The sequence below is a fragment of the Streptomyces sp. NPDC058470 genome, from assembly GCF_042721055.1.
GTDB lineage: Bacteria > Actinomycetota > Actinomycetes > Streptomycetales > Streptomycetaceae > Streptomyces.
The window spans coordinates 1-56,814 of sequence record NZ_JBHXMF010000045.1; the positions used below are offsets into that span (position 1 = coordinate 1).

Here is a 56,814-nt window from a genome sequence, read left to right on the forward strand (position 1 = left end):
TCTGGGGCGGAGCCCCAGGAACAAGGGACGGGTAGGGGCGGAGGGGGCGAAAAACACCGCATCCAACCCCAACGTCACCCAAGCCGAAGTGCCCCGAACCATATGGTTCGGGGCACTTCGGTCACGTACAAGCGCGAACTACGGCAGCTGGGCCGCGCGTGCCTCACGCCGGTTGTCCCGGAAGTTGTTCACCCGGCGGGCCGTGGCGAAGAGCGGGATCACCGCGCCGGTCACCAGCTGCAGCGCACAGCCGGTCTGGAGCAGCAGCTGACCTCCGGGGGCGTCGAAGGCCCAGGCGGCGAGCAGGCCCATGGAGACCACGATCCAGGAGAGCATCGCCACCGCGAGGGGCCCCCGCGGCTTCGGGTACTCGACCCGGCTCACCATCAGCCAGGCGATGCCGAGGATCGCCATGAGCGTGGCGACGAACGGCAGCTCCAACAGGACGATGGAGACCACGGTGAGCGCCCCGAAGGGCGACGGCATGCCCTGGAACGTGCCGTCCTTGACCGTGACGCAGGAGAAGCGCGCGAGTCTCAGTACGACCGCGAGGAGGACCACGATGGCCCCCACCGCCGCCACCCGCTGGTGCGCGTCGTCCGCGACCATGCCGTAGACCAGCACGAAGTACGCCGGAGCGAGTCCGAAGCTGATCAGGTCGGACAGGTTGTCCAGCTCCGCGCCCATGGGGGAGGAGCGCAGCTTGCGGGCCACCAGGCCGTCGAAGAGGTCGAAGACCGCCGCGCACAGCATGAGGATGACGGCAGTGGCGGCACTGTGCCGCGCCATGCCGGTCTCCTGGCTGCCCGTGAGGTGCGGGATCAGGATGCCGGTGGTGGTGAAGTACACCGCCATGAAGCCGCAGGTCGCGTTGCCCAGGGTGAGGGTGTCCGCTATTGAGAGGCGGAGGGAGAGGGGCATCTCCTCCTCGTCGTCCGCCTCGTCGGCCTCCGGCACCCAGCCGCTGCGGGCCTGCGTCTCGGGATCAATCACGGTCAATTCGAGTCACCCCAGCCACGGTCTTCTGACCGACCTCCACGTCCACCTCGACACCCTCGGGGAGGTAGATGTCGACGCGCGAGCCGAACCGGATCAGACCGATCCGCTCGCCCTGCTCGACCTTCGTACCCTGAGGGATGTAGGGAACGATACGGCGGGCGACCGCGCCGGCGATCTGGATCATCTCGATGTCACCGAGCTCGGTGTCGAAGTGCCAGACGACGCGCTCGTTGTTCTCGCTCTCCTTGTTGAACGCCGGAACGAACCCACCGGGGATGTGCTCGACCGACGTCACCGTGCCGGAGAGGGGCGCGCGGTTGACGTGGACGTTCAGCGGGCTCATGAAGATCGCGACGCGGGTGCGTCCGTCCTTCCAGGGCATGATGCTCTGCACCACACCGTCGGCGGGCGAGATGACCCGGCCCTGGGTGATCTCGCGCTCGGGGTCCCGGAAGAACCACAGCATGCCCGCCGCGAGCGCGGTGGCGGGCACGGCCACGGCCTTGGCGGCGCCGGAGCGGCGCGCGCGTACCAGGCTGAGTGCTGCGGTGGCGACGGTCGGGAGAAGCCACGGCGATGCTCCGCGCGCGAGGCGTACGCCTGCCAGGCTGTCGCGAGGTGCAGAGGTTTGGCTGTGGGGCATGGATGACCTTCGTAGCGGATGATGCCGCGCTCTGAAAACGGGGGACGGCGGCTTTCCCGGGATCGTACCGGTCGCGGGCCACAACTGAGCAAGCCAGGAAGCCGAGTCGGCGGCTGAAGAGTGCTGACGGGGTGTGATGTTCTTCTCGAAGGAAACACCCCTAACCGGGACATCTATCCCTGCAGTCGGTACTCTTCGAGCAGCCTGCGCCCGATGATCATTTTCTGGATCTCGGCGGTACCTTCACCGATCAGCAGCATCGGTGCCTCGCGGTAGAGGCGCTCGATCTCGTACTCCTTGGAGAAGCCGTAACCGCCGTGGATCCGGAAGGCGTCCTCTACTACTTCCTTGCAGTACTCGGAGGCGAGGTACTTCGCCATCCCTGCTTCGAGGTCGTTTCGTTCGCCCGAGTCCTTTTTGCGTGCTGCGTTCACCATCATCGCATGGGCGGCCTCGACCTTGGTAGCCATCTCGGCCAGCTTGAACTGGATCGCCTGGTGCTGGGCGATCGGCTTGCCGAAAGTGTGACGCTGCTGTGCATAGGAGACACCCAGCTCGAACGCACGTTGTGCGACGCCACAGCCACGCGCTGCCACGTTGACGCGCCCCACCTCGACGCCGTCCATCATTTGGTAAAACCCTCGGCCGGTGGTCCCCCCGAGCACGCGATTGGCCGGAATGCGCAGTCCGTCCATGATGAGCTCAGTGGTGTCGACACCCTTGTAACCCATCTTGTCGATCTTCCCGGGGATGGTGAGGCCGGGGCGGACCTCTCCGAAGCCGGGCTCCTTCTCCACCAGGAAGGTCGTCATCGACTTGTGGGCCGGAGTGCCCTCAGGGTGTCCTTCGTCACTCTTCACGAGGACGGCCACCAGGTTCGAGGTGCCGCCGTTCGTCAGCCACATCTTCTGACCGTTCAGGACGTACTCGTCGCCGTCCTTGACCGCTTTCGACGTGATCGCCGACACGTCCGAGCCAAGCGCCGGCTCGGACATGGAGAACGCGCCGCGCACCTCGCCGAGCGCCATGCGCGGCAGGAAGTGGTCCTTCTGCTCCTGCGTGCCGTGCTGCTTGAGCATGTAGGCCACGATGAAGTGGGTGTTGATGATGCCGGAGACCGACATCCAGCCGCGGGCGATCTCCTCGACGCACAGTGCGTACGTCAGGAGGGACTCGCCCAGACCTCCGTACTCCTCGGGGATCATCAGCCCGAAGAGGCCCAACTCCTTGAGGCCGTCGACGATCTGCTGCGGGTACTCGTCGCGGTGCTCCAGCTCGGTCGCGACCGGGATGATCTCCTTGTCCACGAAGTCCCGGACGGTGGAGAGGATTTCCTGCTGGATGTCGGTGAGACCGGCGGTCTGGGCGAGTCGCGCCATGGCTACTTCTCCTGCTCCTTGAGCTGGGGGCGGCCGGGCTGCTCGCCGCCGCGCTCCTTGATGTACGTCTCGGTGGGGACCATCACCTTGCGGCGGAACACACAGACCAGCGTGCCGTCCTGCTTGTAGCCCTTGGTCTCGACGTGGACGATTCCGCGGTCGTTCTTCGACTTCGAGGGCGTCTTGTCCAGGACCGTCGTCTCGCCGTAGATCGTGTCGCCGTGGAAGGTCGGCGCCACGTGCTTCAGCGACTCGACCTCCAGGTTGGCGATCGCCTTGCCGGACACGTCCGGCACCGACATGCCGAGCAGGAGCGAGTAGACGTAGTTCCCGACGACGACGTTCTTCCCGAAGTCGGTCGTGTTCTCCGCGTAGTTGCTGTCCATGTGGAGCGGGTGGTGGTTCATGGTCAGCAGACAGAAGAGGTGGTCGTCGTACTCCGTGACCGTCTTTCCGGGCCAGTGCTTGTAGACCGCGCCGACCTCGAACTCCTCGTAGGTGCGTCCGAACTGCATGGCGCTCAGGCCTCCGGGGCTTCGAACTTGGACGTGCGCTGCATACCGGCTGCCCGGCCCTTGCCCGAGATGACGAGCGCCATCTTGCGGCTGGCCTCGTCGATCATCTCGTCGCCGAGCATCGCGGAGCCCTTCTTGCCGCCCGCCTCGGACGTGCAGTACTCGTAGGCGTCCAGGATCAGTTCGGCGTGGTCGAAGTCCTCCTGGGAGGGCGAGAAGATCTCGTTCGACGCCTCGACCTGGCCCGGGTGCAGCACCCACTTGCCGTCGAAGCCGAGGGCGGCGGCGCGCTGCGCGACCTCGCGGTAGCCGTCCACGTTGCGGATCTGCAGGTACGGGCCGTCGATCGCCTGGAGGTCGTACGTGCGGGCCGCCATCAGGATCTTCATCAGGATGTAGTGGTAGGCGTCCGCGCCGTAGCCTGGCGGCTGTTCGCCCACGACCAGGGTTTTCATGTTGATCGACGCCATGAAGTCGGCCGGGCCGAAGATGATGGTCTCGGTGCGCGGCGAGGCAGCCGCGATCTCGTTGACGTTGACCAGGCCCTTGGCGTTCTCGATCTGCGCCTCGATGCCGATCCTGCCGACCTCGAAGCCCATCGTCTTCTCGATCTGCGTCAGCAGGAGATCGAGCGCGACGACCTGCTGGGCGTCCTGGACCTTCGGCAGCATGATGCAGTCGAGGTTCGGCCCCGCACCCTCGACGACCGTGACGACATCGCGGTACGTCCACTCGGTCGTCCAGTCGTTGACGCGCACGACCCTCGTCTTGCCGGTCCAGTCGCCCTCGTTGAGGAACTTGACGATGGTGTGCCGCGCCTCGGGCTTGGCGAGCGGCGCGCACGCGTCCTCCAGGTCCAGGAAGACCTGGTCCGCGGGGAGGCCCTGGGCCTTCTCCAGGAAGCGGGGGTTGCTTCCCGGCACCGCGAGGCAGGAGCGTCGCGGGCGGAGCCGGTTCACGGGGGCGGGGCTGGTCATGCGGGGACCTCCAAGGGGTCGAGCTTGTTCGCTTTGCGGATCTCGTCGACGATACGGCCGATGATTCCGGTGATGTCGAAGTCCTTCGGGGTGAAGACCGCGGCCACTCCCGCGGCCCGCAGCAGTTGGGCGTCGGCGTTCGGGATGATCCCGCCGGCGATCACCGGGATGTCGCCCGCACCGGCCTCACGCAGCCGCTCCAGTACGTCGGGCACCAGCTGGGCGTGCGAGCCGGACAGGATCGACAGGCCGACGCCGTGCACGTCCTCGGCGACGGCCGCGGCCACGATCTCCTCGGGGGTGAGCCGGATGCCCTGGTAGACCACCTCGAACCCGGCGTCGCGGGCCCGTACGGCGATCTGCTCGGCGCCGTTGGAGTGCCCGTCGAGGCCCGGCTTGCCCACCAGGAAGCGGAGCTTGCCGACCCCGAGGTCGCGGGCGGTCGTCTCGACCTTGCGGCGCACCAGCGCCATCGCGGTGCCCTCCTCGGCGGTGACCGCGACGGGCGCGGACGAGACCCCGGTGGGGGCGCGGAACTCGCCGAACACCTCGCGCAGGGCCCCGGACCACTCGCCGGTCGTGACGCCGGCGCGGGCGCACTCCAGGGTGGCCTCCATGAGGTTGTCGGTGCCCTTCGCGGCAGCCTTCAGCCGCTCCAGCGCCTTGCACGGGCGCGGGTGGTTGAACGGCGGCTGATAGCGGGTGTCACGCCAGTTCTGGAGCGCGCCGACCACCCGTGCCTCGACCGCCGGGTCGACCGTATGGATCGCCCCGTCCAGATCGGCCGTGAGCGGGTTCGGCTCGGTCGTCTCGAAGATGTTGACGCCGACGATCTTGTCGGTGCCGCCCTCGATACGGGCCCGGCGCTCGGCGTGCGAGGAGACGAGCTGCGACTTCAGATAGCCCGACTCGACGGCGGCCATCGCGCCGCCCATCTCCTCGATGCGGTCCATCTCGGCGAGCGAATCCTCCACCAGGGAGGCCACCTTGGCCTCGATGACGTGCGAGCCCTCGAAGATGTCCGCGTACTCCAGCAGGTCGCTCTCGTAGGCCAGCACCTGCTGCATGCGCAGCGACCACTGCTGGTCCCAGGGCCGGGGCAGGCCCAAGGCCTCGTTCCAGGCGGGCAGTTGCACGGCACGCGCGCGTGCGTCCTTCGAGAGCGTCACGGCCAGCATCTCCAGCACGATCCGCTGGATGTTGTTCTCCGGCTGGGCCTCGGTCAGGCCGAGGGAGTTGACCTGGACGCCGTACCGGAAGCGCCGCTGCTTGGCGTCCTCGATGCCGTACCGCTCGCGGGTGATCTTGTCCCAGATCCGTCCGAACGCCCGCATCTTGCACATCTCCTCGATGAAGCGGACGCCCGCGTTCACGAAGAAGGAGATACGCGCGACGACATCGCCCTTGCGCTCCTCGGCGATCTGCCCGGACGCGAACACCGCGTCCAGTACGGCGATCGCGGTGGACATCGCGTACGCGATCTCCTGGACCGGGGTGGCACCCGCCTCCTGGAGGTGGTAGCTGCAGATGTTGATCGGGTTCCACTTGGGGATGTGGTTCACCGTGTAGGTGATCATGTCCGTCGTCAGCCGCAGCGAGGGCACCGGCGGGAAGACGTGCGTCCCCCGCGACAGGTACTCCTTCACGATGTCGTTCTGCGTCGTCCCCTGGAGCTGGGTGATGTCCGCGCCCTGCTCCTCGGCGACGACCTGGTAGAGCGCCAGCAGCCACATGGCGGTGGCGTTGATGGTCATCGAGGTGTTCATCTGCTCCAGCGGGATGTCCTGGAACAGCCGGCGCATGTCACCGAGGTGCGAGACCGGCACGCCGACCCGGCCGACCTCGCCGCGGGCGAGGATGTGGTCGGGGTCGTACCCGGTCTGCGTCGGCAGATCGAAGGCCACCGAGAGACCCGTCTGCCCCTTGGCGAGGTTGCGCCGGTACAGCTCGTTGGACGCCTCGGCGGTGGAGTGACCGGCGTACGTCCGCATGAGCCACGGCCGGTCCTTCTGGCGCTCAGTCATCTACGTGACCTCAGACGTTCCGGAAGCGGTTGATGGCGTCGATGTGCTGGGCGCGCTTGTCCTCGTCGCGGACGCCCAGGCCCTCGCGGGGTGCGAGTGCCAGGACTCCGACCTTGCCCTGATGGAGGTTGCGGTGCACGTCGTAGGCGGCCTGGCCGGTCTCCTCCAGGGAGTACACCCGGGAGAGCGTCGGGTGGATCTTGCCCTTGGCGACGAGCCGGTTGGCCTCCCAGGCCTCGCGGTAGTTGGCGAAGTGCGAGCCGACGATCTTCTTCAGGGACATCCACAGGTAGCGGTTGTCGTACTCGTGGTTGTACCCGGAGGTCGAGGCGCAGGTGACGATGGTGCCGCCCTTGCGGGTGACGTAGACGCTCGCGCCGAAGGTCTCGCGGCCGGGGTGTTCGAAGACGATGTCCACGTCCTCGCCGCCGGTCAGCTCGCGGATCCGCTTGCCGAAGCGCTTCCACTCCTTGGGGTCCTGGTGGTGCTCGTCCTTCCAGAAGCGGTAGTCCTCGGCGTTGCGGTCGATGATCGCCTCGGCGCCCATCGCCCGGCAGATGTCCGCCTTCTGGGGGCTGCTCACGACGCAGATGGGGTTGGCGCCGCCGGCGAGCGCGAACTGCGTGGCGTACGAGCCGAGTCCGCCGCTCGCGCCCCAGATCAGGACGTTGTCGCCCTGCTTCATGCCGGCGCCGTTGCGGGAGACCAGCTGGCGGTACGCGGTGGAGTTCACCAGGCCCGGGGCGGCGGCCTCCTCCCAGCTCAGGTGGTCCGGCTTCGGCATCAGCTGGTTGGACTTGACGAGCGCGATCTCGGCGAGACCGCCGAAGTTGGTCTCGAAGCCCCAGATGCGCTGCTCGGGGTCGAGCATCGTGTCGTTGTGGCCATCCGACGATTCCAGCTCGACGGACAGACAGTGTGCGACGACCTCGTCGCCGGGCCGCCAGGCGTTCACGCCGGGGCCGGTGCGCAGCACGACGCCCGCGAGGTCGGAGCCGATGATGTGGTACGGCAGGTCGTGCCGCTTGGTGAGCTCGCTGAGCCTGCCGTAGCGCTCCAGGAACCCGAAGGTCGCCATCGGTTCGAAGATCGAGGTCCACACCGAGTTGTAGTTGACGGAGGAGGCCATCACGGCCACCAGGGCCTCGCCCGGGCCGAGTTCGGGCACCGGCACATCGTCCAGGTGGATCGACTTGCGGGGATCCTTGTCGCGGGTCTCGAGACCGGCGAACATCTCCGTCTCGTCCTTGTGCACGGTGATCGCGCGGTACGAGTCAGGGAGCGGCAGAGCGGCGAAGTCGGCGGACGTGGCCGTCTGCGACTGAATCGCGTCCAGGATTTCCTTCACGGTGTTGCCTCCGGCGACTGGCGTCTCGAGGGAAGACGCTGAGGGTTACGTCGGTGCTGCTGCTGGGTGCGAGGGGTGTGCCGTCGGTTCGGCGGAGGTGGTGCGGTGGCAGCGCCGGGTGGGCGCAGGAAGTTGCCTGTGACGCAGGCGTCCGGGCGCGCTCGCCAGTGGCTTGCGGGGACAGCCGACGTACGAAAGGTCTCTGCACGCCGGCCGCCCGGACTCCTTCAACGTATGGCACGCCGTGTCACCTGACAAGGCACGGAGTGCCATAAGTTGCGCTCAGGTGAAATCTTTACGTAACACGTGAGCGATGATCGATCAGGTGAGGGTCTGGAGAGGGTACAAAAACGCCGGACGCGTCCAAATCGGACGCGTCCGGCGAATCGGTGGGTGCCTTACCTTGACCGCTCCCTGAGAGCCTGCTCGATGGTCCGCATGACCTGGTCCAGCGGGGCATCGACCCGGGCGACGGTCACCAGGACGTCCCCCTCCGTGAAGGCGGACGCCGTGGCCACCTGGGGCGCGAGGTCGCGCCCCGCGCCGATCCCGGTCCCGAAGGTCTTCCGCACGATCGAGAAGGCGTGGTCGAGCTGGGACTCGACATCGCCCTGCGCCCCCGCCCGGAGCCAGCGCCGCAGCACATGGTTGTGTGCGGTGACGACCGCGGACGCGGCGACCTCCGCGAGCAGTGGGTCGTCGTTGGCGTCGTCGTCGTGCGCGTGCTCGTCGAAGTGGCCCAGCAGATAGCGGGTGAACAGTCGCTCGTAGCGGGCCACGGACGCGATCTCGGCCTCGCGCAGCGTCGGCACCTCGCGGGTGAGCTTGTAGCGCGAGACGGAGATCTCGGGCTGGGCCGCGTACATCTTCATGACTTCCTTGATGCCGCGGCACACCGTGTCGAGTGGGTGCTCGTGCGCGGGAGCCGCGTTCAGCACGGCCTCGGCCCGGATCAGGGTGTCGTCGTGGTCGGGAAAGATCGCCTCTTCCTTGGAACGGAAGTGGCGGAAGAACGTGCGACGCGCGACCCCGGCCTGAGCCGCGATCTCGTCGACAGTGGTCGCCTCGTATCCCTTGGTCGCGAACAGCTCCATGGCCGCGGCCGCCAGCTCGCGACGCATCTTGAGCCGCTGGGCCGCCGCGCGACTGCCCGCGGCACTCTCCGGCGCGTCGGACGTGGCAGGTGTACGTGAGGACTTGGCGGGCTGGGACATGCCCCGAACGTACTGCATCGGTGCAGGAGAGTGCGCATGTCCGGGTCTCCCCCCGCCCTCCGTGGGCGGGGGGTTTCCGGTCGGGCCGAACAGGCCGCCCCAGCGGGCGCCGCCTTCGAACCGGTCGCCCGCTCGCTCAGCGCCGGGCGGCATACTCGCGGAAGCCGCGGCCCGTCTTGCGGCCGAGGCAGCCCGCGGCCACCAGATGCTCCAGGAGCGGCGCCGGGGCGAGCCCCGGGTCGCGGAACTCGAGGTGCAGGACCTTCTCGATGGCCAGCGAGACATCGAGCCCGACCACGTCCAGGAGCTCGAAGGGGCCCATGGGGTATCCCCCGCCGAGCTTCATCGCGGCGTCGATGTCGTCGAGCGTCGCGTAGTGCTCCTGGACCATCTTGATCGCGTTGTTCAGGTACGGGAACAGCAGCGCGTTCACGATGAATCCGGCCCGGTCCCCGCAGTCCACCGGATGCTTGCGGATCTTCGCGCAGACCTCGCGCACGGTGGCGTGCACGTCGTCCGCGGTCAGGACGGTGCGCACGACCTCGACGAGCTTCATCGCCGGGGCCGGGTTGAAGAAGTGCATGCCGATGACGTCCGCCGGGCGCGAGGTGGCGCGGGCGCAGGCGACGACGGGCAGCGAGGACGTGGTGGTGGCGAGGATCGCGCCGGGCTTGCAGACCTTGTCGAACGTCGCGAACAGCTGTTGCTTGATCTCCAGGTCCTCGGCGACCGCCTCCAGCGCGAGATCGACGTCCTCGAAGGCGTCGTACGAGCCCGCCGGGGTGATCCGGTCCAGCGTCTGAACCGCCGCCTCGGCCGTCAGCCGCCCCTTGTCGACGGAGCGCGAAAGCGACTTGCCGATACGGGCCTTGGCGGCCTGTGCCTTCTCCTCGCTGCGGGCAGCGAGGACGACCTCGTACCCGGCCTTCGCGAAGACCTCGGCGATGCCGGACGCCATGGTGCCGGAGCCTGCGACACCGACCGAGTGGACGGTGCGGCCGGGGGCCAGGGCGACGCCTTCGAGGGGAGTCAGGGCGTCCCGCACGACGGCCGCGCTGCCGGGAGCCTCGTACGAGTAGAAGCCGCGCCCCGACTTCCGGCCGGTCAGGCCCGCCTCGCTGAGCTGCTTGAGGAGGGGCGCGGGCGCGTGCAGCCGGTCGTGCGACTCGGCGTACATGGCCTCAAGGACCGTCCGAGCGGTGTCGACGCCGATCAGGTCGAGCAGTGCCAGTGGGCCCATCGGCAGCCCGCAGCCGAGCTTCATCGCGGCGTCGATGTCCTCGCGGGAGGCGTACTTGGCCTCGTACATCGCGGCGGCCTGGTTGAGATAGCCGAACAGCAGTCCGTCCGCGACGAACCCGGGGCGGTCGCCGACCGCGACGGGCTCCTTGCCGAGCTCGATGGCCAGGTCGGTGACCGCGGCGACGGCCGCCGGCGCGGTCAGCACCGAGGAGACGACCTCGACGAGCTTCATCGCGGGCGCCGGGTTGAAGAAGTGCAGGCCAAGGACGCGCTCTGGGTGGGCCGAGTCGGCGGCGAGGCGGGTCACGGACAGCGCGTTCGTGCCGGTGGCCAGGATCGTTCCCGGACGCACGATGCCGTCCAGCGCGCGGAACACCTGCTGCTTGATGTCGTACGACTCCGGAGTCACCTCGATGACCAGGTCGGCGTCGGCCGCGGCGGCCAGGTCGCTGGACGTGCGGAAGTGCGACAGGACGTCGTCGCGCTCCTGCTCGGTGAGCCGCTCGCGGCGCACGGCGCGTGCGGTGGAGGCTTCGAGCGCCGTGACCGCCTGGGCGGCGGCGGCCTCGCTGATGTCGATGCCGATGACGTCGCGGCCGGCGCGGGCCAGGACTTCGGCGATGCCGGTGCCCATCGTGCCGAGGCCGATGACGGCGACGGTGTTCAGCGGGGACGGAGAGGTGTCGGAAAGGGGAGTGGCCATCGCGGGACTCCAGGGAGAGGGTGACGACTGAGGACCGCACGCGGGGACGCCGACAGGCGCACACGGTGCGGGAGTTGGTGCGGGTGATGCCGGGCTGACGAGCGCACACGCCCGGTGCCGTCCCTGGGCGAAGCACATGAGCCCAGCGAGCGGTGAAGCCGACCGGCTCTGTCCCGGAGCCATGTCGCACTGAAGTACCGAACCGACTGCTTTCACGGCGGCTGCGTCACCAGGCCACCGTGAACAGAACGCGAGTGGGTAACTCGCTCGTCTGAGCTTAACCCGCCAGTAACGAGCGCGCCAGCCCCGAGTTTGTGATGTACGTCCCCGCACCTCAAGGGTTTGCCTAGGCTCGGCGTCATGGACGAAGAGTTGCGATCACTCACGGAGCGTTTACGGAGCGAGGCCGGGGCTTCGGCGACGTACGACCGCCTCGTGGCGACCGAGGACCTGGACGAGCTGGCCGCCGCGCTCACCGAGCCCGGGCAGCCGCTGTGGGCACGGGAGTTGGTCGCCTTCCGGCTCGGGGTCGCCGGGGACCGGCGGGCCTTCGAGGCGCTCGTCCTGCTGCTCAACCACCGCGAGCCGGAGCGCTGCGTCTCCGCCGCGTACGCCCTGGCCCGGCTCGGCGACCCACGCACCGCACGAGCGGCGGCCGCGCTCGCCACCAATGAGATGCGCGTCGCCTACGCCCTGCACCCCGTACGCCTGCTGGCCGAGCTCCGCGCCCCCGAGGCCGCGCCCGCGCTGATCGCCACGCTGGAACGCAGACTGCACCCGCACGACCCCTACCGCAGGGTCGCCCTCGCCTGCGTGGAGGGGCTGGGCGCACTCGGCGACATACGCGCGAGGCCGGTCCTCAACGAGGCGCTGGCGCATCCGGCGCTCGCGGAGGCGGCGGTGCGGGCGCTGGCGCGGTTGCCGAAGGCGTAGGTCAACGGCTCTCGGCATCGGTGAGTGCGCGTAGGTAGCGAACCTCGGGCACCGCGACACCATCGGCGTCGAAGGGTTCCTCGGCCCCGTCGGGGATGAACCCGGCCCGCTCGTAGAAGCGGCGGGCCGGGGTGTTCTCCTTGAGCACCCACAGCAGCATCCGCTCGTACCCGGCGGCAGCACACCGCATGGTCGACTCCCTCAGCAGCGCGCCCCCCACCCCGCCGCCGACCCGGTCGGGATGGACGTAGATCGCGTACAACTCGGCGTCCTCTGTGCGGACTTCGCCGTCCCGGTACGGCCCGTGGCAGACCCAGCCGACCACCTCGGCGTCCTGCTCCGCGACCAGGTTCACGACCTCGGTGCCGGGCCGCCCGAAGCGCTCGCGCCGCCGCGCCGCGTCATCGGCCACGCTGAGGGCGTCGAGGTAGGGCTGCGGTATCAGCCCCTTGTACGCGGTCTCCCAGCCACGGATGCGGATCTCGGAGACGCGGGGGCAGTCGGCGAGGGTCATCTCGCGGATGGTGGTGGGGTCGCTCATGGCGGGACCCTAGGCGTCGGGTGGTCGCGCGGTCTCCTCGATTACTCGGGGAGGACCGCGTACGCCTCGATCTCCATCAGGAACTCCGGGCGGACCAGCGCGGCGACCTGGACCGCCGACGCGGCCGGGAGGCGGTCCGCGGGTATGTGCGCGTCGCGGGCGGCGCGGATCGCGGACATGTGGGCCATGTCCGTGACGAAGAAGGTGAGTTTGACGACGTCGTCGAAGCCGGCACCGGCGGCGGCCAGGCAGCGGCGCAGGTTCTCGAAGACCTGGCGGGCCTGCGCATCCGGGTCGCCCTCGCCGACGAGTTTGCCGTCCTCGTCCAGGGCGAGCTGGCCCGAGACCGCCACGAAGCGGCCGGTGCCCATCACGACGTGGGTGTACGCGGCGGCGGGAGCGACCCCGTCGGGGGCGGGAATTCGTGTCAGCTCGCTCATGCGTCCATGGTGGACCATGGGTGTGACAACGCCCCCGACGGGCCGCCGCTCAGCCTCGGAAGCCGAGGAGGCCGTGCAGTGTCGAGCCGCGTGAAGTGGTGGATGCCGCCTTGGTGCCCAGCGGCTCCGGGTCGGGCAGCGTCTCACACACCGCGTCGACCTCACCGCCGCTGCGCGGCACCTTGCCGTCCGTCAGATACGCCGCCAGGTACTTGTCCAGGCAGGCGTTGCCGCTCAGCGAGATGCCGTGGTTCCCGCCGCCCTGCTCGACCACCAGGCTGGAGCCGCCCAGCAGGTTGTGGACGGTGACGCCGCCCTCGTACGGGGTGGCCGCGTCGTTCGTGGCCTGGAAGAGCAGCGCCGGCGGGATGGCGTCGTTGGCGACGTCGACCGGATAGAGCGAGTGCGTCGGCCAGAACGCGCACGGCGCGTTGTACCAGGCGTTGCTCCAGGCCATGAACGGCGCCTTCTCGTACACCGCCCAGTTGTCCTTGCGCCACTGGTTCCAGTCGCGCGGCCAGGCCGCGTCACGGCACTGCACCGAGGCGTAGACGCTGTAGCCGTTGTCACCGGCGGCGTCGATGGCGGCGAAGTCGTCGTAGGCCTCGACCAGCGGGTCCGCGTTCTTGTCGTTCACGTAGGCGGCGAACGCCTCGGCCAGGTAGGGCCAGTAGCCGTTGTAATAGCCGCCGGGGATGAAGGTGTCCTCCAGTTCGGAGGCGCCCACCTTCTTGTCCGCGGGCTTCTTGGCGAGCGCCGCGCGCATCGCGTACCACTTGGCCTCGATCTTGGCGGGGTCGGTGCCGAGCTTGTACGTGCTGTTGTACTTGGCGACCCAGGACATGAAGGCCAGATGGCGGTCGTTGAAGGCGTAGTCCTGGGTCAGGTTGTCGGCGTACCAGACACCGGTCGGGTCGACGATGGAGTCGAGGACCAGGCGTCGTACGCGGTCCGGGTAGAGCTTGGCGTAGACGGCGCCCAGGTAGGTGCCGTACGAGTACCCGAAGTAGTTGATCTGCCTGGCGCCGAGCGCGTGCCGGATCGCGTCCATGTCCTGGACCGCGCTCACCGTGTCGATGTAGGGCAGCAGCTTCGCGTACTTGGTGGCGCACGCCTTCGCGAAGGACTCGGCACGCGCGAGGTTGGCCTTTTCGAGCGCCGGGGTGCTGGGCACGGTGTCGGGGCGCACCGGGTCGAAGTACCCCGGCTTGCAGTCCAGGGCGGGCTTGCTGGCGCCGACGCCGCGCGGGTCGAAGCCGATGACGTCGTACTGCGCCGCCACCGCCTTGGGCAGCGCGGACGCGACGTACCCGGCGAGGGTGAGCCCGCTGCCGCCGGGGCCGCCGGGGTTCACCAGCAGTGGTCCCTGGTACGTCTTCGCGGTGTGCGGGACGCGCGAGAGCGCCAGGGTGATCCGCTCGCTGTACGGGTTGGAGTGGTCCAGCGGCACCTTCAAGGACGCGCATTGGAGGGTCGGATAGGCGGTCGTGCCGCACTTCTTCCAGCTGAGCTTCGCGGTCGGGGCGGTGCGCGGTGCGGTCGCGGAGCCGGAGCTCGCGTCGGCGGGGATCGACGTGATCATCCCTGCCACGACAGCGGCAGCACCGCACAGAGCGGCTGCGCGTTTGTTCATGGGGGGCCTCCCAGGACGGAGGATTCTGAGCCGTGCACGCCACGGCCTTCGCCGCATCGTCCCGGAAAGGGCGTCCGGAAGAACCCGTTCTGGCGAGACTTGACCCGATCGGGCCGCCGGATGCGCTCGGATGCGTCAGGGTCGCCCTCACAGGAGGGTGAGCTGAGTCGGCTCCGGCGTGGCCGGCTCGGGTGCGGCCGTGATCCTGCGCGGCATCCCCGCGCGCGAGGGACCGATGCCGTACTCCTGGGCCAGCTCGTGGACCTGACGGGTGATCCGCCGCTGGTACCACTTCGGAGCGTAGGAGCCCTCCGCGTACAGCCGCTCGTAACGGCGTACGAGATGCGGGTGATGCTGCTCCAGCCAGGCCATGAACCACTCGCGTGCGCCGGGCCGCAGATGCAGCACGAGCGGGGTCACGGACGTGGCGCCGGACGCGGCGATCGCCCGTACGGTGGCGCGCAGCTGCGCCGGGTCGTCGCCCAGGAAGGGGATTACCGGGGCCATCAGGACCCCGCAGCCGATGCCGTGGTCCGTCAGGGTGCGTACGACGTCCAGGCGACGCTCCGGCGCGGGCGTGCCCGGCTCGACGGTGCGCCACAGCTCGGGGTCGGTGAAGCCCACGGAGACGGAGATCCCGACGTCGGAGACTTCGGAGGCCTGCTTGAGAAGGTCGAGGTCGCGCAGGATCAGCGTGCCCTTGGTGAGGATCGAGAAGGGGTTCGCGTGGTCGCGCAGGGCGCCGATGATGCCGGGCATCAGCCGGTAGCGGCCCTCCGCCCGCTGGTAGCAGTCGACGTTGGTGCCCATCGCGATGTGCTCGCCTTGCCAGCGGCGTGAGCCGAGCTGGCGGCGCAGCAGGTCCGGCGCGTTGACCTTCACCACGATCTGGGAGTCGAAGTCGAGCCCTGAGTCGAGGTCAATATAGCTGTGGGTCTTGCGGGCGAAGCAGTACACACACGCGTGCGTGCAGCCCCGATAGGGGTTCACCGTCCATTCGAAGGGCATGCGGGAGGCCCCCGGCACCCGGTTCACGATCGACTTGGCCCGGATCTCGTGGAAGGTGATGCCCCGGAACTCCGGGGTGTCGAACGTACGGGTGGTCACCGCGTCCGCGCCGAACAGCGCGGCTTCCCTGGCGGGATTCCCTGTGGGGTCCGCTGTGAGGTTCTCCCAGCGCATGAGGCCTCCTCGGTAGCACTGACCACAGAATAGAACACATGTTCCCTTGATCGTGCGACCTGGTATGCGGCGATCCGTGCGGCGCCCTAGGGGCACCCCGATTTGGGCGGCCCGGCCGGGGGGTGGTTGGCTGGCCGCACATCCCGAGGAACCAAGTGCTGGAGGAAGTGCAATGGCGCAGGTCGAGGCGACGACGGAACGGGTCATCGCGGCGGACGCGGAGGCGGTGTTCGACGCTCTGGCCGACTACACCGGCACACGCGCGAAGCTGCTGCCCGAACACTTCAGCGAGTACGAGGTGCGCGAGGGCGGCGACGGCGAGGGCACCCTCGTCCACTGGAAGCTCCAGGCCACCAGCAAGCGCGTCCGCGACTGCCTGCTGGAGGTGAGCGAGCCCACCGACGGCGAGCTCGTCGAGAAGGACCGAAACTCCTCGATGGTCACCACCTGGCGTGTCACCCCCGCGGGCGAGGGCAAGTCGCGCGCCGTCGTCACCACCGTCTGGAACGGCGCGGGCGGCATCGGCGGCTTCTTCGAGAAGACCTTCGCGCCCAAGGGCCTCGGCCGGATCTACGAACTGGTGCTCACCAAGCTCGCCGCCGAGGTGGAGAAGTAGCCCGCAAAGGCGACTTCACGGGGTGCGCGGCCCAAGAGGCAGTTCTCCAGGGCGCGTTGTAGTCCTCACCAGTTCGAGTGGATCTCTGCGTCGCGGGGTGTTACGCCGTAACTCGTCGTGCTTGCCAGCAGTTGTCGCGTAAGCGGGAATTGTGCAGGTAGGTGCGACGAGGGGAGCGGTACGTGGGCGGGATCACTCTGGTGAAGGACGAACCGGCTGCCGCACCCCCGCAGGACCGCACGCCACCGGCCGTCGAGACCGGCCAACTGGGTCCACGCCAGATCCGGTTGGTCTTCCTCGGGCTCATGCTCGCGCTGCTGCTCGCGGCGCTGGAGCAGATGATCGTGGCCACCGCGCTCCCGAAGATCGTCGGTGAGCTGCACGGCCTGGACAAGATGTCCTGGGCGATCACCGCCTATCTGCTCACCTCCACCGTGGGACTCCCGATCTACGGCAAGCTCGGCGACCTCTTCGGCCGCAAGGGCGTCTTCCAGTTCGCGATCGTCATCTTCGTGATCGGCTCCGCGCTCGCCGGCTGGTCGCGCACCATGGACCAGCTGATCGCCTTCCGTGCACTCCAGGGCGTCGGAGCGGGCGGCCTCATGATCGGCGTGCAGGCGATCATCGCGGACATCGTGCCGCCGCGTGAACGAGGCCGCTTCATGGGCCTGATCGGCGCCGCTTTCGGCCTCGCCTCCGTGGCGGGCCCGCTCCTCGGCGGCTATTTCACCGACCACCTCTCCTGGCGGTGGTGCTTCTACATCAACGTGCCCTTCGGCCTGCTCACCCTGGCCGTCGTCACCGTCGTACTGAAACTGCCCAAACCCCGCACCAGAGCGCGCCTCGACGTGCCGGGCGCGCTGCTGCTCGCCGCCGCGTCGACCTGCCTCGTCCTGCTGACCAGCTGGGGCGGCACCGAGTACGCGTGGGACTCGCGGGTCATCCTGGGGCTCGGCGCGGGTGCGCTCGCCACGACGGTCCTCTTCCTCGTCGCCGAGCACTTCGCGGCCGAACCCCTCATCCCCCTGCGGCTGTTCAGGGACGGCGTCTTCAACATCACCGCCCTGGTGGGTCTGGTGGTCGGCGTCGCCCTGTTCGGCGCGGCGAGCTATCTGCCGACGTTCCTGCAGATGGTGGACGGGGCCTCGGCCACCGAGTCGGGGCTATTGATGCTTCCCATGATGGGCGGCATCGTCGGTGCGTCGGTCATCTCCGGGCAGCTCATCAGCAAGACCGGGCGCTACAAGGTCTATCCGATCCTCGGCGGCGCCCTCTCGGTCCTCGGCATGTGGCTGCTGTCCCGGCTCGAAGTCGACACACCCCGGCTGCACTACAGCATCTGGATGGCGGTGCTGGGCGCAGGAATCGGCATGGTGATGCCGGTGCTCGTCCTCGCCGTGCAGAACTCCGCGCGCCCGGCCGACCTCGGCACCGCGACCAGCGCCAACAACTACTTCCGGCAGATCGGCGGCAGCGTCGGCGCGGCCGTCTTCGGCACACTCTTCGCCAACCGGCTCGCCGACGAACTCGCCGACCGCCTCCCCGCGAGCGGCGGGACCGGTGTTCCGGACGCGGAGTCCCTCACCCCGCAGCTCGTCCACGCGATGCCGGCCGCCCTGCGCGACACCTACATCGGGGCGTACGCGGAAGCCATGCCGCGGATCTTCCTCTACCTGGTGCCGGTGCTCGTCCTCGGCCTGCTGATCGCCTTCTTCCTCAAGGAGAAACCGCTGGTGTCCCACAACGCCCCCGCCACCGACGCCGAGTCCGCACCGCTCACCCAGATCCCGCACGCCCGCGCCTCCTACGCCGCCGGGATCCCCGTCTGCGGCACGGTCCAGCACCCCGACGGCACCGTCGTGCCGCGCGCCGCGCTCACCCTCATCGACATCGCCGGGCAGCAGATCGGACGGGGCGCCAGCGGCGCGGACGGACGGTACGCGCTGTCCACGCCCGGATCGGGGTCGTACGTCCTGATCGCCGCGGCGGGAGGCCACCAGCCGCAGGCCGTCTCGGTGACCGTCGGCGAACGCCCCGTGGAGCTGGACGTCGTGCTCGGCGGGGCCGGACGGCTCGCCGGAAGCGTGCTGACCGCCGACGGCACCCCGGTGCGCGAGGCCATCGTCACCCTCACCAACGTCCACGGGGAGGTGGTCGCCACCACCCGCAGCGGGCGCGAAGGGGGCTATGTCATCACGGAGTTGGTGGCGGGCGAGTACACCCTCGCCGCCAGCGCGCCCGCCTTCCGCCCGGCCGCGCTCCCCGTCAGCGTGCAGGCCGCCCGCGAGACCCGCCAGGACGTCGAACTCGCGGGCGGCGCCGTGCTGCGCGGCACCGTGCGGGCCGGTGGCGGGCGCCCCGTCGAGGACGCGCGCGTGACACTCCTGGACGCCGCGGGCAACGTGGTGGACACGCTCACCACCGGCGCCGACGGAACGTTCCGGTTCGTCGATCTGTCCTCCGGCGAGTACACAGTCATCGCGGCGGGCTATCCGCCGGTGGCCACCGTGCTCCAGGTCGCCGGGGGTGGCAGGACGGAACGCGACCTGCAACTGGGGCACGAGGACTGACACATGGCGAAGCCCCCGGGGCGCCGGACCCTACTCGCGGGTTCAATTCGCGTATTGCCACACATCGCGACGGGCCATCGCCGTACGGTAGTGGGGGCGGCACAGATCTTCCGGAGCCGTGGGGAGAGAGGGCCTGGGCCATGGACCGTGGCACCGAAACGGGCGCAGCTCCCAGCCGCGGAGCTGGGGACGGCGCGGTGGAGCACGCTGCCGTCGGCCGGATCCCGCTGGCCGTGGTGGCCGTGGACCGTGACGGCCTGGTCTCGCACTGGAGCACCGGCGCCAGGCGCCTGTTCGGCGCTTCCAAGGAGGACGCGGTGGGTCGCCCCGCCGTCGATCTGCTCCCGGTCTCCGGCGCACTCCCCGAGGACGAGGAAACGGCGCCCTACGGGGCGTACGCGGCGTACGACGGACTCGGTCCCGACCTGGAGTCCTCCCTCGACGGGCGGCTCTCCTACCCGGCCGCCGGGCGCGCCCGGCTCACGGTGAGCGGCCGCGACCGGGTCGACGTGCTGTGGTGGGCGTACCCGCTGGTGGGGCCCGGACCGGAGCGACTGCTGGTGCTGGCGGCCGACGCGGGCGCGATGCGCCAAGAGGGCCACGACGACGACGGGGCGGCCGTCGAAAGCATTGCGCCCGGCTTCGCCCTGCACACCGACTTCCCCGGCGCCGAGGAGCTGGCCCGTGGGCTTCCCGAGATCCTGCCCAGCATGAGCGTAGGCGAGGGCGCCCGGATCGTCGCGCAGGTCCTCGAACTGGGCTATCCCGTCCTGGAGTTCAGCCAGAACGACCGGGTGCCCGTCACTCCGGACTGGGGCGTGCCCCGGCGTGCCGAGCGCAGGGCGCGCCGCGAGCGGGCCGCCCGGGCGGCGGCCACCGGCGAACCGCTGCCAACAGACGCCCGGGACGAGGGCGAGGACCTCGAATACGTCGCCGTACGCGAGCGCCTGGAGTTCCTCAACGAGGTCAGCGGGCGCATCGGCACCTCGCTCGACCTGGCGCGGACCATCCTCGAGGTCAGCCGTGCCGTGGTGCCGCGCTTCACCGATGTCGCGGGCACCTATCTGCGCGAACAGGTCGTCGCCGGTGAGGGCTTCCACGAAGGTGTGCCCGACACGACCACCATGTGGCACCGCGTCGCGCTGGAACACACGGACGAGCCGGGCCGCTGGGACGACGTCGTGCCGGTCGGTGAGGCCATGCCCTTCCCCGCGCACACGCCGTTCTTCCAGTGCATGACCACCGGTGAGCCCGTCCTCGTGCCGCGCATCAGCGAGCAGATGGGGCACATGATCGCCGCGCAGTTCGAGAAGCGCGACATCAGGCCGCTGATCACCCACCGCTCCATGCTGGTCGTCCCCCTGAAGGCCCGCAATGTGGTGCTCGGCTTCATGATCCTGCTGCGCCACCCGGAGCGGGTCGAGTTCAACGACATGGACCGCGTGACCGGCGCCGAACTGGCCGCCCGCGCGGGGCTCGTACTCGACAACGCGCGCATGTACACGTACCAGGAGAGCGTCGCCGACACCCTCCAGGACAGCATGCTGCCGCACATCGCGCCCCGGATGGCCGGCTGCGACATCGCCACCCGCTATCTGCCCGGCACACTCCTCGGCCGGGTCGGCGGCGACTGGTTCGACTCCGTGAAGCTGCCCGGGTCGCGGACCGCCCTGGTCGTCGGTGACGTGATGGGGCACGGTCTCAACTCCGCGGCGATGATGGGCCAGTTGCGCACCGCCGTCCAGACCATGGCCGCGCTCGACCTGCCGCCCGCCCAGCTCCTGCGCAACCTCGACGACCTCGCCCAGCGGCTCGGCGACAACTACCTCGCGACCTGCCTGTACGCCGTCTACGACCCCATCGCCGGCGAACTGCACATGGGCAACGCCGGCCACATCCCACCCGTCATCGTGCGCGCCGCGGACGGCCGCAGCGAGCTGCTCGACCTGCCGACGGGCGCGCCCATCGGAGTCGGCGGGGTGCCCTTCGAGGCGGTACGCGTGCGCGTGGAGCCCGGCGACCGGCTCGTGATGTGCACCGACGGACTGGTCGAGGTACGCGGCGAGGACATCGGCGTCGGCCTCGCCACGCTCTGCGAATCCGCCGCCCACCCGGCCGCATCCATGGACGACGCCTGTGACACCATCATCCGCGCACTCAACACCCGCGGCGGCCGCAAGGACGACGTGGCGCTGCTGATGGCCCGCCTGAACGGCATCGAACCCGCGGACGTCGCCGAATGGCGGTTCTCGCTCGACCCGGTCGAGGCGGGACGGGCACGCGCCGTGGTCCGCGAGCAGCTCCATCTGTGGGGGCTGGCCGCGCTCACCGACCCGGCCGAGCTGATGGCCGACGAGCTGGTCACCAATGCCGTACGGCATGCCCACAGCCGTCATATCGCGCTGCGCCTGGTGCGCGGCGAGACCCTGCTGTGCGAGGTGGACGACGACGACCACACGCTGCCGACCCTGCTCAGCGCCGGCCCTGACGACGAGTTCGGGCGCGGTCTGCGCGTCGTCAGCACGCTGGCCCGCGAGTGGGGGACGAGCCGTACGACCGCAGGCAAGACCGTGTGGTTCGAACTGACCCTCCCGCGACGTCGTTAGCCGCCCGGGCGGATCGGGGCGTGCGGGGCGGTCCGCAGGGCGCACGACGGCGTGCACTTGTCGAGTGAGCGTGAAGGAATGTGCCATGCGCTTGTGGCTGTAACCGGGGCGCGATAGACCGATCTGGCCCCGCCTCCTTGGCGGTCGGCGTCACAACCTGGGGAGTTGGGCATGAGTGTGACGAGTCGGTACAAAGAAGCCTGGGAGGGCTTCTGGCGCGAGGCTCCCGACGAACAGGGGGCGGTCTTCTGGGACGCGGAGCCCGTGCTGACCGCCGGCATCCATCTCGCCCGCTTCGAACCGCGCATGGTGGACTTCGAGTTGCCGCTGGTGGACCTGGGCTGTGGCAACGGCACCCAGACACGGTTCTTCGCCGAGCGGTTCACCCGGGTCGTCGGCGCCGACATCTCCTCCGCCGCGCTCGACCACGCACGCCGCGCCGATCCGGAGGGCACAGCCGAGTACCGGCTGCTCGACTCCGCAGAGAAGAGCGAGGTCGAGGAGCTCCACGCGGAACTGGGCGATGCCAACCTCTACATGAGGGGCGTGCTCCACCAGTGCGAGTCCGACGACCGGCAGAACCTGGTCGACGGCATCGCGACTCTCATCGGGGAACGCGGCCGGGCCTTCCTGGTCGAGCTGTCGGAGGCCGCGGGCCCCGTCCTGAGGGGGCTCGCCCAGAGCGTCGAGGGACCCCCGCCCAAGCTGCGGCCGGTGCTGGCGCACGGGATCGTCCCCGGCGAGGTGGCCGACGCGGCGGTGCCGGTATACCTGGGCGCGGCCGGTCTGACGGTGCTGGGGAGCGGTGAACTCCCGCTCATCACCACGGAGTACACGCCCGACGGAACGCGGATCGAACTGCCGTCGAAGTGGTACGTGGTGGGGCGTGCGGGCTGAAGGACCCACCTTCACGGGGCCGGCGTGTGCGGGCGTTGAAGGGCCCACCTTCGCCGGGCCGGCGTGTGTGGATCCTGTGGGCTCGGCGCGCCGACGTGCTCGGCCCCACCGGGCGGGAGACTCTTTGCTGTCGCCTTGCGCCGGTATCCAACCGGTTGGCTCGGGGCGACGTCCGGCCCTGATTCGGGTGGGGTAGGAACCATCCGAAAACGCCAGACTCTGCGACGTTTATTGGTACTTGGTCTCGTGGTGTGACCGCCCGGACCAGGACGGGGGTCCGACCGGTGACGAATACCGGGCGAGGAGTGCTTGAAGGCGCGTTCGCTCTGCTGAGCGCGCTCGAGGAGGCGGGTGAGGCGAGACTGACCGCGCTCGCCTCGCGCAGCGGGTTGCCGAAGAGCAGTGCCCATCGGCTACTTGACCAACTGGTCGCCCTGGGCGCGGTGGAGCGCTCATGGGGCGCCTACCGGATGGGCCCGCGGATCTTCCGGCTGGGCCGCGCCTGGCAGCCGTATCCAGGTCTGCAGGCCGCCTCGGCCGGGACCGTACGGTGGCTGGCGGAGACCACCGGCGCGACCGTGGCGATCTGTGTGCTGCACGAGGGCCGCACGATGGCGGCCGCCGGGCTGCCCGGTGAGGTCGCCGAACTGGCCCCCATGCGGCCGGGCGAGACCTGGCCGGCGATGACCGCCGCGGGCAAGGTGCTGTTGGCGGGCGCGCCGGCGGGGCTGCCACTCGACCCGTTGCCGGGCTCCTGGCGGCGGACCGCACAGGAGATCCGGGAGCGCGGCGCGGCCTTCGACCGGGAGGAGTTGGTCCCCGGGGTGGCCTGTGTGGCCGTTCCGTTGCGCGGGCAACGCGGCGAGCTGATCGCGTCGCTGGTCTCGATGGTGCCGACCGGCCGGAAGTTGGAGACGTTGGCGGAGACCCTGGCCCTGGCGTCCCGCGTGATCGAAGACGGCCTGCGTCGTGTTCCGCGTCAGGCCGCACGGCCGGTCACGCACGGGGCCGCCCTTCCTCGGGTGCGCTGAGGGGCTTTTTTGGGGCGCCGCGGACTGACCGGATGTCGGGCCGGCTCAAGGACAAGCCGGCCCGATGTCAAGGAAAAGCCGCCGCGTTGACCCCAAGGATGTACCCCCGTCCCACTGAGCGGAATGCTGTTCGGCACTCCCGACGGCCGCCGGCGATGGTTGAGTCCGGCCTCAAGGGCCAAGGGGAATCGGGGAGCCATGTCCGGAGACAACGCTGTCAGCGACCGTATGACCGAAGACACCGGGGGGTCCGGCGGCGCAGCCGCCACTCCCCGTACCCGGGACGAGCCCTCGCTTTCCCTGCCCAAAGCCGGCGGTTCCGTTCGGGGCGTGGGCGAGAAGTTCACGGCCAGTCCGGTCACCGGCACCGCGTCGGTGTCGGTGCCGGTGCCGGTCGCTCTGACGGAGGGACGTGGCGGTTTCGGGCCGAGTCTGGCGCTGTCCTACGACTCAGGGGCCGGGAACGGCCCGTTCGGGCTCGGCTGGACGGTCGAGGTGCCGTCCATCGGGCGCCGCACCGACAAGGGCGTGCCCCGCTATGTCGACGAGGCATACGGCGCGTATGGCTCGGAAGGCGACGCGGACGTCTTCCAACTGAGGCCTCCTGCGAGCGCTACGACCCGGCCACCGACGAGTGGCGCGCCGACACCGGCATGCCCTGGGGCCGCAGCTACCATCGCGCGGTGCTGCTGCCGTCCGGTGAGTGCCTGGTGGTCGCCGGCACCGACGACGCCGGTCTGGACGCCGGCTGCCAGAACGCGGTGCGCTACGACCCGGCCACCCGGTTGTGGGCCCCCACCGCCGGGATGATCAGCGGGCGTTGGGCCTTCGGCGCCATCGTGCGGGCGGACGGCCGGCTCCTCGTCGCGGGCGGTACCAATGACGTCACCCTCGACACCGGCTACCGCAACGCCGTCCTCTACGACCCGCTCACCCGAGCCTGGACCTGGTCCGCGAGCATGGCGGTACCCCGCTGGGACTTCGCCGCCACCGCTCTCCCCGACGGCCGCGTCCTCGTCGTGGGCGGCGCCGTCCGTAGCGGTGCGGCCGCCCAGGGGGCCGCCGAGGACGCTCTCACTGCGACCGCGGAGATCTTCGGCCCGCTGTCGTGAACGGCTCACGTGCCGGCCCGAGTCCCGGCCCGAGTCCCGGTCCGGGTGAGCGCGCGGAGTGCTTCCTTGCCGGGGCCGGGGGAACGAGATCCGGAAGCCCTCGGGCCGATCACCGGCTCAGGCCCACGTGATGACCTGCTCGTGTTCCAGCCGGGGGAGCCGCTGGAACCAGGGGCGCTCGCTGGGATGCCCGAGGTTGACCACCAGGGTCGACCGCAGACGTCCGTCGGGGAAGAACTCCGCGTCCAGCCCGGCGGCGTGGAAACCCTTCATCGGCCCGGCGGCCAGACCGAGTGCACGGACGGCGAGTATGAAGTAGCCCGCCTGGAGGGCGCTGTTGTAGTTGGCGACCGACTCCCGCTTTTCCGTGGCGGCCTCGAAGACCTCCCGGGCCTCGGGACGATAGGGGAGCAGCTCGGGGAGGTGCTCATGGAACCGGGTGTCGGCGGCCAGCACCGCGATGACGGGTGCCGAGGCGCTCTTGGGCCGATTGCTCTCGGCCAGGTGCTTCAGTACCCGGGCGCGGCCCTCCGGAGTGCGTAGGTACAGCACGCGCAGCGGCTGGCTGTTGGTCTCCGTGGGTGCCCACCGAGTCAGCTCCCAGATGCTGCGCAACTCCTCGTCGCCCACCGGAGTGTCGGCGAAGGAATTCGCCGTGCGTGCCTGGGTGAAGAGGGTGGCAAGCCCGGTCTCGTCGAGAGGGGAAAGGGGCTGCGGCAGGGTCTCTGCCAAGGGTGCGGACATCATCGCTCGCTTTCTTGACGGAACACCACGGTGCTGCCGTTGGATCCGTCCGGGCACGGACCAGCCACGCGGATCAACTCCCTTTCACTGAGCGGGGCTTGGTACGTCGCAGTCGTCTCGTCGCGCACAGGTCAGCCCAGCGGGCCCATGAAGGTCTGATCGGCGTAGGTGTCCGACAGGGGCGGCAGTGCTTCGGGCCAAGGGTTGGTGACAGCGCGGCGTTCGCTCTGCGGCCTGGGCCTTCCGTCCCACCCGATCTGCTCCATGTAGGAGTAGAGGCAGACCAGGTGACCGTCGGGGTCGCGCAGGTGGGCCGCGTAGTCGATGCCCAGATACAGCTCGGCCGGGACGTCGTCGACGAGGGTGTAGCCCTCCTCCACCAAATACCGTACGGCGGCGCGCAGTTGGCTGTAGCTGCCCACCTCCATGCCGATGCTCAGGCACGAGGTGTGTTCGCTCAGCCCGAGCCGGCCGCGCAGCGCCTTGTCCGCCAGGACGAAGGTGTGGTGCTCGCTCGCGCTGCGCAGGTGCACTATGCGCTTGCCGAGGTACTGCGCCTCTTCGGCGATCTGGAAGCCGAGCAGTTCGGTGTAGAACGCGAGCATCTCCTCCATCCGCTCGGTGAACATCGAGACCGGACCGAGGCGGGTGATCTTGAAGGGACGTGGGAGCAGGACGCCACCGACGTCGTACGTCTCTTTCAGGTGCGCCTCGGACGGGCTCCAGCCGGAGTCCGTGTCGATGTCGCGGTCAAGCGCCTCCTGGAGCTCGGCGGCCTCCGACATCTGGGGCAGCGAGGGCACCGTGTTGAAACCCCGGTAGTGCATCGCGGCCGGCCGGGATTTCCGTGACCAGCCGATCTGCTCCATGCCGTAGTAGAGCTCGACCGTGTTCCCGTCCGGATCGAGGAAGTAGACATGCCAGTTGCCGCCGGGCATGTCACGTCCGACGCGTCCGATCTCCACGCCGTGGGCGCGCAGGTACGCCTCGGCGTCGACGACCTCCCGCAGGCTGCCCACCTGCCAGGTGATCTGGCTGAGCGTGTTGTCCTTCGCGTGCAGGTCGTTGCCGAAGAAGGTGCCGAAGGTCCGGTGCGCCAGCAACAGGGCGTGGTGGTCGGCGGAGTTGCTGGTGAAGATGAGCCGGGGGTCGGTGACGACCTGCCGCACGGCCGCAAGCGCGTGCGGCGGCACCTCCTTGAACATGTCCACTACTACTACAAGGGCAAGCAGGAGCTGCTCGTCGCCATCCTGGATGAGGGGCTCGATACCTACTTCGAGGCTTGTGACGCCGCCTTGGCGGGCGTCGGGGACGACCCGGCGGAACGTCTGGAGGCGCTCGTCTCCGCGAGCGTACGGTTCCGTACGGACCACCCCGTCCAGAGCAGCATCGTCCTGACCGAGGGGCGCAGCCTGGAGCCCGAGCACCTCGAGCGCCACCGCAAGAACGAGGAGCGTGCATCGCAGCAGTTCAGGGAGGTCATCGACCGCGGGGCGGCCGAAGGGATCTTCCTCACGCCCTACCCTGACGACGCCCGTCGTGCCGTCATCGCCATGTGCAACGCCATCGCCCAGTGGTACCGGGCGGACGGTCCGGTGGATGTGGACGAACTCGTCGAGCGCTATGTGTCGTTGGCGCTGGTCGTCGTCGAGTACCGCCCGCGCACGGCGAGGCGACCGGCGCGGGGCTGACCGGCGTACGAAGGGCGCGTGGCTTCTACCGGTCGGCGGCCGGGTGGGCCGCCGTCAGGCCGGCGATGAGGATGTCGGCGACGGTTTCGGCGTGGCGGCGGACGGTCTCCTGGTCGGGATGTTCGGGTGCGCCGAGCAGCGTGGCCTCCACGGGGTTGGTGAAGAGCCCTCCGCCGCCCTGGCCCACCAGGTAGTGCAGCGTGCTGTAGGGGACGGGGCGGATGCGCCCTGCCTCGACGAGCCTGCCGAGCCGGCGCTCGATGCCTGGGCGCAGCGGATCGACGAAATGCTCCACGACGAACCGCACACGCGGGCTGTCGGTCGCACCCTCGTGGTTCATGATCCGTCCCACCTGCGGGCACGCGGCCGAGAACAGCACCAGTTCGACGACGGTATGCCGCAGCGCTTCCAGATCGTCCACCTCACCCGATTCGCCGATCGCGCGCAGTGTGCGCCGGGTGTTGGCCAGGGCATGCTCCATCGCCGCGAACCACAACTTCTCCTTGGAGCCGAAGCGCGCGGTGAGCAGGGCGTGGCTCACGTCGAGGCGCCGGGCGAGCTCGCGTACGGAGGTCCCGTCGTAGCCCTTCTCGGCGAAGGCCTCCAGGGCGCCCTGGAGCAGCGTGGACGGGTCGGGTTCGTCGCCGACGTGGGGGCGGCCGCGCCTCCTGGAGAGCTTCGGCTGGGTCACTACTTGCCTCGTTTGTCCGATTCGAGCGGTGGATGCATACTCGGAGAGGTAAATATCCGCCTGGTAATTTCCTCCCAGGGTGACACCCTCACCACCCAAGGATTCGGTGATCTCGTGTTCCGCCACAACTCCGCCGTACAGCCCGCCCGCCTGGCCGGCACGCCCGAGGACTACGCGCGCCTGGGCATCGAACCTCACGCGGTCAAGCCGTTCGAGGACGGTATGCGCACCGACGGCCTGCCCGGATCCTTCGAGTGGTGGTACTTCGACGCGCACCTCGCGGACGGAGCGAAACTGGTGGTGGTCTTCTTCACCAAGGACGCCGTCAACGGCCTCGGCACACAGTTGGCTCCGCAGATCCGCATCGACCTGACGCTGCCCGACGGCACCACGACGGCCAAGCTCGCCGAACTCGACCCGAAGACCTTCTCGGCGTCATCCACGTCCTGCGATGTGCGCATCGGTGAGAACCACTTCGCCGGCGACCTGCACACGTACACGATCAAGGCCCGTATCGAGGAGGTCTCGGTCGAGGTCACGCTGACCGGCGAGGTGCCCGCCTGGCGTCCGGAGACCGGGTACTGGCTCTTCGGTGCCGACGACGAGCGTTACTTCGCCTGGCTCCCCTCGGTCCCCCAGGGGCACGTCGAGGCGACCTACAGCGTCGGCGGCGACAGTCACACCACCACCGGCGTCGGCTACCACGACCACAACTGGGGCAACGCCTCCATGGTCGACCTCATGCACCACTGGTACTGGGCACGCGGCGCGGCGGGCCCCTACTCGGTGATCGCCTCGTACATCACCGCACATGAGCGCTACGGGTACGCCGAACTGCCCGTGTTCATGCTGGCCCGCGACGGGAAGCTCATCGCCGACGACGCCACCAAGGTCACCTTCGAACAACTCGGCCGCTACACCGACACCGAGACCGGCAAGCCGGTGGACAACGTCACCCGCTACACCTACACAGCCGACGACGAACGCTATGTCGTCACCTTCAGCCGCCACTTCGACATCGCCGGCGAGAAGTTCGTCGACCAGCTCAAGGGGCCGAAGAAGGCCGCCGCGAAACTGGTCGGCTTCGACGGCGCCTACCTGCGCTTCGCCGGAGAGCTCCGGATCGAGCACTTTCGGGGTGCGGAGCTCGTGGACGTGCACAGCGAGGACGCGCTGTGGGAGCTCATGTACTTCGGCAAGGCCCGCCCCTGAACCGGGTCGGTGCGGACGGCCCCGGCTCCAACGGCGTGAAACATGCGGGAAACGGGTGCTTCCTACACTCCGGCACATGCACCTGACAGTCCTTGACGCCCCCACCGAGTGGAGCCGGTTCGCCGAGGGTTCCATCGAACGCAGGATGCTGCTCGCCCTCGGCGAACGGCTCGGTACGCCGATCCGTCCGAGGCCGCTCATGCTGCCCGACGGCAACCGCGTGGAGGTCGAGGGGATCGACGCCGCGGGCCGCCTGCTGGTCCAACTGGTCGGCAATCAGGGCGCCTACAAACCCGCCTACCGCAACAAGGTCATGGCGGACATGTTCAAGCTGCTCTGGCTGCGCGACTCCGTGCCGACGGCCGAGCGTACGGTGCTGCTGGTCACCGAGCTGATCGTGCAGGCGCTCGGTGGCTGGGTGGCACTCGCGGCGGCGGATCTCGGGATCGAGATCTACGTCTTCGACGGCAGCACGGTCGCCGCTCTGCGACGTCGAACGTAAAGTCCGCGAAACACACAGCGGCAGTGAGCCGAAACAGAAGGCTCCTACGGTCGAGGGCACCAAAGCGGATTTCCGCGTGACAGTCCCCCGCACTCGCCACGCACGCTCTCCGACTTCCAGGATCGGGCCCACGTGCTCGCGACATGGATGGGAGCGTGAAGGTGTCTGGTACGCCAGCGCTTGAACTGCGGTCGGTGCACCGGGTCTACGGATTCGGGTCGTCCGCGACCAATGCCCTCGACGATGTCCAACTGTCCGTGCAGCCGGGCCGTTTCGTCAGCCTCATCGGCCCCAGCGGCTGCGGCAAGTCGACACTGCTGCGCCTCGTCGCCGGCCTTGAGCAGCCCGACCGCGGAGAGGTCCGGGTGCACGGCGTCCCGCCCGCGGATGCCTGCGCCGCCAAGATGATCGGTCTGGTGCCGCAGAGCCCGGCGTTGCTGCCCTGGCTGTCCGTGCTCCGCAATGTCACGCTGCCGCAGAAGATCAACAAAGGTGCCGCCAGACGCCGCGAACGCATCGCCGACCTCGTCGAGCGGAAGACCGCGCCGTCCGCCCCCGACATGCGGGAACTCCTGGTCAAGGCGGGGCTGGGCGAGGCCATGCACAAGCTCCCGGCACAGTTGTCCGGCGGCATGCGGCAGCGCGCCGCGATCGTACGCGCCTTCGGCCTGCGGCCCGATGTCCTCGTCATGGACGAGCCCTTCTCCGCGCTCGACGAATTCACTCGCGAGAGCCTGCAAGACCAACTCCTCAATCTCTGGGACGAGTTGAAGACGACGGTCCTGTTCGTCACGCACTCCGTCTCCGAGGCTGTCCGGCTCTCCGACACCGTGGTCGTCATGGCCCCGAGCCCCGGCCGCATCGTGGAGAGCATCGACATCGACCTGCCACGGCCGCGCGGCGAACGCCTCTTCGGGGAGCATCGCTTCCACGAGTACGAGGACCTGGTCAGAGAGCGGCTGCGCCATGCCTGGCACGCCGAAGCCGCGTGAGCGGGGGGCGAGGAGATGACCGTAGCCGAGGAACGCACCACCCCGGCCCGGGAGATGGAGCCGCGCGTCGAACCGTCGCGCTTCAGCCTCAGCCACCCGAGATCCCGGATCGCGTGGATCCGCCCGGTGGTCTGGCTGCCGCTGCCGGTGATGCTGGTGGTCCTCGCCGCTCTCTGGAAGTGGGGAGCCGAGGAACTGCCGTATCTGCTGCCGCCGTTGTCGGACATCGGCAGGTCGCTCGTCACGGAGTTCGGCTACTACGTCGACAACGTCATGGTCACCCTGGGCGAGGCGGCGGCCGGCCTCGCGATGGGGTTCGTCGCCGCGTTCGTCCTCGCGGTGCTGACCAGTGAACTCCCGCTGGTGCGCCGGGCGGTCATGCCGATCGCGGTCGTCCTCAACGTCACCCCGCTGGTGGCGATCGCTCCGGCGCTGGTCGTGGCCTTCGGTTTCGGCCCGCTGCCCAAGCTCATCATCGCCGGCCTGATCTGCTTCTTCCCGATCCTCATCAACACCGCGGCCGGTCTGCGGTCCGTACCCCAGCAGGTGCTGCAGGTGTACCAGACGATGCGCGCCGGGCGCGTCGAGCTGCTGTGGCACGTGCGCATTCCCCACGCGTTGCCGTTCCTGTTCGCGGCGCTGCGTATCGTCTTCCCGCTGTCGATCGTCGGCGCGGTGGTGGCCGAGATGTCGGCGGCGGGGGCGACCGGCGGCCTCGGCACCGCCATCAGCGTGGCCTCGTCGATGAACCAGCTGGCGGTTGTATACGCATCGATCCTCGTCCTCGCGGTCATGGGCGTGCTGCTGCTGCTCGTCGTGACGCTGGTCGAACGCCGCGTGCTCCATTGGCACGACAGCGCCCACAACTGACTCGCCCTCACATCGCCCTCGCTCGGCCCGTGACCCGCGAAGGCCGGGCGCTCGGCGACCCATGCCCTCATTCCCACCCCCTCCCCGGCGGTCAACGCCAGTTTGGAGCCACCCATGCGGCACCGCCTCATCAGATCCGGGCTCGCTTCGCTCGCCGCCGTCGCGCTGACGGCCGGTGTCGCGGGTTGCGGCGCGGACTCCGGCGACAGCACCTCGACGGGCTCGGAGGGCTCCGCCATATCGGCCGAGCGCTGCGCCGAGAACAAGGCCGCCGGCAAGATCACCTACCTGTCTGGCTACCAGTACCAGTCGTCCGCGTCCATCCTCGAATACATCGCCGCGAGCAAGCTCGGCTACTTCAAGGACCTCTGCCTCGACGTCACCCTGCAACCCGGCTCCGGTGACACGGCACAGAACACCAAGCTGCTCGCCAGTGGCAAGGCGACGGTGGGCCCGGTCTCCGAGCAGGACGTCATCCAGGCCCGGGCCAACGGGATCGACATCACGGGCATCTCCTCGTACTCGGACGCCGGCCTCGACATCCTCATGACGAACAAGGACATCACCGACCTGACCCAGCTCGACGGCAAGGTCGTCGGCCACAAGGGCTACGTTCCCGCCGCCGTCGAGGCGATGATGGTCAAGGCCGGCGTCAAGTGGAGCTCGCTCAAGCTGGTCAAGCAGGGCTACGACCCTTCCGTACTGCCGCGCAAGCAGGGCGGCCTCGAAGCGCTCACGGGATTCGTCTCGAACGAGCCCAACCAGCTCAAGGCGGCCGGTGACGACGTCACCGTGTGGAAGCCGATCGACTACGACGTGCCCAGCTCGCTCGGCGCGATGGCGGTGAACCCGGCGTTCGCCAAGGCGCACCCGAACACCGTCGAGGACATCCTGCGCGCCGCGCTGTACGCGTACGACTACTGCTCCGCCAGTGAGGCGCACATCAGCGAATGCGTCGGCTACGCGGCCCAGTTGTCCGGCCCGACGTACGACAAGAAACTGAACGCGACCATCTGGAAGACCGAGACGCAGGTGGTCAAGGACAACCCGACCCCGGGACAGCCGCTGGGCGGCGTCGACCCGGACAACGTCGCCGAACTCGTCGACATGCTGCACCAGTTCGAGATCGTGCCGAGCAGCGTGACCGCTGCCAAGGCCAAGGGGTGGTTCGACACCTCCTTCGTCAGCGCGATCTACACCGGCGACAAGCTCGTCTGGCCTGCGCCATAGAGACCTGGAGCCGTGGAAATTCCCCTGAAAGAGCCGTAGAAAGGCCCGCAACGTGCCCGCGAAAGAGTACGGAATATTCCTCCCCATCGGGAACGGCGGATGGATGCTGTCCACGACCGCACCGCATCCCGAGGCGACCTACGCGTTCAACAGGCGCGCCGCCCTGCACGCGGAGACCATCGGCCTGGACTTCATCATGTCGATGGCGAAGTGGCGCGGGTTCGGCGGCAGCACCGACCACTGGGGGCGCTCGCTCGAATCGATGACGATGATGGCGGCCCTCGCGGAGGCGACCAGCCGGGTCAAGATCTGGGCGACCCTGCACGCGAACATCCACAACCCCGCCCTCGCGGCGAAGATGTTCACCACCCTCCAGGACATCTCCGGCGGCCGCGCGGGCATGAACATCGTGAACGGCTCCTACGCCGGGGAGTTCGAGCAATTCGGGCACTGGGACCCGGAGTTGACCCACCAGGACCGCTACCGGATGACCGAGCTGTGGACGGAGGCGGTCACCCGGCTGTGGACCGAGCACTCGGTCACCATGCGCACCCCGTACTTCGACCTCGTCGACTGCGAGTCCCGCCCGCATCCGGCCACCCGGCCGACCCTCATCAGCGCGGGGCGGTCCGAGGACGCCCGCCGCTTCCAGGCCAGATTCGCCGACGGCGCCTTCCTCGCCGCCGACAGCCTCGACGAGATGCGGACGCTCTCCGCCGACGTCCACGCGCGGGCGAAGGCCAACGGCCGTGTCTGCAAGACGTATTCGATGCTCACCGTCGTGCAGGACGACACCGACGAGCTGGCCGTCAAGAAGGTGAAGGAGTGGGGCGCGGGCGTCGACCGAGAGGCCCTCGCCCATATGCGCCACACCTGGGGTGTGCCCGAGGACCAGGCCCGTGCGTGGGCCGCCGGCGCCGACGGGGAGGCGGCCTTCCAGACCCCGTACGTCGCCGGTTCGGCCCGGACGGTCACCGAGCACATCGAGTACATCGTGCGGGAGGCCGACCTGGACGGACTCATGCTGATCTTCCCGGAGTACGACGAGGACATGCTGCTGTTCGGTGAGACCGTGCTGCCCGCCCTCCGTGCCCGCGACGAGGTGGCGGCCTGATGTCCGACCTCCGCGACAGACAACTCGCCCACCTCGCCCGGACCGGCAGCAGGCCCGCGCTCGTCGTGGTCGACGTACAGCGGGACTTCGCCGATCCGGAGCGCCTGGCGGGATACGGCCTGACGGATGCCGCGCTGGCCGTACTCGAACGGGTGGTCACCCGAATCGGCGAACTCGTCGACGCCGCACGCGCGGCCCAAGTGCCCGTCGTCTGGGTCGAGTTGGGCAGCGACCCGGCGCGGCCCTGGCGGTCGAGCAATTGGCTGCGCGGGGGCGACTACGACGCGCCCACCAGCCCGGACGAGCCGTGCCTCATCGGAACGCCCGGCGCCGAGTGGTACCAAATGCAGCCGGCCGAGGGCGAGCTGCGCGTGGTCAAGCGCGGCTACAGCGGCTTCCTCGGCACCGATCTCGAGGCTGGACTACGTGCGGCAGGGTGCGACTGGCTCACCGTCGTGGGCCTGACGAGCGAGTGCTGCGTGTACGCGACCGCCCAGGACGCCGCCCAACTGGACTGGCCCGTCGTCGTACCGCAGGACACGACAGCCGCCTACGACCACCACGTCAACGCCGCCGCCCTGTTCCAGCTGGGACTCAACGTGGCCCTGCTCAGCGAGGCCGACGAGGTAGTCGAGCTCTGGAAGAAGGCCGCACTGTGACCGGCATCCACATCGGCTACGACCTCTCCTTCACCCACACCGAGGGCGCCTGGGCGCGCCAGGGCTCGTGGGTCGGGCGGGACTTCCCGGACGTACGCATGTACATGGAACTGGCGCAGACCGCTGAACGGGCGGGCGTCGGCATGCTGTTCTTCGGCGACGGCAGCGGCATACCCAGCACCTGGCGGGGGAGCATCGCGCCGGCCGTGGAGTGGGGCATCCAGTGGCCGCGCCACGACATGTCGCCGGTGATCGCGGCGATGTCCACGGTGACGGAGCGGATCGGCTTCGGACTGACGTACTCCTCGACCTTCATGCATCCCTTCTACGTCGCCCGGCTGCTGAACTCGCTCGATCATGTGACCGGCGGCCGTATCGCCTTCAACGTGGTCGCCTCGACGCGCGGCGCGGACGCGGCGAACTACGGCTTCGCCGAGCTGATGGACCACGATCTGCGCTACGAGCGGATGGAGGAGTTCGTCGCGGTCTGCCGGGCGTTGTGGGACTCCGTGGCGCCGGACGCCATCGTCCGCGACCGGAGCACGGGCAAGTTCGCCGACCCGGCGAAGGTCCACCCCATCGATCACCGCGGGCGCTTCTTCACCGTCAAGGGCCCGCTCGCGTCCGTACCCGGGCCGCAGTACCACCCGCTCATCGTCCAGGCGGGCAACTCCCCCCGGGGCATCGCCGCTTCGGCCCGGTTCGCCGACCTCGTCTTCGGATTCGGCGGCAATCTCGCCGGCCAGCAGCGCCACCGCAAGCTGCTCGACGAGGCGCTCCTCGCCGAGGGTCGGGACCCGGCGCACGTGGGCATCCTCTGGGCGACCCAGGTGATCGTCGGCCGGACGAGGGCCGAGGCGCTGGCGCACCGCGACTCGGTGCTCGACTTCTGGAGCGAGGAAGCCGTCGCCACCTACCTTTCGCACAACGCCGGTTACGACCTCTCGACGCTTCCGGAGTCCTTCCGGCTTGGCGAGTTGCGTGACGAGATCGCGGCGGCCAACGCGAGTCCCGCGGGGCTCGTCGGTTCGCTCATCGCGGAGTTCGGCGAGGAACACACCATGAGCCGCGGGGAGTTCTTCGCGCACGGCCGCAGGAGGGCGACGGGCCTTGACCACGGCGTCGTCGGCGACCCCGGCACCGTCGCCGACGCGTTGGAGGAGAACTTCGCCGAGACCGGATCTCGCGGCGGCTTCATGTTCTCCAGCCCGCTGGCCATGCCCTCCGGTTTCGCCGGGATCAGCGAACTGCTGCTGCCCGAACTGCGCCGCCGCGGTGCGCTCGCGCCGACGTACTCCGGTGCCACCACACTGCGCGAGAACCTGGCGGTGTGAGATGACGGGAGCCGACGAGCGACGCCAGTGGCTCGCCCTCGGCAGCCTGTGCGCGGGGTTCTTCATGCTGCTGCTCGACAGCACCGTCACCTCGGTCGCGCTGCCCGCGCTGATCACCGGCCTGCACACCAGCGAGACCCTCGCGATCTGGGTCAACAGCGGCTACCTCATCGCCTACGCCGTGCCCCTGATCATCGCGGGGCGGCTGGGTGACCGCTACGGCCATCGACGCGTCCACCTGCTCGGACTCGGAGTCTTCACCCTCGGGTCGCTGCTGTGCGCGCTGGCCCCCACCGTCGAGGCGCTCATCGGATGGCGGGTGGCCCAGGGCGTCGGTGCCGCACTGATGACGCCGCAGTGTCTCACCCTCATCAAGGCGCTGTTCCAGCCGCCGCGGCTCGCCGTCGCGCTCGGCACCTGGGGCGCGGTCGGCGGAGTAGCGGTGGCCGCCGGGCCACTGCTCGGCGGCCTGCTCGTCGCCGTCGGCGGCTGGCCCGCGGTGTTCTGGGTCAACATCCCGATCGGCGTCGCCGCGATGTTCGCCGTGTCCGCGTTCGTGCCCACCCTTCCCCGGCAGGAGGCCGGCATCCCGGTGTGGGCGATCTGCGCGAACGCGACCGGTGTCGGCGCACTCGTCCTCGGTATCCAGGGCACGGATGCCGCGAGCGCCAACGCGTTGGGCGTACCACGCCCACTGCTCATCCTTGCCGGCGTGCTGATCGTCGCAGCCGTCGTCCGGCTGCAGCGTCGCGACGGCCAGCGCGCGCTCGTACCGGTCGCGCTGCTGCACAGCCGCGGGTTCGTCACCGCGGCCTGGGGTGCCGCCGCCGCGGCCTTCTGCTCCGGCTCGGCCATGATCCCCCTGATGCTCTACCTCCAGCAGGAGCGCGGGCTCACTCCGGGCGCGGCGGCGCTCACCCTCGTACCCATGGGGGTGGTCTGCCTGCTCGGTGCGCCGGTCTCGGCTCGCCTGAACAACGGAATCGGGCCCCGCGCGGTCGCCGCCATCGGCTCGCTCGCGCTCGTCGTCTCCGTCGGAGCGTCGGCGGCGCTCGTCGCGACGGACGGGCCGGTCGCCGCGCTGACCGCCGTCTTCGGGCTGTACGGAGTGGCCAACTCGTTCGTCTGGTCACCGCTGTCGATCGCGGCGGTGACCGCGGTCCCCGCGGACGCCGTCGGTGCCGCGTCCGGAACCTTCAACGCGATGAAGCAACTCGGCGCCGTGCTCGGCAGCGCGGTCTGCGCCGTTCTGCTGGCGGGATTCGGCTACGCGGTCACCCTCGGCGGTCTCGCCGCCGTCGGACTACTGTGCCTCCTCGCGTCCGCGTTCCTCCGTATCGACCATCCCGGGGCAGGATCTCCCGCGGTGCCCGGCGCCGTGCCCCAACTACCCACAGGAGTCACCTGATGAAGGCTGTCGCCGTGGTCGGAAACCCCAAAACGGCCTCACGTACGCATGATGCCGCCGAACGCCTCGCCGCTGACCTCGGGTTCGACTGCGAAGTCCTCGAAGTCGCCACGCTCGGGTCCGGCTTGCTCGGTCGGGGCGACCCCGAGGTCACCGCGGTCGTCGAGCGGGTGCGGTTCGCCGACATCGTGATCGCGGCATCCCCCACCTACAAGGGCACGTACACCGGCCCGCTCAAGATCATCCTCGACCGGTTCCCCACGGCTACCGGCCTCGCGGACCAGGTGGCACTGCCCCTCATGCTCGGCGCAGCGAAGACGAGGGCCGCAGAATGACGGCAGGGGAAAGCGAAACAGGCTTCACCTCGGATCCCGGCGAGATGCAGAGGGCGTTCTCCGGGTTCCCGTCAGGGGTCGCGGCCCTCTCGGCGCGCGTCAACGGCGAACCGACCGTCATGATCGTCTCGACGTTCGCCGTCGGGGTCTCCTACAACCCGCCCATGGTCTCCTTCGCCGCACAGCACAGCTCCAGGACCTGGCCGGCGCTGTCTCGTGCGGGGGTGATCGGGGTCTCCGTCCTGGGCGAGGCGCACTCCGACAAGGCCCGGCAGCTCGCATCCCGGAGCAAGGAGGGCCGGTTCGTCGGGATAGGAACGCTGGAGGCGGCGTCCGGCGCGATCTTCCTGGAGGGCGCGCCGGTCTGGCTGGAGTGCACCGTCGAGCACAGCTATCCGGCCGGCGATCACGACATCATCGTGCTGCGCGTGCTCGCCATGATGACCGACGACGATCGCAATCCGCTTGTCTGGCACCGGCAGACGCTCAAGATGCTGACCGGCTGAGGTGACTCCGGTGCCTCGACGGTATACGAGGTGAGGGTGGTGCTTCCTGGCCGGTTTCCCCTCAGGCACGTAACGTGAGGCGGCATGAAGATCCTTATCAGCGCCGACATGGAAGGCGCCACGGGGGTGACCTGGCCCGCCGACGTGCTGCCCGGGACGCCGCAGTGGGAACGGTGCCGCTCGATGTTCACCTCGGACGTGAACGCGGCCATGCTCGGCTTCTTCGACGGCGGCGCCGACGAGGTGCTGATCAACGAGGCCCACTGGACCATGCGGAACCTGCTGCTTGAGCAGCTCGACGAGCGAGCGGAGATGCTCACCGGGCGGCACAAGTCGCTGTCCATGGTGGAGGGCGTGCAGCACGGTGACGTGGACGGGATCGCCTTCGTCGGCTATCACGCGGGCGCCGGCATGGAGGGCGTCCTCGCCCACACCTACCTCGCGAACTCCATCACCGGGGTGTGGGTGAACGACGTACGGGCCAGCGAGGGGCTGCTCAACTCCCATGTGGTCGCGGAGTACGGCGTGCCCGTCGTGCTCGTCACCGGGGACGACCTGGCCTGCGAGGACGCGCTCGGATACGCGCCCGAGGCACTGAAGGTCGCGGTCAAGGATCATGTCTCGCGGTACGCGGCCGTGTGCCGTACGCCGTCCAGGACCGCCTCCGACATCCGCGCGGCTGCGAAGGAGGCGGCGTCCCTGGCGGTCCGTCAGGAACCGCTCGTGGGCGGCCCGTTCACCGTGGCGCTGGAGTTCGACGCCGAGCATCTGTCGATGGCGGCGACCGTGGTGCCGGGCGTCGAGCGGGTCGGGGAGCGGAAGGTGGCGTACACCAGCGGCACCATGTACGAGGGAATTCGCACGTTCAAGGCGGTCACGACGATCGTGTCGGCCGCGGTGGAGGAGCAGTATGGCTGACGGGCAGGCGCTGGACGAGGTCGTACGGTTCACCTCCGACCTCATCCGCATCGACACCACCAACCGGGGCGGCGGGGACTGCCAGGAGCGCCCGGCCGCCGAGTACGCCGCCGCGCTGCTGGCCGAGGCAGGCCTGGAGCCCACCCTCCTTGAACGCACCAAGGGGCGTACGAACGTCGTCGCCCGCCTCGAAGGCACCGACCCCTCGGCCGACGCGCTGCTCGTGCACGGTCATCTGGATGTCGTGCCCGCGCAGGCGGAGGACTGGAGCGTGCACCCGTTCTCGGGGGAGATCCGCGACGGCGTCGTCTGGGGGCGCGGCGCGGTCGACATGAAGAACATGGACGCGATGATCCTGGCGGTCGTGCGGGACTGGGCGCGCAATGGCGTACGGCCCCGGCGCGACCTCGTGATCGCGTTCACCGCCGACGAGGAGGCGAGCGCCGAGGACGGCTCGGGTTTCCTCGCCGACCAGCACCCGGGCCTCTTCGAGGGGTGCACCGAAGGCGTCAGCGAGTCCGGGGCGTTCACCTTCCACGACGGGAGCGGGCGCGAGCTCTACCCGATCGCGGCGGGCGAGCGCGGCACCGGCTGGCTCAAGCTCACCGCGCGCGGCCGGGCGGGCCACGGCTCCAAGGTGAACCGGAGCAACGCGGTGACGCGGCTGGCCGAGGCGGTCGCGCGGATCGGGGCGCACGAGTGGCCGCTGCGGCTCACCCCGACCGTGCACGCGGCGCTCACCGAACTGGCCGCCGTGTACGGCATCGACCCCGACTTCGAGGATGTCGACGGCTTGCTGGCCAAGCTGGGTCCCGCCGCCACGCTCGTCGAGTCGACCGTGCGCAACAGCGCCAACCCGACGATGCTGAGCGCCGGTTACAAGATCAACGTGATCCCGGGGGAGGCCGTCGCCCATGTCGACGGCAGATATCTGTACGGCCACGAGGACGAGTTCCGCACGACCCTCGACCGGCTCACCGGACCGGACGTGGAGTGGGAGTTCCAGCATCGCGAGGTGGCGCTCCAGGCGCCGCTGCAGTCGGCGACGTACGCGAAGATGCGTGCCGCCGTCCAGGAGTTCGCCCCCGAGGGGCATGTGGTGCCGTACTGCATGTCCGGTGGCACGGACGCCAAGCAGTTCTCGCGCCTCGGCATCACCGGATACGGGTTCACGCCGCTGAAGCTCCCGGAGGGGTTCGACTACCAGGCCCTCTTCCACGGCGTCGACGAGCGCGTCCCTGTCGAGGCGCTCCACTTCGGTGTCCGCGTACTCGACCGCTTTCTGCGCACCGCCTAGAACACCGGGATGTGGGGATAGTGGGGGACATGGTGCAGACCCTGGCGTACGGATCGTGGCCCTCGCCCATCGACGCGGCACTCGCCGCCGCCCACGACGGGCACCCCGAGTCCGTCGGCTTCGTCGGCGACGAGACGTGGTGGACCGAACCCCGGCCCACCGAGGGCGGGCGGCGCACGCTCGTCAGGCGGAAGGCAGACGGCACGGAGGAGTCGGTGCTGCCCGCCCCGTGGAACGTGCGCAGCCGCGTCATCGAGTACGGCGGGCAGGCCTGGGCCGGGGAGATGCGTCCCGAGGGACCGCTGGTGGTGTTCGTCGACTTCGCCGACCAACGGCTGTACCGGTACGAAGTCGGCGGTGAACCAAGCCCGTTGACGCCCGTATCGCACGTGGGCGGCGGACTGCGCTGGGTGGACCCGCAGTTGCGTGTCGAGCGGGGCGAAGTGTGGTGCGTACTGGAGGAGTTCACGGGGGAGGGATCGACGGACGTGCGGCGGGTCGTCGTCGCCGTTCCGCTGGACGGTTCGGCGGCGCGGGACCGGGGCGCGGTACGTGAACTCACCGACGGGCGGCACCGGTTCGTCACCGGGCCCCGGCTCTCGCCCGACGGCGGGCGCGCGGCCTGGCTCGCCTGGGATCATCCGCGGATGCCCTGGGACGGCACGGAACTGATCGTCGCCGAGGTGGCCGACGACGGGACGCTCCAGGAGGCCCGCACGGTCGCCGGCGGCTCCGACGAGTCGATCGCCCAGGCCGAATGGGCCTTCGACGGCTCCCTGTTGTACGCCGGTGACCGCACCGGCTGGTGGAACCTGTACCGGGACGGTGTGCCGGTGTGCCCGCGCGAGGAGGAGTTCGGCGGGCCCCTGTGGAAGATCGGCTACCGCTGGTTCGCGCCGCTGGAGGATGGGCTGATCGCCGTCGTCCACGGCCGGGGCGCCACCGCGCTCGGCATCCTGGACCCGGAGACCGGCGAGGTCGTCGACGCGGCGGGGCCCTGGACCGAGTTCGCCCCGACGCTCGCCGCGCACGGCAGCCGCGTCCTGGGCGTCGGCGCCAGTCCGCGCAGCGCGTACGAGGTGGTCGAGCTGGACTCCCGCACCGGGCGGACCCGGGTGACCGGCGCCGCACACGTCGACCCGGTGGACCCCGCGTACTACCCGGAGCCCCAGATCCGCACCTTCGCCGGGCCCGCCGGACGCGAGATCCACGCGCACATCTACCCACCGCACCACCCCGGCCATGCCGCCCCCGACAACGAACTGCCGCCGTACGTCGTCCATGCGCACGGTGGCCCCACCAGCCGGGCCTCCCTTGTACTCGACCTGGAGATCGCCTACTTCACCTCGCGCGGCATCGGCGTCGCCGAGGTCAACTACGGGGGATCGACCGGGCACGGACGGGAGTACCGCAACCGGCTGCGCGAACAGTGGGGCGTCGTCGACGTCGAGGACTGCGCGGCCGTCGCACTCGCCCTCGCGGACGAGGGCACCGCCGACCGGCGGCGGCTCGCCATTCGCGGGGGCAGCGCGGGCGGCTGGACGACCGCCGCGTCCCTGACGAGCACCGACGTGTACGCCTGCGGCACCATCCTCTATCCGATCCTCGACCTCGCCGAATGGGCCTCGGGGGAGACCCACGACTTCGAGTCGCAGTACCTGGACACCCTGGTCGGGCCGCTCGCCGAGGTGCCGGCCAGGTACGCAGAGCGGTCGCCCTCCGAGCACGCCGACCGGATCGGCGTGCCCTTCCTGCTGCTCCAGGGCCTCGACGACGTCATCTGCCCGCCCGTGCAGTGCGAGCGGTTCCTCGCCCGGCTGGCGGAGGAGGGGCGCCGGATCCCGCATGCCTACATCGCCTTCGAAGGAGAGGGCCACGGCTTTCGGCGGGCCGAGACGACGGTGCGGGTCCTGGAGTCCGAACTCTCGCTGTACGCACAGGTCCTGGGCCTGAACCCGCCCGGTATCCCGACATTGGAGCTCGCCAAGTGAAGCCGACCGTCCCCACCACGGAGTCCGCCCAGTGAAGCCCTTGACCCGCCCCTCGCGTCTCGTACCCGGAGCCCGCGTCGCCGTCGTCGCGCCCAGCGGGCCCGTGATCGAGGAACGGCTCCAGGCCGGGCTCGACATCCTGCGGGGCTGGGACCTCGACCCCTTCGTGGCACCCCATGTCCTTGACCGGCACGCGGAGTTCGACTATCTCGCGGGTACGGACACCGACCGGGCCGCCGACTTCGAGGCCGCCTGGTGCGACCCCGACGTGGCCGCGGTGCTGTGTGCGCGCGGCGGATACGGGACGCAGCGCATGGTCGACCTGCTCGACTGGGACGCGCTGCGGGCCGCGGGCCCCAAGGTGCTCCTCGGCTTCAGCGACATCACCGCCCTGCACGAGGCGTTCGCGAACCGCCTGGGGCTGGTCACGCTGCACGGGCCGATGGCGTCCGCCGTCGACTTCCTCAAGAACGCGCAGGCACAGCAGCATCTGCGGGCGACGCTCTTCGAACCGGAGTCGGTGCGGACCATCGAGTCCGCCGGGCGCGGCGTACTGGTGCCGGGGCGCGCCCGGGGAGTGACCCTCGGTGGCTGCGTGAGCCTGCTGGCCGCCGACCTGGGTACCCCGCACGCCCGGACCGGCGCCGCGGGCGGACTGCTGCTGATCGAGGACATCGGCGAGGAGGCGTACCGGCTGGACCGGATCCTCACCCACCTCCTGCGGGCCGGCTGGCTCGACTCCGTCGCCGGGATCGCCCTCGGCTCCTGGAAGGACTGCGGTCCGTACGAGGGTCTGCGCGCCGTGTTCGCCGACCGGCTGGGCGGGCTCGGCGTCCCCGTCGCCGAGGACTTCGGCTTCGGACACTGCGAGGGAGCGCTCACGATTCCCTTCGGGGTCGGGGCCGAACTCGACACCGACGCGGGGACGCTGACGCTGGATGAACCGGCGCTTGCTTAGGGGCGGGGCTTGCGCCTGCTCGGCGGCAGGGCTCGTCCTGCTGGGCGGCGGGGGTAGGCCTTGCCTTGGCCTGACGGCGGGGGTTCGTCTGCTTGGTGGCGGGCCTTGTCCCGCTTGGGGACGTGCCTTGTGCTGGCTTGGGGTGGCCGTTGCCTTCGTCGGGCGGCGGGGGCTCGTCCGTTTGGCGGCCTCGCCTTGTCCCGCTTTGGCGGCGGGCCCTGTGCTCGCCTGCTGGCCGGCCCTTGCCTCGCTTGGGGACGGGCGTTGCCTTCGCCTGGCGGGCGGGGCTCGTCCGTGTGGCGGCCGGCCTCGTCCCGCTGGGGGACGGGCCTTGCCCTCAACCGGTGGCGGGCTTCGTCCGTGTGGCGGCCGGCACCTCGCCCGATGGCGGGCCTCGTCGGTGTGGCGGCCGGCATCTGCTCGTCCGGTGGCGGGCGTCGTCTCGCCCTGGCGCTGACCCTCGCTGAATATCCGTCAGGAAACACCCGACACGGTGGTTGACCCCGTCCGATGGGCGTTCCAACATGATTACCGGTCGGTAAGTACTTGCTGTCGTAGTCGGGTTGTCCTCAGCGTGGAGGTCCTCGTGTCCCGTCGTTCTCGTGTGTCCGGATCCCGTGCGGCGCTGGCGCTGGCTGTCGGCGCGGCGCTCACGGCGCCGCTCGCGTTCACCGCGCCCGTCGCCGCGGCCACCGGTCAGTACACCGTCACCGCCCTGAAGTTCACCGTCCGGGCCGGTGACCGCACCTGCACGATCGACGCCGACCTGTACCGGCCCGCGGGCGTGGACCGCCGGAACACCGCTCCCGCGGTACTCGCCACGAACGGTTTCGGCGGGAGCAAGTCGGACGGTTCCACGGACGCCATCGGCAAGGCGTTCGCGGCCCGCGGATACGTCGGGCTCGTCTACTCGGGGCTCGGCTTCGGCGGGTCGGGCTGTCTGATCTCCCTCGACGACCCGCGCGTCGACGGGGCGGCCGCGTCCCGTCTCGTCGACTTCCTGGCCGGCACCCGCGCCGCCGACGACGGAACGAAGGCCGACTACGTCACCCGCGACGGCAGGGGCGACCCCCGCGTCGGCATGATCGGCGGCTCGTACGGGGGTGCCATCCAGCTGGCCACGGCCGCCGTGGACCACCGGGTCGACGCGCTCGTCCCGCTGATCACCTGGAACGACCTGTCGTACTCGCTGGACCCCAACAACGCCGCCGGCGCCCATGACGTGCCCGGCGCCTTCAAGTGGCAGTGGACCAACGCCTTCTACCTGATCGGCGAACACCAGCCGGTGACCGCGCCCAACCTGGACCCCTCCCACATCAACTCCCTCGCCTGCCTGCACTTCGTGAGCAACGCCTGCGCCACCATGCGGACGCTGAACACGGGGAGCTACCCGGCGGACAAGATGGGACCACTGCGCAGCTACGCGGACAGCGTGTCGCCCCTCTCCTACCTCGGCAAGGTGGAGGCGCCCACCCTCCTGGTGCAGGGGCAGGCCGACAGCCTCTTCAACCTCAACGAGGCGACAGCGACGTACAAGACCCTCAAGGAGCAGGGCACTCCGACGAAGATGATCTGGCAGTCGTGGGGGCACAGCGGCGGCCGTACCGATCCGGCGAGCGGTGAACTCAACCTGAGTCAGGGCAACTTGGAGACGAGTTACGTCGGCAGACGGATCCTCGCCTGGTTCGATCGGTACCTCCAGCACCGCAAGGGCGTCGACACGGGCCCCTCCTTGGCCTACTACCGCGACTGGATCGCCGACCCGAACAGCACCTACGCCACGGCCTCGCGCGTGCCCGCGCTCAGCCGCAAGCTCTACCTCTCCGGCGACGGCAAGCTCGTCGACAACCGTAGGAAGGTCGTGCCCGGCAGCCGCGAGTACCGCAACGCGCTGGTCCCCACCAGCCACTCCGAGAGCCCCCTCGCCGGGGCGGTCGGGCTGCCCGATCCGGCGCCGTACGACACCGAGGGCACCTACCTCGGCTGGACGAGCGCGCCCCTGACCCGCTCGGTCGATGTCGTCGGTGCACCCAAGGTGACGCTGAAGGTGACCTCGCCGGAGACCGAGCTGGTGCAGAACTCCGGCGACGCCGCCGACAAGCTGGTCCTCTTCGCCAAGCTGTACGACATCGCACCCGACGGCACGAAGACGCTGGTGCACCGGCTGGTGGCGCCGGTGCGGGTGCCGGACGTGACCAAGGCCTTCACCCTCTCGCTGCCGGGGATCGTGCACCGGTACGAGGCGGGGCACCGGTTTCAGTTCGTCGTCGCGGCGAGCGATGACGCGTACTTCGGGAACAAGGGGGTGAAGCCGGTGACGATCACCAGTGCGCCCGGGCACACCGGGGTGCTGGAGTTGCCGGTGATCGGGGACTGAGGCGCCGGCGTCGAACGAAGTGAGGGGCGGACAGGGGTTCGCGTAGGCTGGCGGGATGCCTGAGAACGCCTCCGACCATCTCGCCACAGGTCCTCGCGTGGGCATACGGCCCTTCACCTATGAGGACGGCGCGGAGTTCACCGCCCGGGCACGGGAGAGCAAGCACCTGCACCAGCCGTGGCTGTTTCCGCCCGTCGGCGCCGATGCCTACGCCGTGTACGCGAGGCGGCTGATCGAGGATCCGACGAAGGCCGGGTTCCTGGTGTGCGAACTCGGGGAGGGCCCCAAAGGTGTGGCAGGCGCCCCCGGCGGCGGGGCGATCGCCGGGTTCATCAACATCAACAACATCGTCGAGGGCGGCTTCCTGTGCGGGGCGCTGGGGTACGGCGCCTTCGCGCACGCGGCCGGGCGGGGGCTGATGAGCGAGGGTCTCGGGCTCGTGGTGCGGCACGCCTTCGGGAAGATGGGGCTGCACCGGCTGGAGATCAATGTGCAGCCCGGCAACGCCGCCTCGATCGCGCTCGCCCGGCACTGCGGGTTCCGGCTGGAGGGGTTCTCGCCTGACTTCATCTACATGGACGGGGCCTGGCGGGATCACGAGCGGTGGGCGATCACCGCGGAGATGATCCGGTCCCGCTGACGTCACCGGACTTCCCCGGCGAGGATGTGCACCCTGCGCAAGCTCGTCCTGGACGCCCTTTCCCACCTCGGGCTGCGCCCGCCCGCACCCGGCGGCCCCCAGGCACGGGACGGGTAGGGGAGTAGGGGGGCGAGGAACCCCCCCTACTCCCCGGCCCGCCGGTCCACGTACTCGTACACCGACCCGTCAGGGTGCAGCGCGATCAGGTTGCGGCCGACCGGGGTCGTCACCGGGCCCACCAGGATGCGGGCGCCCGAGTCGGTGAGGACGCGGTGGGCCTCCTCGACGTCTTTGACGGCGATGGTGGCGGCGACCTTGCGGAGGACGTCCAGTTCGGCCGGCGGTCCGCTCATGAGCAGGAAGCAGCCGACCGCGGCAACGGATACACTGCCGCGCTCGAAACGCAGGGCCTGCCCGCCCGCGAGCCTCTCGTAGAACGGGACCGAAGCCTCCAGGTCGTCGACGCAGATACGCAGCGTGGCTCCCAGAATCTCCATGCCCACGAGCCTAGTTGGGACCGGCCGGAAACGAGATCGCTTCGGAGGGATCGGACGGGGCTCAAACGCTCGGCGCCCAGGCGTTTGGATGCCCTGACCAGGGGGACGCGGAAAGTCCCGTACCAGCGACAACCCCAAGGCGCCGGAGAGCAGGCGTCCGGAAGGAAAGTCATGGACACCCGTGAGCTCATCGATCTCGCGCAGCAGCTGCGCGTGGACAGCATCCGCGCCTCGGACGCCGCGGGCTCAGGCCACCCCACGTCCTCGATGTCCGCCGCGGACCTGATGGCGGTCCTGCTGGCCAACCATCTGCGCTACGACTTCGAACGCCCTCGGCATCCCGGCAACGACCGTTTCATCCTCTCCAAGGGGCACGCCTCACCCCTGCTGTACGCGGCCTACAAGGCGGCCGGGGCCGTGGGAGACGGCGAGCTGCTCACCTTCCGCAAGCTGGGCAGCCGGCTCGAAGGACACCCGACGCCGCAGCGGCTGCCCTGGGTGGAGACCGCCACCGGCTCGCTAGGGCAGGGACTGCCCGTCGGGGTCGGCATCGCGCTCGCCGGGAAGCGGCTGGACCGTGCGGGATACCGAGTCTGGGTCCTGTGCGGGGACAGCGAACTCGCCGAGGGATCGGTGTGGGAGGCCGCCGAGCACGCCGGATACGAGCACCTCGACAACCTCACCGTGATCGTCGACGTGAACCGCCTGGGCCAGCGCGGACCCACCCGGCACGGGCACGACCTGGACGCCTACGCGCACCGCTTCCAGGCCTTCGGCTGGCACACCGTGGAGATCGACGGGCACGACGTCGACGCCGTCGACCGCGCGTACGCCGAGGCCGGGTCCACCGGGGGACAGCCGACCGCGATCCTCGCCCGCACCCTCAAGGGCAAGGGTGTCGCGTCCGTCGAGGACCGCGAGGGCCTGCACGGCAAGCCGCTGCCGGACGCCGACGAGGCGATCGCGGAACTCGGCGGAGTCCGCGACCTGCGCGTGCAGGTCCAACAGCCGCCCGCCGCAAGGGTGTTGCACGCCGTCCGGGCGGGCCATATCGACCTGCCGCGCTACGAGACCGGCGACAAGGCCGCCACCCGCGACGCCTACGGACAGGCGCTCGCCGCGCTCGGCACCTCCCGCGGCGACATCGTCGCGCTGGACGGCGAGGTGAGCGACTCCACGCGCGCCGAGTACTTCGCCAAGGAACACCCCGAGCGGTTCTTCGAGTGCTACATCGCCGAGCAGCAGCTCGTCGCGACGGCGGTAGGGATGGCGGCGCGCGGCTGGGTGCCGTACGCGTCCACGTTCGCCGCGTTCCTCACCCGGGCGTACGACTTCGTGCGGATGGCCGCGGTCAGCGGTGCCGGCATCAATCTCGTCGGCTCGCACGCGGGTGTCTCCATCGGCCGGGACGGGCCCTCCCAGATGGGCCTGGAGGACCTGGCGATGTTCCGGACGGTGCACGGCTCGACCGTGCTGTACCCGTGCGACGCCAACCAGACGGCGCAGCTCGTCGCCACCATGGCCGACCTGGACGGCGTCCGCTATTTGCGCACCTCACGCGGAGAGGCGCCCGTCATCTACGGCCCGGAGGAGGAGTTCCCGGTCGGCGGAAGCAAGGTCCTGCGCCGCTCCGACGAGGACCGGCTGACGCTCGTCGCGGCGGGCGTCACCGTCCACGAGGCGCTGGCCGCCGCCGAGTCGCTCGAGGGTGAGGGCATCCGGGTGCGGGTGATCGACCTCTACTCGGTCAAGCCCGTCGACCGCCGCACCCTGCGCGAGGCCGCCGAAGAGACCGGCTGCCTCCTCACCGTCGAGGACCACCACGAGGAGGGCGGCCTCGGCGACGCGGTCCTCGACGCCTTCGTCGACGGCCGTCCGGTGCCGCGTCTGGTGCGCCTCGCCGTCCGTACGATGCCGGGCTCGGCGTCTCCGGCCGAGCAGCTGCACGCCGCGGGCATCGACGCCGAGTCGATCGCGGCGGCGGCCCGGCTGCTGGTGGAGACGGCTGTCGTGCGCTGAGCGCATGGCGCACAGGCAGCGGCCCGAGGTCCTGAATCAGGACCTCGGGCCTATTTCCGCTTCCGGACCTTCCGGATGCTTCTATCTCCCCGGCAATTTCCCAGGGAATTGGCTTACGGGAATGGGGTCACCACCGATACCAGCGACCCCGGGATCCGGTGGCGCCTGTGCCGCGTACCAGGAAGCCCAGTAGCCACACAGCCAGAACGATCAGAGCGATCCACCAGAGAATCTTCACCGCGAATCCGGCACCGAAGAGAATCAGGGCCAGAAGCAGTACCAGCAGGATGGGAACCATAGTTTTCGACCTCCTGCGTTCCCGGGTTTCCCGAAGACGATGGATTAGACGTCCTTGCGGCAGAGAATTTCTCCGTGCAGTACGGAGAACCAGCCGTCCTCCCGCCGCGCCCACTCGCGCCAGGCATCCGACACGGCCCGCAGCTGCTCCGTGGTCGCATGACCACCCTCCGTGGCGCGCTCCGCGTACGCCGAGGCCAGCGTGCGGTCCGCCCAGAGGCCGCCCCACCAGTCCCGCTCGTCCTCGGTGGCGAAGGTCCAGGTGCTCGACGTGGCCGCGATGTCCCGGATGCCGGCCGCCAGCGCCCAGGATTTGAGACGCCGTCCCGCAGCCGGCTCACCCCCGTTGGCGCGGGCGACGTGCAGATACAGGTCCTGCCACTCGGTCATGCCGGGCACCTCGGGGTACCAGGTCATCGCCTCGTAGTCCCCGTCGCGCACGGCGATGAACCCGCCCGGCCGGGTCACCCGGTACATCTCGCGCAGCGCCTGGACCGGGTCACCCACGTGCTGGAGCACCTGGTGGGCGTGGACCACACAGAACGTGTCGTCCGGATAGTCCAGCGCGTGCACGTCCGCGACCGCGAACTCGACGTTCCCCAGGCCGCGTTCGGCAGCCGTGGCACGGGCCGTGTCCAGGATTCCCGGCGCGTGGTCGACGGCCGTGACCTGCCCGTCGGGGACCAGTTCCGCCAGGTCGGCGGTGATCGTCCCCGGACCGCAGCCGATGTCCAGGATCTTCATGTGGGGCTTCAGCGAGTCGAGGAGGTACGCCGCCGAGTTGGCGGCGGTGCGCCAGACGTGCGAGCGCAACACGGACTCGTGGTGGCCGTGCGTGTAGACGGCGGTCTCCTGCGACTTCGACATGACCGGTCCCCTTCTCGTCTTCTCGTCGGGCACCGATCACGGTACGCGCCCATGTCGAATGATGAGACCTGCATCTTGGAATATGGACATGGGGATAGGGGCAATCCGTGTCAGGGGTACGGACGGTAGACGGTCAGGGCCTCGGGGATCTTCTGCAGGGTCACCTCGCCCGCCACCTCCGTGACCTCGCCGTCGTACGCGAGGAGGGTGCCGGCCGCGACGCCGTCCACCCGGAGGCGGCGCACGCGTACGGCCGCGTGGGCGGGGGAGCGCGTCAGCGGGCCCGCGAGGGCGGCGGCCAGCAGCCGGACGGCGGGGCGGCGGCCGCCGTGCACGACCCGCACGTCCAGGCGTCCGTCCGCGAGGTCGAAGCGGCGTGCGGGGGCCAGACCCATCCGGTGATAGGTGCCGTTGCCGGCGAACAGCAGCCACAACGGGTGGCTGCGGCCGCCGAGTTCGGCCCGCAGCGGATGGCCGTCCGTGCGCAGGACGCGCAGAGCGCCGAGCACCCCGGCCGGCCATCCGCCGATCCGCCGGGACCAGCGCTCCCGCTCCCGCACCAGTTCCGGGTACACGCCCAGGCTGCAGGTGTTGAGGAAGATGCCCTCCGTGCTGCCCGACGAGAACCGGCCCACGTCCACGCGTACGGCGTTGCCCTCCTGAAGGGCGCGGATCAGGTCGCGCGGGCCCTCCACGCCGAGGTCGTGGGCGAAGTGGTTCAGGGTGCCGCCCGGCAGGACCGCGAGAGGGAGGCCGTGGCGCAGGGCGATCCGGGCGGCGGCGTTCACGGTGCCGTCGCCGCCGCACACGCCGAGCACCACGGCGCGGGCCGCCGCCTTCTCCAACTCGGCCTCGACATCGGCCGGTTCGCTCTCCACGGTCTCCGCGAGCGGCAGGGCGTCACGCAGGGCGTGTATCAGGTCCGGAGTACCCGAGCCCTTGTTGGCCACCATCACCAGGCCCTCCCCGTCGGCCAGCGCGGGCGCGCCCGCACTCGGCCGGTCGGGCCGGGGGAGCTGGTCGCGGGTCGGCACCAGGGCGCGCACGGCATACGAGGCGCCCACCCCCAGCGCCGCGCCCGCCAGGACGTCACTCGGGAAGTGGACGCCCGTGTAGACGCGGGACACGACGACCGCGGTGGCCAGCGGCGCCACGACAGCCCCCCAGCCCCGGGACTCCAGGGCCACGCCCGCCGCGAAGGCCGCGGCCGAGGCGGCGTGGCCCGACGGGAACGACGTGGTGATCGGCTGCCGCTTGAGCTGCCGGATCAGCGGAACAGGGTCCAGGACCGGCCGGGTGCGGCGTACCGAACGCTTGCCGACGGTGTTGATCGTGGCCGAGGCGACGGCGAGTGAGGCGAGGCCGCGGGCGGCGGCGGCGCGGGACCTGGGGGTGCGGGCCGCCGCGATCGCCGCGGCGGCGGCGAACCACAGGACGCCGTGGTTCGCGGTGCGGGTCAACCTCGGCAGGATGTGGTCGGCGCCCGGCCAGTGGCGGGACGCGACCGCCTCGAACAGGCGGTAGTCGGCGTCGAGGAGCCGGTCCCGGAGGATGCGGGGGCCCGGGGGGCGGAGGGTGAGGTCCACGTCTGGGATCGGGGTCATGGGGCTCCGTCTACCCCGGGTCTGGATTTTCGCCCCCCTCCTTACCCGACCCTTGCTTCTTGGGGGCTGCCGCCCCCCAGACCCCCGCATCGCCCCGAACGCGCTCGTCCTCAAATGCCGGACGGGCCGAAAAATCTCCAGCCTCGGCCGGGGCAACGAAACGCGTTTGCCCAGCACGGCCCACCCCCCGGACAATGCACCCCCATGGGACACCTCGAAGCCGCACACCTTGAGTACTACCTTCCCGACGGGAGGGCGCTGCTCGGCGATGTGTCGTTTCGGGTGGGCGAAGGGGCCGTCGTCGCCCTGGTGGGGCCCAACGGTGCCGGGAAGACGACACTGCTGCGGCTGATCTCGGGGGAGCTGAAACCGCACGGGGGGACCGTCACCGTAGGGGGCGGCCTGGGAGTGATGCGCCAGTTCGTGGGATCCGTACGCGACGAGACGACTGTACGAGAACTGCTCGTGTCGGTGGCGCCACCGCGGATCCAGCAGGCCGCCAAGGCCGTCGACGCGGCCGAACACGCGATGATGACCGTCGACGACGAGGCCTCGCAGCTCGGGTACGCGCAGGCGCTGTCCGACTGGGCCGAGGTGCAGGGATACGAGTCGGAGACCCTCTGGGACATGTGCACGGTGGCCGCGCTCGGCATCCCGTACGAGAAGGCGCAGTGGCGGCAGGTGCGGACGCTCTCCGGCGGTGAGCAGAAGCGGCTCGTGCTCGAAGCCCTGCTGCGCGGCGGCGACGAGGTGCTGCTCCTGGACGAGCCGGACAATTACCTCGACGTCCCCGGCAAACGCTGGCTGGAGGAGCGGCTCAAGGAGACACGTAAGACCGTCCTGTTCGTCTCGCACGACCGCGAACTGCTGGCCCGCGCCGCCGAGAAGATCGTCAGCGTCGAGCCCAGCCCCGCCGGAGCGGACGCCTGGGTGCACGGCGGCGGTTTCGCGACGTACCACGAGGCGCGGCGCGAGCGGTTCGCCCGCTTCGAGGAGCTGCGCAGGCGCTGGGACGAGAAGCATGCCCAGTTGAAGAAGCTGGTGCTGAACCTGCGTCAGGCGGCCTCCATCAGCCATGAGTTGGCGTCCCGCTACCAGGCCGCGCAGACCAGGCTGCGGAAGTTCGAGGAGGCCGGGCCGCCCCCGGAGCCGCCGCGTGAGCAGGACATCAAGATGCGGCTGCACGGCGGCCGCACCGGCGTACGGGCCATCACCTGCAAGGGACTTGAACTCACCGGCCTGATGAACCCCTTCGACCTGGAGGTCTTCTACGGCGAGCGGGTCGCCGTCCTCGGCTCCAACGGCTCGGGCAAGTCGCACTTCCTGCGGCTGCTCGCGGGCGACACCGTCGCGCACACCGGGGAGTGGAAGCTCGGCGCCCGTGTCGTGGCGGGGCACTTCGCGCAGACGCACGCCCACCCGGAACTGGAGGGCCGGGCGCTGCTCGACATCCTGTGGTCCGAGCACGCCCAGGACCGCGGCGCCGCCATGTCCCGGCTGCGCCGCTACGAACTGACCGCGCAGGCCGAGCAGCGCTTCGACAGGCTCTCCGGAGGCCAGCAGGCCCGTTTCCAGATCCTCCTGCTCGAACTGGCGGGCTCCACCGCGCTGCTTCTCGACGAGCCGACCGACAACCTCGACCTGGACTCCGCGGAGGCCCTCCAGGAGGGGCTGGAGGCGTACGAGGGGACGGTCCTCGCGGTCACCCACGACCGCTGGTTCGCCCGCTCCTTCGACCGCTACCTGGTCTTCGGCTCCGACGGCCGGGTACGGGAGACGCAGGAGCCGGTCTGGGACGAGCGGCGCGTGGAGCGGGCCAGGTAACACGTGGAATCAGGGGCCCGGTCCCGGAGGACCCGGGCCCCGGATGTTCGTAGAGTGGAGGGAGACGGCGGGATCCATGGCTCCCTCCCGGAGGCCGCTCGGGCCGGCTCGCCGGGCGGGTCTCCGGACCGCGCCGAAGGCCACGACGAGCGGGGTACCACCATGACCGGAGTCGACCCGGGCCGGCTGGACGACCAGCAGCTGATGAAAGAGCTGGAGACGATCCACCGCACGCGCCACGACACGCTGCTGCACGGCTCGAACGACGCGCTGCGGACCCACAACGACCGCATGGCGCAACTGGAGGGCGAGTACCTGCGCCGCCACCCGCGCCGCCCGGTCGCCGCGGGGCGGACCCGTGAGGGAGCCCGCGAGCGGGGCCCTGCCGGGGAATGACCGGAGCAGGGCAACCAGGTTTCCGAGGCCCAGCGTCCCCCCTCTTCCTACCGTCTCCACTGTTCCCACCGTCCGCTCTCCCTTTTCACCGGTGAATGGGCCGAGCCGACCTGAGCGGATCCCTTGTGGGACAATGGCCGGGTGTTTGTCCCGCGAGTGCGGGGGCAGGCGCAACCTCAGTGCTTCGGACAGGAGGCACGTCCGTGGGAGTGGTCTACCACTCGCCCCGGGTGTGCCCGTCCGGCGTATGGATGTGCTCCCACGGTGACTGTCCAAATCAGGCACCTGTAAAGGGAGTTGCGAGGCCATCATGCGAACTCGAGTGAGCGCGAAGCGCCATCCGCACGACGACGCCCCCGACACCGCGGAGTCGTTCCGCATGCTCGCCGCCCTTCCTGCGGGCCGCCGGCGTGACGCGCTCCGCGAGGAGATCGTCGAAGCCTGGCTGCCGATGGCCGAACGGCTCGCGGGGCGGTTCCGCAACCGTGGCGAGAGCTCCGACGACCTGCGTCAGGTCGCGGCGCTCGGCCTGGTCAAGGCCGTCGACCGCTACGACCCCGATCTCGGCAACGCCTTCGAGAGCTATGCCGTGCCGACCATCACCGGCGAGATCAAACGGCACTTCCGCGACCACATGTGGACCCTGCACGTACCGCGCCGCGTCCAGGATCTGCGCAATCGCGTGCGATTCGCGAGCCAGGACCTCTCCGGGTCCATGACGGGCCGCAGGCCCACCGTCGCCGAGATCGCCGAGCGCGCCCAGATGAGCGAGGAGGACGTCCGGACCGGCCTGGAGGCCCTGGAGAGCTTCACCGCGCTCTCTCTCGACGCCGAACTCCCCGGCAGCGAGGACGGCTACTCGCTCAGCGACGCCCTCGGATCGGCCGATCCGGCCCTGGACACCGTCATCGACCGCGAGGCCGTCAAGCCCGGTCTGCAGGCCCTGCCCGAGCGGGAACGCACCATCCTCTACATGCGGTTCTTCAGCGACATGACCCAGAGCAGCATCGCCGAGGAACTCGGCATCTCCCAGATGCACGTCTCCCGGCTGATCAGCCGCTGCTGCGACCGACTGCGCGAAGAGGTCATGCACGACGCTGTGTAGGTGACCGGGTCCAGGGGATTGAAGGGATTAAAGGGACCAGGAGGACTGGGGAACCGGGGGAGGACTGGGGGACTAGTTCAACCGGCCATCGCCAGCGCGATGTGACGGGACATCATGTCCATCGCCCGCGCCTCGGCCATCGAGAACGCCAGTCGGCCGCCACTCCTGAACAGCGTGAGGACTCCCCGCGCGGGTCCGGGCGCGGTCGCCAGGGGCACGCAGAGCAGCGACGTCACATTCGCCCGGACCAGGAAGGGGGCGCCCGAGGCGTCCCGGCCGAAGGCGTCCGGGTCCTCCGGACGCACCCGCAACGCCGTGGAACCGCCGCGTGCCGTCGCGACGACCAGAGGGCACGCGGCGGGATCCTGCGTGGCGAGGGCCGCCACCACCTCGGCGTACTCCGGTGCTTCGGGACCGTCAGCCGGTGTCGCGACAGCCGTGCCGGCCGACGGCCCCAAAACAGTCGTACGGGACAGGCGTGCGGCCCCGGTGTCCACCACCACCCAGTCCGCGAACCGCCCGTGCAGCACCCCCGCCGCCCGTTCCGGCACCGCGGAACTTCCTCCGGCGGGCGCGCTCAGCAGGGTCGTGGTCATGGTGTCCACCAGGTCCATCAGCACCGCGTGCCGGGTGGTCTCGGTGAGGTTCGGTGCCGGGCCCGGCGTGCTCGCGCCCGACGGCAACCGGGAATCCGCGGGCTGCAGTACGACGAGGACGGCGGCCCGCGGTTCGCCGCTGGGCCGCAGCGCGGTGAGCGTCGCCCGTACCGGTACCGAGGGCTCCTGCTGGAGGTACACGGTGAGACTGCGGTCGCCCTCGCCGCGCGCCACCGCCGCCGCCTGCGAGCGGAACGCGGCACGGTCCGCGTGCGCCAGGAACCCGGTCAGCGGCCGGCCCGTCGCATAGCCGGCCCTGACACCGGTGAAGGAGGCCGCCGCGAAGTTCAGCCTGCGCACCACCGTCTCGCGGTCCACCAGTGCGACGGGCACGGGCACCCGCTGGAAGAGAGCCTTGAGGAGCTGCTGCTCCTGGCGGTCGGTCGAGGCGATGGCGGACGGACGCCTGTCCGAGGACAGCCGCTGGAACCTTGGCCACAACTGGTCGGCCACATGGTCCAGTTCGAAGATCGCCGCGTCGAGCACGGTCGGAAGTTCGTCGGCGGGCACGGACCGCGCCGACTTCAACTCCGCGACACGGCGCACGAAATCCGCGAGTTCTTCACCGAATTCTTCCGTCTCCGCCATGCGATGAACGTAGCCCGAGGGGGATGTTCCGGGGACGGCAGGGGGTGGAACCGGAGGCACCAGTTTTCCATGCAGGTGAGCGGGAAGTCGAGAGAAAGTGGAAGGAGTGAATCATGCCGGAATCCGTGCAACTCAGCCACCTGGGAACGGAATCACCCGAGTCCGCCCACCCCGGAAGGAGGCTGTCGGAACTCGTCGAGCAGGCCGCCCGCTGCACCACCGACTGCTGCGGCGCGAGCAGCATGGTGGCCGAAGGCGGCGCGGAACGGCCCGCCGCGGTCACCCACCCCGACCTCGCCGGACTCGTCTCGGTGCAACTGCGCTCCGGAGACGGGCCGATCCCGGCCGCGCTGGAACGCGGTGGGATCGTCGACTCGGCGGACCTGCTCCGTGACGAGCGCTGGCCGGAGTACCGCGCCATGGCCCTCGACGCGGGCGTCCGTTCCAGCGTCACCCTCCCCTTCCGCCGCTCCGGGCTGACCGTGACCCTCAGCCTCTACAGCTTCCGGCCCGGAGCCCTGGAAGACGCCCCGCACGGACCCGCCCGCGCGCTCGGCGACCTCGCCGCGAGCTGCCTGGTCCGTGACCGCTCCTACCGCGCCGCGCTCACCGAGCTCGACCAGCTGGGCGCCGCCCTGCGCTCCCGGCCCGTCGTCGACCAGGCCTGCGGCATGGTCATGCATGTGCTGGGCTGCGACGCGGACACCGCCTTCGGGGTGCTGCGCCGGATTTCCCAGGGCACCAACTGCAAACTGTCCGAGGTGGCTGCGGCGGTTGTGGAGAAGCGCGGCCGCGGCCTGAAGCGCGAGCTGGTCTCGATGTCCAACTGAGCGATGGCCGGCGAAGAACCGGCAGAGGAGCAACCGGGGGACACGGCGGGGACAGCG

Annotated in this window: 51 protein-coding genes and 1 pseudogene; 31 read left to right on the plus strand and 21 right to left on the minus strand. The window is 70.0% G+C overall.

Annotated elements, in window-relative coordinates; all coding sequences use genetic code 11:
• Positions 1-138 precede the first annotated feature (138 nt).
• The 9 genes from pssA to ACFWP7_RS29170 all read right to left on the minus strand — a co-directional run bounded on the left by pssA (position 139) and on the right by ACFWP7_RS29170 (position 11,044).
• Entirely contained in the window at positions 139-957 is an 819-nt protein-coding gene (gene pssA / locus ACFWP7_RS29130) for a CDP-diacylglycerol--serine O-phosphatidyltransferase (protein WP_384387248.1), read from the minus strand.
• A gap of 28 nt (positions 958-985) precedes the next feature.
• On the minus strand, positions 986-1,642 hold the full coding sequence (locus tag ACFWP7_RS29135; RefSeq protein WP_369232125.1) for a phosphatidylserine decarboxylase: 657 nt from the start codon (positions 1,640-1,642) through the stop codon (positions 986-988).
• A 173-nt stretch (positions 1,643-1,815) separates the two neighbouring features.
• Positions 1,816-3,021, minus strand: coding sequence for an acyl-CoA dehydrogenase family protein (locus ACFWP7_RS29140; protein ID WP_384387071.1), 1,206 nt, complete (start codon positions 3,019-3,021; stop codon positions 1,816-1,818).
• 2 nt (positions 3,022-3,023) lie between these two features.
• The gene (locus ACFWP7_RS29145; protein ID WP_384387073.1) at positions 3,024-3,536 is read right to left on the minus strand and encodes a MaoC family dehydratase; all 513 of its coding nucleotides are present in this window, start codon (positions 3,534-3,536) and stop codon (positions 3,024-3,026) included.
• A gap of 5 nt (positions 3,537-3,541) precedes the next feature.
• Positions 3,542-4,513 carry an HpcH/HpaI aldolase/citrate lyase family protein gene (locus ACFWP7_RS29150; RefSeq protein WP_384387076.1) on the minus strand — a complete coding sequence of 324 codons (972 nt, stop codon included), beginning with the start codon at positions 4,511-4,513 and terminating at the stop codon, positions 3,542-3,544.
• Positions 4,510-6,537, minus strand: coding sequence for a protein meaA (locus ACFWP7_RS29155; RefSeq protein WP_384387079.1), 2,028 nt, complete (start codon positions 6,535-6,537; stop codon positions 4,510-4,512). Before ACFWP7_RS29155 ends, ACFWP7_RS29150 begins: the two co-directional genes overlap by 4 nt.
• Before the next feature lie 10 nt (positions 6,538-6,547).
• Positions 6,548-7,885 (minus strand): crotonyl-CoA carboxylase/reductase, encoded by a 1,338-nt coding sequence (gene ccrA, locus ACFWP7_RS29160; protein WP_384387081.1) that lies wholly within the window; start codon positions 7,883-7,885, stop codon positions 6,548-6,550.
• Positions 7,886-8,283: 398 nt separating this feature from the next.
• Positions 8,284-9,099: a TetR family transcriptional regulator gene (locus tag ACFWP7_RS29165; RefSeq protein ID WP_384387084.1), complete on the minus strand. Its 816-nt coding sequence runs from the start codon at positions 9,097-9,099 to the stop codon at positions 8,284-8,286.
• Between the two features lie 136 nt (positions 9,100-9,235).
• Positions 9,236-11,044, minus strand: a complete 1,809-nt coding sequence (locus ACFWP7_RS29170; RefSeq protein ID WP_384387087.1) for a 3-hydroxyacyl-CoA dehydrogenase family protein — start codon at positions 11,042-11,044, stop codon at positions 9,236-9,238.
• 360 nt (positions 11,045-11,404) lie between these two features.
• On the opposite strand from ACFWP7_RS29170, the gene ACFWP7_RS29175 reads away from it, so the two are divergent.
• On the plus strand, positions 11,405-11,977 hold the full coding sequence (locus tag ACFWP7_RS29175) for an adenylosuccinate lyase (RefSeq protein WP_384387089.1): 573 nt from the start codon (positions 11,405-11,407) through the stop codon (positions 11,975-11,977).
• A gap of 1 nt (position 11,978) precedes the next feature.
• On the opposite strand, the gene ACFWP7_RS29180 is transcribed toward ACFWP7_RS29175, so the two are convergent.
• From ACFWP7_RS29180 to ACFWP7_RS29195, 4 genes are all read right to left on the minus strand, one after another.
• On the minus strand, positions 11,979-12,518 hold the full coding sequence (locus tag ACFWP7_RS29180) for a GNAT family N-acetyltransferase (RefSeq protein ID WP_384387092.1): 540 nt from the start codon (positions 12,516-12,518) through the stop codon (positions 11,979-11,981).
• 41 nt (positions 12,519-12,559) lie between these two features.
• Positions 12,560-12,958: a RidA family protein gene (locus tag ACFWP7_RS29185; protein WP_384387095.1), complete on the minus strand. Its 399-nt coding sequence runs from the start codon at positions 12,956-12,958 to the stop codon at positions 12,560-12,562.
• Positions 12,959-13,007: 49 nt separating this feature from the next.
• On the minus strand, positions 13,008-14,591 hold the full coding sequence (locus ACFWP7_RS29190) for an alpha/beta hydrolase (RefSeq protein WP_384387098.1): 1,584 nt from the start codon (positions 14,589-14,591) through the stop codon (positions 13,008-13,010).
• A gap of 147 nt (positions 14,592-14,738) precedes the next feature.
• Positions 14,739-15,773 carry an Rv2578c family radical SAM protein gene (locus ACFWP7_RS29195; protein ID WP_384387101.1) on the minus strand — a complete coding sequence of 345 codons (1,035 nt, stop codon included), beginning with the start codon at positions 15,771-15,773 and terminating at the stop codon, positions 14,739-14,741.
• A gap of 172 nt (positions 15,774-15,945) precedes the next feature.
• Here ACFWP7_RS29195 and ACFWP7_RS29200 point away from each other — a divergent pair, with 172 nt between their 5' ends.
• The 7 genes and pseudogenes from ACFWP7_RS29200 (at position 15,946) to ACFWP7_RS29230 (ending at position 24,605) form a co-directional block, all read left to right on the plus strand.
• The gene (locus ACFWP7_RS29200) at positions 15,946-16,389 is read left to right on the plus strand and encodes an SRPBCC family protein (protein ID WP_384387104.1); all 444 of its coding nucleotides are present in this window, start codon (positions 15,946-15,948) and stop codon (positions 16,387-16,389) included.
• A gap of 182 nt (positions 16,390-16,571) precedes the next feature.
• Positions 16,572-18,959: an MFS transporter gene (locus tag ACFWP7_RS29205; protein ID WP_384387107.1), complete on the plus strand. Its 2,388-nt coding sequence runs from the start codon at positions 16,572-16,574 to the stop codon at positions 18,957-18,959.
• Between the two features lie 140 nt (positions 18,960-19,099).
• The gene (locus ACFWP7_RS29210; protein ID WP_384387110.1) at positions 19,100-21,565 is read left to right on the plus strand and encodes a SpoIIE family protein phosphatase; all 2,466 of its coding nucleotides are present in this window, start codon (positions 19,100-19,102) and stop codon (positions 21,563-21,565) included.
• Positions 21,566-21,736: 171 nt separating this feature from the next.
• Positions 21,737-22,462, plus strand: a complete 726-nt coding sequence (locus ACFWP7_RS29215) for a class I SAM-dependent methyltransferase (protein ID WP_384387112.1) — start codon at positions 21,737-21,739, stop codon at positions 22,460-22,462.
• 305 nt (positions 22,463-22,767) lie between these two features.
• Positions 22,768-23,493, plus strand: a complete 726-nt coding sequence (locus tag ACFWP7_RS29220) for an IclR family transcriptional regulator (RefSeq protein ID WP_384387115.1) — start codon at positions 22,768-22,770, stop codon at positions 23,491-23,493.
• A 228-nt stretch (positions 23,494-23,721) separates the two neighbouring features.
• Positions 23,722-24,030: pseudogene (locus tag ACFWP7_RS29225) on the plus strand (SpvB/TcaC N-terminal domain-containing protein); the annotation flags it as partial.
• 146 nt (positions 24,031-24,176) lie between these two features.
• Complete coding sequence (locus tag ACFWP7_RS29230; protein WP_384387256.1) at positions 24,177-24,605, plus strand: hypothetical protein; 429 nt, start codon at positions 24,177-24,179, stop codon at positions 24,603-24,605.
• A gap of 117 nt (positions 24,606-24,722) precedes the next feature.
• Here ACFWP7_RS29230 and ACFWP7_RS29235 read toward each other — a convergent pair whose 3' ends face one another.
• On the minus strand, positions 24,723-25,352 hold the full coding sequence (locus ACFWP7_RS29235) for a malonic semialdehyde reductase (protein WP_384387118.1): 630 nt from the start codon (positions 25,350-25,352) through the stop codon (positions 24,723-24,725).
• A 128-nt stretch (positions 25,353-25,480) separates the two neighbouring features.
• Positions 25,481-26,554 (minus strand): VOC family protein, encoded by a 1,074-nt coding sequence (locus ACFWP7_RS29240; protein WP_384387121.1) that lies wholly within the window; start codon positions 26,552-26,554, stop codon positions 25,481-25,483.
• Between ACFWP7_RS29240 and ACFWP7_RS29245 the strand changes: the two genes are divergently transcribed.
• Positions 26,531-27,040, plus strand: coding sequence for a TetR/AcrR family transcriptional regulator (locus ACFWP7_RS29245; protein ID WP_384387124.1), 510 nt, complete (start codon positions 26,531-26,533; stop codon positions 27,038-27,040). The genes ACFWP7_RS29240 and ACFWP7_RS29245 overlap by 24 nt on opposite strands.
• Positions 27,041-27,065: 25 nt before the next feature.
• On the opposite strand, the gene ACFWP7_RS29250 is transcribed toward ACFWP7_RS29245, so the two are convergent.
• Positions 27,066-27,731 carry a TetR/AcrR family transcriptional regulator gene (locus tag ACFWP7_RS29250; protein WP_384387127.1) on the minus strand — a complete coding sequence of 222 codons (666 nt, stop codon included), beginning with the start codon at positions 27,729-27,731 and terminating at the stop codon, positions 27,066-27,068.
• A 114-nt stretch (positions 27,732-27,845) separates the two neighbouring features.
• On the opposite strand from ACFWP7_RS29250, the gene ACFWP7_RS29255 reads away from it, so the two are divergent.
• From ACFWP7_RS29255 to ACFWP7_RS29335, 17 genes are all read left to right on the plus strand, one after another.
• Positions 27,846-28,943 (plus strand): lipocalin-like domain-containing protein, encoded by a 1,098-nt coding sequence (locus tag ACFWP7_RS29255; RefSeq protein WP_384387130.1) that lies wholly within the window; start codon positions 27,846-27,848, stop codon positions 28,941-28,943.
• Positions 28,944-29,019: 76 nt separating this feature from the next.
• Entirely contained in the window at positions 29,020-29,445 is a 426-nt protein-coding gene (locus ACFWP7_RS29260; protein WP_384387133.1) for a hypothetical protein, read from the plus strand.
• 161 nt (positions 29,446-29,606) lie between these two features.
• The gene (locus ACFWP7_RS29265; protein ID WP_384387136.1) at positions 29,607-30,437 is read left to right on the plus strand and encodes an ABC transporter ATP-binding protein; all 831 of its coding nucleotides are present in this window, start codon (positions 29,607-29,609) and stop codon (positions 30,435-30,437) included.
• 15 nt (positions 30,438-30,452) lie between these two features.
• Complete coding sequence (locus ACFWP7_RS29270; RefSeq protein WP_384387139.1) at positions 30,453-31,307, plus strand: ABC transporter permease; 855 nt, start codon at positions 30,453-30,455, stop codon at positions 31,305-31,307.
• Positions 31,308-31,421: 114 nt separating this feature from the next.
• A complete protein-coding gene (locus tag ACFWP7_RS29275; protein WP_384387142.1) occupies positions 31,422-32,537 on the plus strand; it encodes an ABC transporter substrate-binding protein in 1,116 nt (371 codons plus the stop codon).
• Between the two features lie 52 nt (positions 32,538-32,589).
• A complete protein-coding gene (locus ACFWP7_RS29280) occupies positions 32,590-33,651 on the plus strand; it encodes an LLM class flavin-dependent oxidoreductase (protein ID WP_384387145.1) in 1,062 nt (353 codons plus the stop codon).
• Positions 33,651-34,310: a cysteine hydrolase family protein gene (locus ACFWP7_RS29285; RefSeq protein WP_384387147.1), complete on the plus strand. Its 660-nt coding sequence runs from the start codon at positions 33,651-33,653 to the stop codon at positions 34,308-34,310. Before ACFWP7_RS29280 ends, ACFWP7_RS29285 begins: the two co-directional genes overlap by 1 nt.
• Positions 34,307-35,644, plus strand: a complete 1,338-nt coding sequence (locus ACFWP7_RS29290) for an NtaA/DmoA family FMN-dependent monooxygenase (RefSeq protein ID WP_384387150.1) — start codon at positions 34,307-34,309, stop codon at positions 35,642-35,644. The genes ACFWP7_RS29285 and ACFWP7_RS29290 overlap by 4 nt, the downstream gene beginning before the upstream one ends.
• Position 35,645: 1 nt before the next feature.
• Positions 35,646-37,052, plus strand: a complete 1,407-nt coding sequence (locus ACFWP7_RS29295; RefSeq protein ID WP_384387153.1) for an MFS transporter — start codon at positions 35,646-35,648, stop codon at positions 37,050-37,052.
• Positions 37,052-37,387 (plus strand): NAD(P)H-dependent oxidoreductase, encoded by a 336-nt coding sequence (locus ACFWP7_RS29300; protein ID WP_384387156.1) that lies wholly within the window; start codon positions 37,052-37,054, stop codon positions 37,385-37,387. The genes ACFWP7_RS29295 and ACFWP7_RS29300 overlap by 1 nt, the downstream gene beginning before the upstream one ends.
• Complete coding sequence (locus ACFWP7_RS29305; RefSeq protein WP_384387158.1) at positions 37,384-37,893, plus strand: flavin reductase family protein; 510 nt, start codon at positions 37,384-37,386, stop codon at positions 37,891-37,893. The genes ACFWP7_RS29300 and ACFWP7_RS29305 overlap by 4 nt, the downstream gene beginning before the upstream one ends.
• Positions 37,894-37,977: 84 nt before the next feature.
• The gene (locus tag ACFWP7_RS29310) at positions 37,978-38,811 is read left to right on the plus strand and encodes a M55 family metallopeptidase (RefSeq protein WP_384387161.1); all 834 of its coding nucleotides are present in this window, start codon (positions 37,978-37,980) and stop codon (positions 38,809-38,811) included.
• Positions 38,804-40,108: a M20/M25/M40 family metallo-hydrolase gene (locus tag ACFWP7_RS29315; protein ID WP_384387164.1), complete on the plus strand. Its 1,305-nt coding sequence runs from the start codon at positions 38,804-38,806 to the stop codon at positions 40,106-40,108. The genes ACFWP7_RS29310 and ACFWP7_RS29315 overlap by 8 nt, the downstream gene beginning before the upstream one ends.
• A 29-nt stretch (positions 40,109-40,137) precedes the next feature.
• Complete coding sequence (locus ACFWP7_RS29320) at positions 40,138-42,099, plus strand: prolyl oligopeptidase family serine peptidase (protein ID WP_384387166.1); 1,962 nt, start codon at positions 40,138-40,140, stop codon at positions 42,097-42,099.
• 31 nt (positions 42,100-42,130) lie between these two features.
• Positions 42,131-43,057, plus strand: coding sequence for an LD-carboxypeptidase (locus ACFWP7_RS29325; RefSeq protein ID WP_384387168.1), 927 nt, complete (start codon positions 42,131-42,133; stop codon positions 43,055-43,057).
• Between the two features lie 574 nt (positions 43,058-43,631).
• Positions 43,632-45,434, plus strand: coding sequence for a CocE/NonD family hydrolase (locus ACFWP7_RS29330; protein WP_384387170.1), 1,803 nt, complete (start codon positions 43,632-43,634; stop codon positions 45,432-45,434).
• 55 nt (positions 45,435-45,489) lie between these two features.
• The gene (locus ACFWP7_RS29335) at positions 45,490-46,074 is read left to right on the plus strand and encodes a GNAT family N-acetyltransferase (protein ID WP_384387173.1); all 585 of its coding nucleotides are present in this window, start codon (positions 45,490-45,492) and stop codon (positions 46,072-46,074) included.
• A gap of 143 nt (positions 46,075-46,217) precedes the next feature.
• Here ACFWP7_RS29335 and ACFWP7_RS29340 read toward each other — a convergent pair whose 3' ends face one another.
• Entirely contained in the window at positions 46,218-46,571 is a 354-nt protein-coding gene (locus ACFWP7_RS29340; protein ID WP_384387176.1) for a VOC family protein, read from the minus strand.
• Between the two features lie 171 nt (positions 46,572-46,742).
• Between ACFWP7_RS29340 and ACFWP7_RS29345 the strand changes: the two genes are divergently transcribed.
• A complete protein-coding gene (locus tag ACFWP7_RS29345) occupies positions 46,743-48,590 on the plus strand; it encodes a transketolase (RefSeq protein ID WP_384387178.1) in 1,848 nt (615 codons plus the stop codon).
• Between the two features lie 127 nt (positions 48,591-48,717).
• Here ACFWP7_RS29345 and ACFWP7_RS29350 read toward each other — a convergent pair whose 3' ends face one another.
• The 3 genes from ACFWP7_RS29350 to ACFWP7_RS29360 form a co-directional block, all read right to left on the minus strand.
• Complete coding sequence (locus tag ACFWP7_RS29350; RefSeq protein WP_365440048.1) at positions 48,718-48,888, minus strand: hydrophobic protein; 171 nt, start codon at positions 48,886-48,888, stop codon at positions 48,718-48,720.
• A gap of 44 nt (positions 48,889-48,932) precedes the next feature.
• Positions 48,933-49,754 carry a class I SAM-dependent methyltransferase gene (locus ACFWP7_RS29355; protein WP_384387181.1) on the minus strand — a complete coding sequence of 274 codons (822 nt, stop codon included), beginning with the start codon at positions 49,752-49,754 and terminating at the stop codon, positions 48,933-48,935.
• A gap of 110 nt (positions 49,755-49,864) precedes the next feature.
• Positions 49,865-51,358 carry a bifunctional phosphatase PAP2/diacylglycerol kinase family protein gene (locus tag ACFWP7_RS29360; protein ID WP_384387183.1) on the minus strand — a complete coding sequence of 498 codons (1,494 nt, stop codon included), beginning with the start codon at positions 51,356-51,358 and terminating at the stop codon, positions 49,865-49,867.
• A gap of 204 nt (positions 51,359-51,562) precedes the next feature.
• Between ACFWP7_RS29360 and ACFWP7_RS29365 the strand changes: the two genes are divergently transcribed.
• From ACFWP7_RS29365 to ACFWP7_RS29375, 3 genes are all read left to right on the plus strand, one after another.
• On the plus strand, positions 51,563-53,182 hold the full coding sequence (locus tag ACFWP7_RS29365; protein WP_384387186.1) for an ATP-binding cassette domain-containing protein: 1,620 nt from the start codon (positions 51,563-51,565) through the stop codon (positions 53,180-53,182).
• A gap of 162 nt (positions 53,183-53,344) precedes the next feature.
• Complete coding sequence (locus ACFWP7_RS29370; RefSeq protein WP_384387189.1) at positions 53,345-53,578, plus strand: DUF6158 family protein; 234 nt, start codon at positions 53,345-53,347, stop codon at positions 53,576-53,578.
• 310 nt (positions 53,579-53,888) lie between these two features.
• On the plus strand, positions 53,889-54,683 hold the full coding sequence (locus tag ACFWP7_RS29375) for an RNA polymerase sigma factor SigF (RefSeq protein WP_384387191.1): 795 nt from the start codon (positions 53,889-53,891) through the stop codon (positions 54,681-54,683).
• A gap of 77 nt (positions 54,684-54,760) precedes the next feature.
• On the opposite strand, the gene ACFWP7_RS29380 is transcribed toward ACFWP7_RS29375, so the two are convergent.
• Positions 54,761-55,927 (minus strand): PAS domain-containing protein, encoded by a 1,167-nt coding sequence (locus tag ACFWP7_RS29380; protein WP_384387193.1) that lies wholly within the window; start codon positions 55,925-55,927, stop codon positions 54,761-54,763.
• A gap of 113 nt (positions 55,928-56,040) precedes the next feature.
• On the opposite strand from ACFWP7_RS29380, the gene ACFWP7_RS29385 reads away from it, so the two are divergent.
• On the plus strand, positions 56,041-56,757 hold the full coding sequence (locus tag ACFWP7_RS29385) for an ANTAR domain-containing response regulator (protein WP_384387196.1): 717 nt from the start codon (positions 56,041-56,043) through the stop codon (positions 56,755-56,757).
• Positions 56,758-56,814: the final 57 nt, after the last annotated feature.

Bases quoted from the DNA above. Each gene is read 5' to 3' on its own strand.
- ACFWP7_RS29135 (WP_369232125.1), bottom strand. From the start codon at position 1,642: ATGCCCCACAGCCAAACCTCTGCACCTCGCGACAGCCTGGCAGGCGTA.
- ACFWP7_RS29140 (WP_384387071.1), bottom strand. From the start codon at position 3,021: ATGGCGCGACTCGCCCAGACCGCCGGTCTCACCGACATCCAGCAGGAA.
- ACFWP7_RS29145 (WP_384387073.1), bottom strand. From the start codon at position 3,536: ATGCAGTTCGGACGCACCTACGAGGAGTTCGAGGTCGGCGCGGTCTAC.
- ACFWP7_RS29150 (WP_384387076.1), bottom strand. From the start codon at position 4,513: ATGACCAGCCCCGCCCCCGTGAACCGGCTCCGCCCGCGACGCTCCTGC.
- ACFWP7_RS29155 (WP_384387079.1), bottom strand. From the start codon at position 6,537: ATGACTGAGCGCCAGAAGGACCGGCCGTGGCTCATGCGGACGTACGCC.
- ACFWP7_RS29165 (WP_384387084.1), bottom strand. From the start codon at position 9,099: ATGTCCCAGCCCGCCAAGTCCTCACGTACACCTGCCACGTCCGACGCG.
- ACFWP7_RS29170 (WP_384387087.1), bottom strand. From the start codon at position 11,044: ATGGCCACTCCCCTTTCCGACACCTCTCCGTCCCCGCTGAACACCGTC.
- ACFWP7_RS29175 (WP_384387089.1), top strand. From the start codon at position 11,405: ATGGACGAAGAGTTGCGATCACTCACGGAGCGTTTACGGAGCGAGGCC.
- ACFWP7_RS29180 (WP_384387092.1), bottom strand. From the start codon at position 12,518: ATGAGCGACCCCACCACCATCCGCGAGATGACCCTCGCCGACTGCCCC.
- ACFWP7_RS29185 (WP_384387095.1), bottom strand. From the start codon at position 12,958: ATGAGCGAGCTGACACGAATTCCCGCCCCCGACGGGGTCGCTCCCGCC.
- ACFWP7_RS29190 (WP_384387098.1), bottom strand. From the start codon at position 14,591: ATGAACAAACGCGCAGCCGCTCTGTGCGGTGCTGCCGCTGTCGTGGCA.
- ACFWP7_RS29195 (WP_384387101.1), bottom strand. From the start codon at position 15,773: ATGCGCTGGGAGAACCTCACAGCGGACCCCACAGGGAATCCCGCCAGG.
- ACFWP7_RS29200 (WP_384387104.1), top strand. From the start codon at position 15,946: ATGGCGCAGGTCGAGGCGACGACGGAACGGGTCATCGCGGCGGACGCG.
- ACFWP7_RS29210 (WP_384387110.1), top strand. From the start codon at position 19,100: ATGGACCGTGGCACCGAAACGGGCGCAGCTCCCAGCCGCGGAGCTGGG.
- ACFWP7_RS29215 (WP_384387112.1), top strand. From the start codon at position 21,737: ATGAGTGTGACGAGTCGGTACAAAGAAGCCTGGGAGGGCTTCTGGCGC.
- ACFWP7_RS29235 (WP_384387118.1), bottom strand. From the start codon at position 25,352: ATGATGTCCGCACCCTTGGCAGAGACCCTGCCGCAGCCCCTTTCCCCT.
- ACFWP7_RS29240 (WP_384387121.1), bottom strand. From the start codon at position 26,554: ATGTTCAAGGAGGTGCCGCCGCACGCGCTTGCGGCCGTGCGGCAGGTC.
- ACFWP7_RS29260 (WP_384387133.1), top strand. From the start codon at position 29,020: ATGCACCTGACAGTCCTTGACGCCCCCACCGAGTGGAGCCGGTTCGCC.
- ACFWP7_RS29270 (WP_384387139.1), top strand. From the start codon at position 30,453: ATGACCGTAGCCGAGGAACGCACCACCCCGGCCCGGGAGATGGAGCCG.
- ACFWP7_RS29275 (WP_384387142.1), top strand. From the start codon at position 31,422: ATGCGGCACCGCCTCATCAGATCCGGGCTCGCTTCGCTCGCCGCCGTC.
- ACFWP7_RS29285 (WP_384387147.1), top strand. From the start codon at position 33,651: ATGTCCGACCTCCGCGACAGACAACTCGCCCACCTCGCCCGGACCGGC.
- ACFWP7_RS29295 (WP_384387153.1), top strand. From the start codon at position 35,646: ATGACGGGAGCCGACGAGCGACGCCAGTGGCTCGCCCTCGGCAGCCTG.
- ACFWP7_RS29300 (WP_384387156.1), top strand. From the start codon at position 37,052: ATGAAGGCTGTCGCCGTGGTCGGAAACCCCAAAACGGCCTCACGTACG.
- ACFWP7_RS29305 (WP_384387158.1), top strand. From the start codon at position 37,384: ATGACGGCAGGGGAAAGCGAAACAGGCTTCACCTCGGATCCCGGCGAG.
- ACFWP7_RS29310 (WP_384387161.1), top strand. From the start codon at position 37,978: ATGAAGATCCTTATCAGCGCCGACATGGAAGGCGCCACGGGGGTGACC.
- ACFWP7_RS29315 (WP_384387164.1), top strand. From the start codon at position 38,804: ATGGCTGACGGGCAGGCGCTGGACGAGGTCGTACGGTTCACCTCCGAC.
- ACFWP7_RS29320 (WP_384387166.1), top strand. From the start codon at position 40,138: ATGGTGCAGACCCTGGCGTACGGATCGTGGCCCTCGCCCATCGACGCG.
- ACFWP7_RS29335 (WP_384387173.1), top strand. From the start codon at position 45,490: ATGCCTGAGAACGCCTCCGACCATCTCGCCACAGGTCCTCGCGTGGGC.
- ACFWP7_RS29340 (WP_384387176.1), bottom strand. From the start codon at position 46,571: ATGGAGATTCTGGGAGCCACGCTGCGTATCTGCGTCGACGACCTGGAG.
- ACFWP7_RS29345 (WP_384387178.1), top strand. From the start codon at position 46,743: ATGGACACCCGTGAGCTCATCGATCTCGCGCAGCAGCTGCGCGTGGAC.
- ACFWP7_RS29350 (WP_365440048.1), bottom strand. From the start codon at position 48,888: ATGGTTCCCATCCTGCTGGTACTGCTTCTGGCCCTGATTCTCTTCGGT.
- ACFWP7_RS29355 (WP_384387181.1), bottom strand. From the start codon at position 49,754: ATGTCGAAGTCGCAGGAGACCGCCGTCTACACGCACGGCCACCACGAG.
- ACFWP7_RS29360 (WP_384387183.1), bottom strand. From the start codon at position 51,358: ATGACCCCGATCCCAGACGTGGACCTCACCCTCCGCCCCCCGGGCCCC.
- ACFWP7_RS29365 (WP_384387186.1), top strand. From the start codon at position 51,563: ATGGGACACCTCGAAGCCGCACACCTTGAGTACTACCTTCCCGACGGG.
- ACFWP7_RS29370 (WP_384387189.1), top strand. From the start codon at position 53,345: ATGACCGGAGTCGACCCGGGCCGGCTGGACGACCAGCAGCTGATGAAA.
- ACFWP7_RS29375 (WP_384387191.1), top strand. From the start codon at position 53,889: ATGCGAACTCGAGTGAGCGCGAAGCGCCATCCGCACGACGACGCCCCC.
- ACFWP7_RS29380 (WP_384387193.1), bottom strand. From the start codon at position 55,927: ATGGCGGAGACGGAAGAATTCGGTGAAGAACTCGCGGATTTCGTGCGC.
- ACFWP7_RS29385 (WP_384387196.1), top strand. From the start codon at position 56,041: ATGCCGGAATCCGTGCAACTCAGCCACCTGGGAACGGAATCACCCGAG.